This is a genomic window from Paenibacillus praedii (assembly GCF_049725345.1).
Classification (GTDB): Bacteria; Bacillota; Bacilli; order Paenibacillales; family Paenibacillaceae; genus Pristimantibacillus.
Genome location: NZ_JBMWAM010000020.1, coordinates 1 through 57,671, shown reverse-complemented (window position 1 = coordinate 57,671; position 57,671 = coordinate 1). Strand labels below are relative to the sequence as shown.

50 protein-coding genes (1 of these 50 running past the window's edge) are annotated in these 57,671 nt (G+C 52.5%); 21 read left to right on the top strand and 29 right to left on the bottom strand.

From position 1 onward, the window contains the following. The 4 genes from ACO9K6_RS16855 to ACO9K6_RS16840 all read right to left on the bottom strand — a co-directional run. Positions 1-366: the 5' end (the start) of an acyl-CoA dehydrogenase family protein gene (locus tag ACO9K6_RS16855; protein ID WP_424768711.1), read on the bottom strand. The gene continues 1,422 nt to the left of window position 1, outside the view; 366 of the gene's 1,788 nt are visible here — the first part of the coding sequence; its start codon is at positions 364-366; its stop codon lies beyond the left edge, outside the window. A gap of 44 nt (positions 367-410) precedes the next feature. After that, the gene (locus tag ACO9K6_RS16850) at positions 411-1,631 is read right to left on the bottom strand and encodes an acetyl-CoA C-acyltransferase (RefSeq protein ID WP_424768710.1); all 1,221 of its coding nucleotides are present in this window, start codon (positions 1,629-1,631) and stop codon (positions 411-413) included. A gap of 22 nt (positions 1,632-1,653) precedes the next feature. Next, entirely contained in the window at positions 1,654-4,095 is a 2,442-nt protein-coding gene (locus ACO9K6_RS16845; protein ID WP_424768709.1) for a 3-hydroxyacyl-CoA dehydrogenase/enoyl-CoA hydratase family protein, read from the bottom strand. A 165-nt stretch (positions 4,096-4,260) separates the two neighbouring features. After that, the gene (locus ACO9K6_RS16840; protein WP_424768708.1) at positions 4,261-6,504 is read right to left on the bottom strand and encodes a heterodisulfide reductase-related iron-sulfur binding cluster; all 2,244 of its coding nucleotides are present in this window, start codon (positions 6,502-6,504) and stop codon (positions 4,261-4,263) included. A gap of 244 nt (positions 6,505-6,748) precedes the next feature. On the opposite strand from ACO9K6_RS16840, the gene ACO9K6_RS16835 reads away from it, so the two are divergent. Continuing rightward, positions 6,749-7,591 (top strand): electron transfer flavoprotein subunit beta/FixA family protein, encoded by an 843-nt coding sequence (locus ACO9K6_RS16835; RefSeq protein WP_424768732.1) that lies wholly within the window; start codon positions 6,749-6,751, stop codon positions 7,589-7,591. A gap of 84 nt (positions 7,592-7,675) precedes the next feature. Next, on the top strand, positions 7,676-8,668 hold the full coding sequence (locus ACO9K6_RS16830; protein WP_424768707.1) for an electron transfer flavoprotein subunit alpha/FixB family protein: 993 nt from the start codon (positions 7,676-7,678) through the stop codon (positions 8,666-8,668). Between the two features lie 106 nt (positions 8,669-8,774). On the opposite strand, the gene ACO9K6_RS16825 is transcribed toward ACO9K6_RS16830, so the two are convergent. The 5 genes from ACO9K6_RS16825 to ACO9K6_RS16805 form a co-directional block, all read right to left on the bottom strand. Then, positions 8,775-10,517, bottom strand: a complete 1,743-nt coding sequence (locus tag ACO9K6_RS16825; RefSeq protein WP_424768706.1) for a PAS domain S-box protein — start codon at positions 10,515-10,517, stop codon at positions 8,775-8,777. A 231-nt stretch (positions 10,518-10,748) separates the two neighbouring features. Then, positions 10,749-11,420 (bottom strand): SOS response-associated peptidase, encoded by a 672-nt coding sequence (locus tag ACO9K6_RS16820; protein WP_424768705.1) that lies wholly within the window; start codon positions 11,418-11,420, stop codon positions 10,749-10,751. A 135-nt stretch (positions 11,421-11,555) separates the two neighbouring features. Next, positions 11,556-12,407 carry a helix-turn-helix domain-containing protein gene (locus ACO9K6_RS16815; protein WP_424768704.1) on the bottom strand — a complete coding sequence of 284 codons (852 nt, stop codon included), beginning with the start codon at positions 12,405-12,407 and terminating at the stop codon, positions 11,556-11,558. Between the two features lie 194 nt (positions 12,408-12,601). Continuing rightward, entirely contained in the window at positions 12,602-13,402 is an 801-nt protein-coding gene (locus tag ACO9K6_RS16810; RefSeq protein WP_424768703.1) for a hypothetical protein, read from the bottom strand. A 283-nt stretch (positions 13,403-13,685) separates the two neighbouring features. Further along, positions 13,686-14,258: a hypothetical protein gene (locus ACO9K6_RS16805; RefSeq protein ID WP_424768702.1), complete on the bottom strand. Its 573-nt coding sequence runs from the start codon at positions 14,256-14,258 to the stop codon at positions 13,686-13,688. 120 nt (positions 14,259-14,378) lie between these two features. On the opposite strand from ACO9K6_RS16805, the gene ilvA reads away from it, so the two are divergent. Continuing rightward, positions 14,379-15,653, top strand: a complete 1,275-nt coding sequence (gene ilvA, locus ACO9K6_RS16800; RefSeq protein ID WP_424768701.1) for a threonine ammonia-lyase IlvA — start codon at positions 14,379-14,381, stop codon at positions 15,651-15,653. A gap of 105 nt (positions 15,654-15,758) precedes the next feature. On the opposite strand, the gene ACO9K6_RS16795 is transcribed toward ilvA, so the two are convergent. Beyond that, entirely contained in the window at positions 15,759-16,736 is a 978-nt protein-coding gene (locus ACO9K6_RS16795) for an aldo/keto reductase (protein WP_424768700.1), read from the bottom strand. 134 nt (positions 16,737-16,870) lie between these two features. Between ACO9K6_RS16795 and ACO9K6_RS16790 the strand changes: the two genes are divergently transcribed. From ACO9K6_RS16790 to ACO9K6_RS16770, 5 genes are all read left to right on the top strand, one after another. Beyond that, positions 16,871-18,061: an MGDG synthase family glycosyltransferase gene (locus tag ACO9K6_RS16790; protein WP_424768699.1), complete on the top strand. Its 1,191-nt coding sequence runs from the start codon at positions 16,871-16,873 to the stop codon at positions 18,059-18,061. After that, the gene (locus tag ACO9K6_RS16785) at positions 18,054-19,247 is read left to right on the top strand and encodes an MFS transporter (RefSeq protein WP_424768698.1); all 1,194 of its coding nucleotides are present in this window, start codon (positions 18,054-18,056) and stop codon (positions 19,245-19,247) included. Before ACO9K6_RS16790 ends, ACO9K6_RS16785 begins: the two co-directional genes overlap by 8 nt. A gap of 15 nt (positions 19,248-19,262) precedes the next feature. After that, complete coding sequence (locus ACO9K6_RS16780) at positions 19,263-19,871, top strand: TVP38/TMEM64 family protein (protein WP_424768697.1); 609 nt, start codon at positions 19,263-19,265, stop codon at positions 19,869-19,871. 241 nt (positions 19,872-20,112) lie between these two features. After that, positions 20,113-20,256 (top strand): hypothetical protein, encoded by a 144-nt coding sequence (locus ACO9K6_RS16775; RefSeq protein WP_424768696.1) that lies wholly within the window; start codon positions 20,113-20,115, stop codon positions 20,254-20,256. 23 nt (positions 20,257-20,279) lie between these two features. Next, positions 20,280-20,576, top strand: a complete 297-nt coding sequence (locus tag ACO9K6_RS16770) for a transposase (protein ID WP_424768695.1) — start codon at positions 20,280-20,282, stop codon at positions 20,574-20,576. A 213-nt stretch (positions 20,577-20,789) separates the two neighbouring features. Here ACO9K6_RS16770 and ACO9K6_RS16765 read toward each other — a convergent pair whose 3' ends face one another. The 4 genes from ACO9K6_RS16765 to ACO9K6_RS16750 form a co-directional block, all read right to left on the bottom strand. Further along, a complete protein-coding gene (locus tag ACO9K6_RS16765) occupies positions 20,790-21,860 on the bottom strand; it encodes an FUSC family protein (RefSeq protein WP_424768694.1) in 1,071 nt (356 codons plus the stop codon). Next, on the bottom strand, positions 21,857-22,984 hold the full coding sequence (locus ACO9K6_RS16760) for a DNA alkylation repair protein (protein ID WP_424768693.1): 1,128 nt from the start codon (positions 22,982-22,984) through the stop codon (positions 21,857-21,859). Before ACO9K6_RS16760 ends, ACO9K6_RS16765 begins: the two co-directional genes overlap by 4 nt. Positions 22,985-23,163: 179 nt before the next feature. Continuing rightward, complete coding sequence (locus tag ACO9K6_RS16755; protein WP_424768692.1) at positions 23,164-23,931, bottom strand: sporulation protein; 768 nt, start codon at positions 23,929-23,931, stop codon at positions 23,164-23,166. Positions 23,932-24,004: 73 nt separating this feature from the next. Continuing rightward, a complete protein-coding gene (locus tag ACO9K6_RS16750) occupies positions 24,005-25,777 on the bottom strand; it encodes an ATP-binding protein (RefSeq protein ID WP_424768691.1) in 1,773 nt (590 codons plus the stop codon). 203 nt (positions 25,778-25,980) lie between these two features. Here ACO9K6_RS16750 and mscL point away from each other — a divergent pair, with 203 nt between their 5' ends. Both mscL and ACO9K6_RS16740 read left to right on the top strand, forming a co-directional pair. Then, positions 25,981-26,439 (top strand): large-conductance mechanosensitive channel protein MscL, encoded by a 459-nt coding sequence (gene mscL, locus ACO9K6_RS16745; RefSeq protein ID WP_424768690.1) that lies wholly within the window; start codon positions 25,981-25,983, stop codon positions 26,437-26,439. Further along, on the top strand, positions 26,432-27,067 hold the full coding sequence (locus ACO9K6_RS16740; protein ID WP_424768689.1) for an NUDIX hydrolase: 636 nt from the start codon (positions 26,432-26,434) through the stop codon (positions 27,065-27,067). The genes mscL and ACO9K6_RS16740 overlap by 8 nt, the downstream gene beginning before the upstream one ends. A 170-nt stretch (positions 27,068-27,237) precedes the next feature. On the opposite strand, the gene ACO9K6_RS16735 is transcribed toward ACO9K6_RS16740, so the two are convergent. Then, positions 27,238-27,714 (bottom strand): hypothetical protein, encoded by a 477-nt coding sequence (locus ACO9K6_RS16735; protein ID WP_424768688.1) that lies wholly within the window; start codon positions 27,712-27,714, stop codon positions 27,238-27,240. Positions 27,715-27,907: 193 nt separating this feature from the next. Between ACO9K6_RS16735 and ACO9K6_RS16730 the strand changes: the two genes are divergently transcribed. The 3 genes from ACO9K6_RS16730 (at position 27,908) to ACO9K6_RS16720 (ending at position 29,980) form a co-directional block, all read left to right on the top strand. Next, a complete protein-coding gene (locus tag ACO9K6_RS16730) occupies positions 27,908-28,804 on the top strand; it encodes a manganese catalase family protein (protein WP_424768687.1) in 897 nt (298 codons plus the stop codon). Positions 28,805-28,905: 101 nt separating this feature from the next. Then, entirely contained in the window at positions 28,906-29,601 is a 696-nt protein-coding gene (locus ACO9K6_RS16725; protein WP_424768686.1) for a TraX family protein, read from the top strand. 160 nt (positions 29,602-29,761) lie between these two features. Beyond that, positions 29,762-29,980, top strand: a complete 219-nt coding sequence (locus ACO9K6_RS16720) for a hypothetical protein (RefSeq protein ID WP_424768685.1) — start codon at positions 29,762-29,764, stop codon at positions 29,978-29,980. 145 nt (positions 29,981-30,125) lie between these two features. Here ACO9K6_RS16720 and ACO9K6_RS16715 read toward each other — a convergent pair whose 3' ends face one another. From ACO9K6_RS16715 to ACO9K6_RS16695, 5 genes are all read right to left on the bottom strand, one after another. Further along, positions 30,126-31,421, bottom strand: a complete 1,296-nt coding sequence (locus tag ACO9K6_RS16715) for a putative bifunctional diguanylate cyclase/phosphodiesterase (RefSeq protein WP_424768684.1) — start codon at positions 31,419-31,421, stop codon at positions 30,126-30,128. Positions 31,422-31,644: 223 nt separating this feature from the next. Then, positions 31,645-32,379, bottom strand: a complete 735-nt coding sequence (locus ACO9K6_RS16710; RefSeq protein ID WP_424768683.1) for a response regulator transcription factor — start codon at positions 32,377-32,379, stop codon at positions 31,645-31,647. A 102-nt stretch (positions 32,380-32,481) separates the two neighbouring features. After that, positions 32,482-36,342, bottom strand: a complete 3,861-nt coding sequence (locus tag ACO9K6_RS16705) for a response regulator (RefSeq protein ID WP_424768731.1) — start codon at positions 36,340-36,342, stop codon at positions 32,482-32,484. A 184-nt stretch (positions 36,343-36,526) separates the two neighbouring features. Next, positions 36,527-37,522 carry an L-glyceraldehyde 3-phosphate reductase gene (mgrA, locus tag ACO9K6_RS16700; RefSeq protein WP_424768682.1) on the bottom strand — a complete coding sequence of 332 codons (996 nt, stop codon included), beginning with the start codon at positions 37,520-37,522 and terminating at the stop codon, positions 36,527-36,529. Between the two features lie 80 nt (positions 37,523-37,602). Further along, positions 37,603-39,048, bottom strand: coding sequence for an HD-GYP domain-containing protein (locus tag ACO9K6_RS16695; RefSeq protein ID WP_424768681.1), 1,446 nt, complete (start codon positions 39,046-39,048; stop codon positions 37,603-37,605). A 350-nt stretch (positions 39,049-39,398) separates the two neighbouring features. On the opposite strand from ACO9K6_RS16695, the gene ACO9K6_RS16690 reads away from it, so the two are divergent. Next, complete coding sequence (locus ACO9K6_RS16690; protein WP_424768680.1) at positions 39,399-40,571, top strand: foldase protein PrsA; 1,173 nt, start codon at positions 39,399-39,401, stop codon at positions 40,569-40,571. A gap of 182 nt (positions 40,572-40,753) precedes the next feature. After that, on the top strand, positions 40,754-41,626 hold the full coding sequence (locus tag ACO9K6_RS16685) for an aldose epimerase family protein (RefSeq protein WP_424768679.1): 873 nt from the start codon (positions 40,754-40,756) through the stop codon (positions 41,624-41,626). Between the two features lie 130 nt (positions 41,627-41,756). On the opposite strand, the gene deoC is transcribed toward ACO9K6_RS16685, so the two are convergent. Next, positions 41,757-42,446, bottom strand: a complete 690-nt coding sequence (gene deoC / locus ACO9K6_RS16680) for a deoxyribose-phosphate aldolase (protein WP_424768678.1) — start codon at positions 42,444-42,446, stop codon at positions 41,757-41,759. Between the two features lie 273 nt (positions 42,447-42,719). Between deoC and ACO9K6_RS16675 the strand changes: the two genes are divergently transcribed. Together ACO9K6_RS16675 and ACO9K6_RS16670 are read left to right on the top strand one after the other, a co-directional pair. Then, positions 42,720-43,547 carry a purine-nucleoside phosphorylase gene (locus ACO9K6_RS16675; protein WP_424768677.1) on the top strand — a complete coding sequence of 276 codons (828 nt, stop codon included), beginning with the start codon at positions 42,720-42,722 and terminating at the stop codon, positions 43,545-43,547. Between the two features lie 128 nt (positions 43,548-43,675). Next, entirely contained in the window at positions 43,676-45,214 is a 1,539-nt protein-coding gene (locus ACO9K6_RS16670; protein WP_424768676.1) for an HD-GYP domain-containing protein, read from the top strand. Positions 45,215-45,319: 105 nt separating this feature from the next. Here the strand turns inward: ACO9K6_RS16670 and ACO9K6_RS16665 are convergent, their stop codons facing one another. After that, positions 45,320-45,772, bottom strand: a complete 453-nt coding sequence (locus ACO9K6_RS16665) for a cupin domain-containing protein (protein WP_424768730.1) — start codon at positions 45,770-45,772, stop codon at positions 45,320-45,322. Between the two features lie 219 nt (positions 45,773-45,991). On the opposite strand from ACO9K6_RS16665, the gene ACO9K6_RS16660 reads away from it, so the two are divergent. The 3 genes from ACO9K6_RS16660 to ACO9K6_RS16650 are packed head-to-tail and all read left to right on the top strand — an operon-like array spanning position 45,992 to position 48,139. Continuing rightward, positions 45,992-46,357, top strand: coding sequence for a hypothetical protein (locus ACO9K6_RS16660; protein ID WP_424768675.1), 366 nt, complete (start codon positions 45,992-45,994; stop codon positions 46,355-46,357). A gap of 49 nt (positions 46,358-46,406) precedes the next feature. Further along, entirely contained in the window at positions 46,407-46,898 is a 492-nt protein-coding gene (locus ACO9K6_RS16655) for a cation:proton antiporter regulatory subunit (protein WP_424768674.1), read from the top strand. 2 nt (positions 46,899-46,900) lie between these two features. Continuing rightward, positions 46,901-48,139 carry a cation:proton antiporter gene (locus ACO9K6_RS16650; protein WP_424768673.1) on the top strand — a complete coding sequence of 413 codons (1,239 nt, stop codon included), beginning with the start codon at positions 46,901-46,903 and terminating at the stop codon, positions 48,137-48,139. A 140-nt stretch (positions 48,140-48,279) separates the two neighbouring features. Here the strand turns inward: ACO9K6_RS16650 and ACO9K6_RS16645 are convergent, their stop codons facing one another. From ACO9K6_RS16645 to ACO9K6_RS16625, 5 genes are all read right to left on the bottom strand, one after another. After that, positions 48,280-49,998, bottom strand: a complete 1,719-nt coding sequence (locus ACO9K6_RS16645) for an ABC transporter ATP-binding protein (protein WP_424768672.1) — start codon at positions 49,996-49,998, stop codon at positions 48,280-48,282. Positions 49,999-50,072: 74 nt separating this feature from the next. Next, positions 50,073-50,876, bottom strand: coding sequence for a formate dehydrogenase accessory sulfurtransferase FdhD (gene fdhD / locus ACO9K6_RS16640; RefSeq protein WP_424768671.1), 804 nt, complete (start codon positions 50,874-50,876; stop codon positions 50,073-50,075). A 41-nt stretch (positions 50,877-50,917) separates the two neighbouring features. Continuing rightward, positions 50,918-53,272, bottom strand: a complete 2,355-nt coding sequence (locus tag ACO9K6_RS16635) for an FdhF/YdeP family oxidoreductase (protein ID WP_424768670.1) — start codon at positions 53,270-53,272, stop codon at positions 50,918-50,920. A gap of 154 nt (positions 53,273-53,426) precedes the next feature. Further along, a complete protein-coding gene (gene infC, locus ACO9K6_RS16630) occupies positions 53,427-53,915 on the bottom strand; it encodes a translation initiation factor IF-3 (protein WP_424768729.1) in 489 nt (162 codons plus the stop codon). A 132-nt stretch (positions 53,916-54,047) separates the two neighbouring features. After that, positions 54,048-55,469 (bottom strand): MATE family efflux transporter, encoded by a 1,422-nt coding sequence (locus ACO9K6_RS16625; protein ID WP_424768669.1) that lies wholly within the window; start codon positions 55,467-55,469, stop codon positions 54,048-54,050. A gap of 163 nt (positions 55,470-55,632) precedes the next feature. On the opposite strand from ACO9K6_RS16625, the gene ACO9K6_RS16620 reads away from it, so the two are divergent. Then, positions 55,633-56,517, top strand: coding sequence for a helix-turn-helix transcriptional regulator (locus ACO9K6_RS16620; protein ID WP_424768668.1), 885 nt, complete (start codon positions 55,633-55,635; stop codon positions 56,515-56,517). Here ACO9K6_RS16620 and ACO9K6_RS16615 read toward each other — a convergent pair. Both ACO9K6_RS16615 and ACO9K6_RS16610 read right to left on the bottom strand, forming a co-directional pair. Further along, the gene (locus ACO9K6_RS16615) at positions 56,514-57,059 is read right to left on the bottom strand and encodes a VanZ family protein (protein WP_424768667.1); all 546 of its coding nucleotides are present in this window, start codon (positions 57,057-57,059) and stop codon (positions 56,514-56,516) included. The two genes, ACO9K6_RS16620 and ACO9K6_RS16615, sit on opposite strands and share 4 nt — an antisense overlap. A 510-nt stretch (positions 57,060-57,569) precedes the next feature. Then, positions 57,570-57,656 carry an IS3 family transposase gene (locus ACO9K6_RS16610; protein WP_424767105.1) on the bottom strand — a complete coding sequence of 29 codons (87 nt, stop codon included), beginning with the start codon at positions 57,654-57,656 and terminating at the stop codon, positions 57,570-57,572. Positions 57,657-57,671: the final 15 nt, after the last annotated feature.

Genomic DNA, 57,671 nt, shown 5'->3' with positions numbered 1-57,671 from the left:
GTATACGATCGGCAGCGTGCCGATCCCCGTGTGCGCGCCTACCGAGAGGGCGAACGATGAGGTCCGGGCTAAGGTTTCTCCAAGCAGCGTCGTGCTCACCTTGTCGAGCCCGAGGCCGCCGTACGCCTCTGGCACATCCGCGCCAAGCAGGCCAAGCTCTCCCGCCTTGCGCATGAGCTCCACCGTCATGTCATAGTTCAAGGCTTCCAGCTCCGCATCCCGCGGCGTAATTTCGGCCTCGATATACTGCTGTGCGGCTTCGGCCATCATCCGCTGCTCCTCCGTGAAATCCTCAGGCGTTACGACCGATTCGGGCACACTGTCCTCTACGACAAACCGACCGCCAAAACGTACCGTCTCCGTCATGCATCAGCACTCCTTTCCGTCAAGGCAAAATAGACCGCTTCGACTCATTGCTCTAAGCCATAAACCTCAATGACACCCGCCGCTCCCATACCGCCTCCAATACACATGGTCACCACTCCGAAGCCGCCGCCCCGTCTGCCTAGCTCATGAACGAGCGATACGGTGAGTTTTGTACCTGTACAGCCGAGCGGATGGCCGAGCGCAATCGCTCCGCCATTCACATTGACGCGTTCGGGATCGATGCCGAGCTCTTGAATGATCGGAACACATTGTGCGGCAAAAGCTTCATTCAGCTCGAACAAATCAACGTCCTCTAGCGTAATGCCTGCTTTATGAAGAGCTTTTGGCACCGCCTCGATCGGTCCGATGCCCATCACCTCAGGCGCGACGCCGGCTACACTGTAACTGCGAAATACAGCGAGCGGCCTGAGACCCAGCTCTGCCGCGCGCTCGCGGCTCATGACGATAACAGCTGCTGCGCCGTCGCTCATTTGCGATGTGTTGCCTGCGGTAACCGTTCCTTCACGAGCAAAGGACGGCTTCAGCAGCGCCAGCGTCTGTACCGTTGTTTCCGGCCGCACGCCCTCATCCGTATCAAAGAGAAAGACTTCCTCCCACGGACGCCCCGCATCATTAATGCCCGAGCGGCTGACGGTCATTGGAACGATCTCGGCTCGAAACCGGCCTTCTTTAATGGCTGCGGCAGCCTTGCGATGACTGGATGCCGCAAAAGCATCCTGCGCCTGGCGCGTGACGGCATAGCGCCGGGCCACCTCCTCGGCTGTATGCCCCATGCCCATATAAATCTCCGGCATTTTGTCAACGAGGGCCGGATGCGGTGACAGCTTAAAGCCGGTCATCGGCACATGGCTCATGCTCTCAACGCCGCCCGCGGCGATAATATCTGCATCGCCGAGACGGATGCGCTCCGCCGCATAGGCAATCGCCTGCAGCCCCGAGGCACAGAAACGATTGACAGTAACTGCTGGTGTTGACACAGGCAGCCCTGCATAAAGCGAGATGACACGGGCAAAATTCAGCCCCTGCTCTCCTTCCGGCATCGCACAGCCGATGATGACATCCTCAATGTGCTCCGGCAACAGGCCGGGCAGCCGCTTGAGCGCCCCTTGGAGCACAGCGCGTCCAAGGTCCTCCGCTCTCGTCTCAGCAAGGCTTCCCTTCGACGCTTTACCTACAGCAGTCCGAACGGCAGCTACGATAACGGCATCGCGTGGATGATCCATAAATGGTGATGCAGCTGACATGGCGATTTCCTCCTTTCATTTCCTAGTTCCGCAGCGGCTTGCCGGTCGCCAGCATATGGCTCATGCGCTCCTGTGTTTTGCGTTCGCCGCATAAGCTGAGGAATGCCTCGCATTCCAAATCGAGCAAATATTGCTCGCTTACCTCCGCTCCCGGCTTAATATCGCCGCCGGCAAGCACATGCGCGAGCTTGCCCGCGATCAGCGCGTCATGCTCGCTAATATGTCCGCTCAGCCGCATCGCCTGCACCGCGACCTTAAGCACCGCCTTGCCCTCACGTCCGGCAACGCGAGTGCGCGCTTCGGCCGGCGCCGAATAGCCCGCCCGATCCAGCTCGAGCACCGCCCGCTTCGCCTCGGCGATTCTAGCCTCCTGCCGCATAATAACCTTATCCTGCGGCCTCATTAGCCCTAAGCGGATTACCTCGTAGCCGCTGGCGGATGTTTTGGCTAACGCGATGGTCTCGAACAACGCATTTAAGTATGGCTGCAAATCCGACGGCTGCTTTCCATTCCCTGAGACGAGTGCCCGTTCGGCTGCCATTGCAGCCGCTTCCTTGCAGCCCCCGCCCGCAGGAATAAGGCCCACCCCCGTCTCGACCAATCCGAAGTATGTCTCTGGCGAATAAATAATTTGGTCCGCCGGCAGACAGGCTTCCACCCCGCCCCCAAGCGTCATGCGATGCGGCGCAGCGACTACCGGCCGATCCAGCCGCTTGAGCTCCAGCATGCTGCTCTGGAAAAAGCGAATAATATCCTCAACTTCGTCCCATTCGCCGCTTTGCGCCTCCATCAGCAAAAGCATCAGATTAGCCCCGACGCAAAAGTTCCGTCCCTCGTTCGCGAGCACGAGTCCCCGCCAATTTTGAGAGACCTCCTTCGCGCTTTGCCGGATCGCCGTTAAAATATCGCCCCCAATCGCATTATTCTGCGAGTGAAACGCCAGGCACACCACGTCATCGCCAATATCGATTAGACTTGCGCCGGAGGTGGCGAGCACGGTTTTGCCCGAGGCCTTGAGAGCCGTTAGCGAAATAACACCCTCCTCTTGCTCTTCCAACCGATATTCGCCCGCCGACACATAAACCCGCTGCATCCCCTCCTGCCGGTAAAAGCTTTCATGCCCGCCTTCAATCCAAGCGGTCACCCAAGCCGGTATTGCCTCTCCCTCCTCCTGCATCTGCTTCACGGATGCGGCAAGCCCGATCGCGTCCCACAGCTCAAATGGTCCAAGCTCCCAATTAAAGCCCCACCGCATTGCACGGTCGATGTCGGAGATCGAATCAGCGATCACGCCAACCTGTGCCGCTGAATAAAGCAGCGTTTTTTTGATCGTTGACCATGCGAACTGCGCGTACCGGTCCTTCGGATCGGTTCGAAGCAGCGCCTTCACCTTCGCCGCCGCTCCCTTGGCCGTCTTCGAAGCCTCGATGACAGGCGAGCTTACGGTCCGTTTCGGGCCATACTCAAGCGTATCCAGCTTGAGCGACTCGATCTCGCTGCCGCTCTCCCCTCTCACCTTCCGATAAAAGCCTGCGCCGGACTTTTCGCCCAACCGTCCCGCTTCTGCTAATTGCTCCAACAGCCTCGGTCTGGTGAAAATAGCCTGCTCATAAGGATCGATGCTTCGCTCGCGGACATTGTCCACCACGTGCAGCAGCGTGTCTAAGCCGACAAGATCCACCATACGGAGCGTTGCCGTCTTCGGCCTTCCCATGGCCGGACCAGTCAGCGCATCCACTTCTTCCACGGTCAAGCCGAAACGAAGCATCTCCTCCAGCGTCACCAGCATCCCGAAGGTGCCGATACGATTGGCGATAAAATTAGGCGTATCCTTCGCGATAACAACCCCTTTGCCCAGCCGCTTCTCGCACACCTCCCGGAGCAGCTGCACGACCTCGGGCGCCGTGTCTTCCGTTGGAACAATTTCCACCAGCTTCATATAACGGGGAGGATTGAAGAAATGCGTCACCGCAAAATGCCGCCGCAGCCCCTCGCTCCTGCCCTCCGTCATCGCCGCTGCCGACAAGCCGGATGTATTCGTACTGACGATGGTCTCCGGCTGGCGGACCGAATCAATAAGCGCAAGCACCCCCCGCTTAATGTCGAGCCGCTCGACGACGGCCTCGATGATCCAATCGACGTCCCCGAGCAATGCCCCGTGATCGGTCAAATTGCCTGGCGTGATGCGCTCCGTCCAAGACGGATCATATAGCTGCGCAGGCTGCGACTTGCTCATCCGAGCAATGGCCTCGGTGGCCAGCCGGCTGCGCACCTTGGCATCCGCCAGCGTCAGTCCCAGCTTCTCTTCCGCCGCTGTCAAGGCGGTCGGAGCCACATCCAGCAGCAGGACGTGCATGCCCGCATTCGCCAGATGAGCGGCAATGCCGGCTCCCATCACGCCTGAGCCGATGACGGCCGCCCTGCGGATCGTGCCGGCGCTTTTTTGCGAAGCTTTTATGGTCATAGGCAACCTCCTTTTAAATGTTTGAGGCATGGTAACTATAGGTGGTAACTATCGAAGACAGCCTGCACCGCATTTCCTTCAAACCTCTCCGCCTCGCCCAATAGAGCGTACGACTACGACACCCTAGGACCGCGGTTAGACGCGGAGCATCATCCCCGCCCTTGCTTAGCTCCCAAAAACACTCTCCGCCAGCAGCTCCGCCACATCGCGCGCAATAACCCGTTCATCCGCTCTCAATGCTTTGAGGCCATCCTCCATCATCGTCAAGCAATATGGGCAGGCCGAGCTAATGACCGTTGGCATCACCTCGAGCGCTTGGGCGGTGCGGGCATGGTTAACGCGCGTTCCCGAGTGCTCCTCCATCCACATCAAGCCTCCGCCGGCCCCGCAGCACATCCCGTTCGCGCCAGAACGCTCCATTTCGGTGATCGTTACGCCGGGAATAGCCCGCAGCAGGCTGCGCGGCGCCTCGTACGTGTTGTTGTAGCGGCCAAGATAACAAGAATCGTGAACGGTCACACGTTCATCGATCACATACTCCGGCTGAATTGCTCCCTCTTCAAGCAGCCGCGCAAGGAGCTCAGTATGATGCTCGACCGTGACGTCATCGCTTAGGCCGAAGTCGGGATATTCATTTTTAAACGTATTAAACGTGTGCGGACAGGGGGTGACGATTCGGGTGACGCCGTATTTCCTGAAGGTTTCGATATTTTCGCGGCACAGCTCCTGGAACAGTAGCTCATTCCCGATCCGTCTCGCCGTATCGCCCGAGCTTCGCTCCTCGAGGCCTAACGCAGCGAAGCTAATGCCCGCATGATCAAGCAAACGCACCAAATCAAATAGAACCCGGCGGCTGCGCATATCATACGAGCCCATCGAGCCCGCCCAAAGCAAAATGTCCGCACTGCGTCCCTGCCGCTTCAGCTCCTGCATCGTATCCACACGGACGCCGGTTCGGCTCTCGCACTCCGTGATCCACGCTGCGCGTTCTGCCCGCGGAAGTCCCCATGGATTGCTTTGCCGCTCGATGTTTTGCAGCGCGCGCTGAGCGTCAGAGGGCAGCTTGCCCTCCATAAGCACAAGCTGTCTTCGCATATCGATGATTTTGTCGACATGCTCAATTCCGACAGGACATTGCTCCTCGCAATTGCGGCAGGTCGTGCACGCCCAAAGCTCCTCCTCCGTGATGACCTCGCCGATCAACGCCACCTCCTCAGGCTTTGCTCCCTCGCGTCTGCCCCATGCGCCGGCTTGCGCAGCCATCGTGGGCGCAATGGTCGTTTCTCCTTCGGCCGAAGCTTCCCAGGCGGGCAGCACCGCTCCCATCACATGGGCATAGGACTCGGCTGTTTTCGGCTGCCATAGGCTTGCGGGAAGCCACGGAGACTTTGAGGTGATGGCGGCCCCTTTCTCGGTTAAATGATCACGCAGCTTAACAATTAAGTGCATAGGGGACAGCAGCTTGCCGGTGCTCGAGGCAGGACATACATTGGTGCAGCGTCCGCACTCGACGCAAGCGTACAAATCGAGCAGCTGCTTTTGCGTAAAATCCTCCACCTTCCCCGCGCCGAACGACTCTGCCTCCTCATCCTCCAAATTGAGCGGCGTAAGCCGGCCAGGCGGCGTGCTGCGGCGGAACCAGAGATTGACCGGAGCGCTCAGCAGATGAAAATGCTTCGACTGCGGCACATACACGAGGAAGCTTAAGAGCACGAGCAGATGCAGCCACCAAAAGATCTCAAACCCCGCATGAGCGGCTATGCTTTGCGGCTGTACGCCTGCGCCTTCCAGCAGCTCTGCAAGCGGCGCGCTGAGTGGCGCATAGCTCGCGGCAACGGCATGCGTTGAGCTCGAGCCTTCGGAGAGCCGCTCGAACGCTAAGCTAAGCAGGACAGTGAGCATCAGCGATCCGATAAACCACATGACAAGCGAGGGCTTCCAGCCGCGTTTGAGTCTCGGGAGCCTTTCGCCGTAACGGCGGAAGGCCCCATAGAGAACGGCTGCCAGCACGAGCGCCACCGTTACCTCCTGTGACCATGCAAACCAATCATAATAAGGCAGCGGCAGCGGGACACCGCCGTTCAGTCCCTTCCATATCAAGTCCACCGCACCAAGCTGCAGCGCAATAAAGCCATAAAAATAAACCAAATGCATGATGCCGCTTCTCAAATCGTTCAGCAGCCTCCGGTGCCCAAACACTTGAGCGCTGAAGCTGCTCCCTCGTGTGTCGCTGGCTTTTCGCTCATATCGGGCAAATACAGCCGGCGCTCCGAGTCGAATGTACATCACACGCCGCAGCACTACCGCCATGAACATCCATACGGCTAATCCCACAACAGCGGCGAACAGCGCCCATTCTCCCCAATTCAACAGCTGCTCGAACGAAATAAACGCCAATACGTATGCCATATGCCCTGCCCTCCTTGAATGTCGGCTCCTATCGCCAACACGCTTGCTCGCATGAGTTGGACAAGTAGTGAAGCGCTTTCAAAAATACCCGCGGTACTCCATGTATATGAGCTGTCGAGCACGAACATGCCGCAGAGCCGCCTAATCCAAGCGGTCTATTCAAGGGGCAGCCGACATACCATAGCACTGATGGACAATGTCATATGGAATAAAAAATATTAGCGTAAGCGAGGGACCTTCTATGTTGAAAATCGTGGTGCTTCTCAAGCAAACGTTCGATACCGAGGAGAAAATCGTGGTGACGCCGGAGGGCGTCGATGAGCGGGAGGCCAAGTTCGTCATCAACCCTTACGACGAATATGCGCTGGAGGAGGCGATCCGCCTGCGGGATCTGCATGGCGGACAGGTCATTGCGATCACTTGCGGACCCGAGCGCTCGCAGGAGGCGCTGCGCACGGCGCTCGCGGTTGGGGCGGATGAAGCCATTCGGCTGGACAGCAGCGGGCTGCCGGATGACAGCTTCCCGACAGCTGCCGCTTTGGCTGCAGGAATTGCGCCGCTTGCTCCAGATCTGCTGCTAGCTGGGCTTTTTGCAGTTGACAGCGGAGCGGGAAGCGTAGCGCTGCAGATTGCAGAGCGCCTGAAGCTGCCGCATGCTTCAGCGGCTGTGAAGCTGACGATTCTATCGTCAGCCGAGCATGCCGCGCTGCCGAACGCGGACACGATGGCGGCAGCTGGAGCAAGCGCTGAACACTTTGCGCTGGTGGAGCGGGATGTTGAAGGCGACACCGAAACGGTATCGATCCCGCTGCCTGCGCTCATTACCGCGCAGCAGGGTCTCAACGAGCCGCGCTACCCATCGCTGCCAGGCATTATGAAGGCGAAGCGCAAGCCGCTGCGTACGTTGACGGTCGACGAGCTGCTCGGCAGCGGCGATTCTGCTCTGCAGGATGTTTTGGCCCGCACCTTGCGCACGCAGCTATTCCCGCCTCCGCCCCGCGCAGTCGGCAAACGCCTGCCGGGCGAAGCGGCAGAGCAAGCAGCCGCGCTCGTATCCCTGCTTCAGTCAGAGGCGAAGCTGCTGTAAAGCTGCCCTTAATGCAAATGAATAGCAGGCTGCTGATAAATGAGTAAGGAACCGCTTATAAGCTACAGAGAGGAGCTTTATTCGATGTCCAAAACGATACTCGTGTTTGCTGAGAGCCGGGACGGCGCCCTCCGCCGCGTCGCGCTGGAAGCGCTCGGCGCGGGGCGGCGGCTCGCAGGCAAGGACGGCGCTGTCCATGCCGTCCTTGCCTGCTCCGGCGGCGCGGCGGGGGAAGCCGCCGCGCTGACCGCGCGGGGGGCGAACGTCGTGCATATCGCCGACGACCCTTCCCTCCGCGCCTTCGCGCCCGAGGCGTACATCGCCGCTCTCGGCGCAGCTATGGCTGCGGTGCGGCCGGACGCGCTTCTGCTCGGCCACACCGCGATGGGGCGCGAGCTCGCGCCCCGCGTGGCCGCAGCCTATGGCGCCGGCCACGTCGCCGACGTCACCGCCATCGAGGTGTCTGACGATGGCGGCGACGTCGGCTTCATTCGCCCGCTCTACGCCGGCAAGGCGTTCGAGCGGCGCAGCTTCCTGCCGGGCCAACCGTGGGTCATCACGGTGCGCCCGAATAATTTGCCGGCGGCGGAGCCTGTCGACGCCGGTGAGCGTACAGGCACCGTCACGGCTTTGCCGTTCACGGTGCCGCCGCTCTACACCGCCGTGCGCAGCCTTGTGCGCCGCACTGGCGGGCAGCTTGATCTCGCCGAAGCCGACGTCGTCGTATCCGGCGGCCGAGGGGTGCGCAGCGCAGCGGGCTTCGAGCCGCTGCAAGCGCTGGCCTCCGTTCTCGGCGGCGCGGTCGGTGCCTCCCGCGGCGCCTGCGACGCCGGCTATTGCGATTATGCCCTCCAAATCGGGCAGACCGGCAAGGTCGTTACGCCGCAGCTCTACATTGCCTGCGGCATCAGCGGCGCCATTCAGCATTTGGCCGGGATGAGCCAGTCCCGCGTCATCGTCGCCATTAACAAAGACCCCGATGCCCCGATCTTCGGCGTTGCCGACTTCGGCATCGTCGGAGACCTGTTCGAGGTCGTACCCTTATTAACCGCCGAAGTGCAGCGCGTATGCTCATAGAAATCCATATCTCGCTAACAGGCAACAGGCTGCCGCCGCAGCCTGTTGCTTGTGCTAACGGAAGTAATCATCCCTAGGAATGACCTATCCTCCGTCAACTCGTTCGCTATTCACATCGTAGATCGACTGTAAGGAGCGTAAACCGAAAGGTTGAGCCTTCTCCTTCCACGCTATGACACGATATGGTTCCTCCCATGAGCTCCACCAGCTTCTTGCAAATGGCGAGTCCCAGTCCAGTTCCGCCGTACTTGCGGTTAACGGATGGATGCAGCTGCGAAAAAGAATGAAACAGATCGTCGAGCTTGTCCTCCGGAATGCCGATGCCGGTATCCGCTACCGCAAATTCGAGCATAAACGATTGCATATCCTTGCCCGGCAGTCTGCGCACGTCCACTGCGACGCTTCCCTCTTCGGTAAATTTCATTGCATTTCCGACCAGATTAATAAGCACCTGCCGGATTCGGGTTGCGTCTCCCATCACGGCCCAGGGTATGGAGGAATCAATATTGTAGGTCAGTTTGATGCTGTCCTTTTCCGATAATCTTTTGGCGAACATTTCATTCACAGACTCCATAATTTGGCGCAAGTCTACCGGATCGCGACTGAGGTCCATCTTTCCGGCCTCTATTTTACTGAAGTCCAGAATGTCATTCAGGATACTCAGCAGAGTATCGCCGCTGCCGCGGATAATCTCCGCATAATCGTGCTGTTCTTCCGTGAGCGGTGTTTCCAGCAGCAGATCCGTCATGCCGATAACGCCATTCATCGGGGTAAGCAGCTCATGGCTCATAATCGCTAAAAACTCAGACTTTGCGTGATCCGCGCGTTCCGCGGACTCTTTTGCCCGCAGAATTTCCTTCTCATTTGTTATATCGGTAAAGACGATGACGGCGCCCTTGGTTACCCCTTTGTCGATGATGGGCGTTATCCGATAGTTGACGAGAAAGCTCGACCCGTCCGTTCGCCAGAAGATTTCCTCATTCGCGGCGCGTGGAAGCCCGTCTTGAATGGTTTTATAAATAGGTGATTCTCCAAAAGAATAAGGGCTGCCGTCAGCTCTTGTATGCTGGATGGTCTCGCAATGCTTTTTACCAGTGAACTGCTTCGGATCGCAGCCCAGCATACAGGCTCCAGCGGGATTGACGAATATTCCCTTTCCCTCATTGTCCAGACCGAAAATCCCTTCGGATACTGAATTGAGAATAAGTGTATAACCGCTTAACTCCTGCAAACTAATATTTACTAACGTATAATTCCCCCGCAGCTCCTGCATATCATCCGGATGATACAGCTCCAAATTATTTCTCCCGATAACCTCTTGCGGCTCGTATCCGAGCAGGTGGCGGACGGACGTGGACGCATATAGGGTGATACCATCGGGTGTGCTTAAGGTAATTGCATCCTGAGCATGTTCGAGAATGAGGTTGTGCAGCTCCTCATCCTCGAGGAGTTTTTGCTCCGCTGCTTTTTTTCCCGTTATGTCGATTGCCTGTTTGATAAGATGCAAGGGCTCTCCTGTCTGCTCATTGCGTACCAGCGACACATGCAGGCTGGCCCAGACGATGCCCCCATTCTTGTGAACATAGCGCTTTTCAAACTCGAGTACAGACTGGCTCCCGCTCAACAACTCGCAGAAAATCTCATGACGAATTGCCAAATCGGATGCATTGGTAACATCCATGCAGGTCCGGGTGAGCAACTCCTCCTCCGTATAACCAAGCATTTTGCAGAAGGCAGGGTTGGTCTTGATCCAAATGCCGGTCTCGGGAGAAACGATGGCGATGGCTATCGGCGAGGAACGAAATATATGTTCAAAAATGGACGGGTTTTCCGCTGACGGATGGATCATTAGATTTCCCCCCTTCCAAAACTCTTAACCATAATCGCCGTAACCTGAAACGATAGCCTCGACTCCTAACGCTAACGACAGCAACAGACTTATCAATGATTTATATATACAAGCATGCACATGTTCCTGCTGAAGCTATAACTTCCCATCGCACACTAAAAAAGGCCAACCCGTTCTTTCTGGCTGACCCAATCATACGAAAGGACCGGCCCAATGCCGATCCTTCTCCATTTAAGCAAAATCCGGCCGAATCTCCCGGATGCAATCCGGCGACTCGTACAGATCATTATGTACCTCGTTCGTAACGGGATAGGCGCGCATCAGGTAGGAGTCCATCGCCTCCAGATGCTTGCGCAGGCTGCTGAACGCTGTGATGCGAGGATTAAGCCAATCCTCGATGCCATCCGCGTCCAAAATAACCGGAACTCTGGGCTGCCACACCGACATCGCGCCGCTTGCTCCCGCTGTAAGCATCGTGAAGGCACGCACCTCCTTGCCATTCACATTTCTCCAGCAATCATAAATTCCAGCGATTCCAAACAGCTTCTTGCTCGGAACGACGATGTGCATCGCGCGTGGATCGCGCTCTTTGCCGAACTGCTTCTGCCCGTAAAATCCGCTGCACGGCAGCACGCACCGCTGTCTGCGAAGCATCCTGTCCAAAAATGGCTTCGATGACACCGTCATATGATCGGCGTTAACGGAGTCTTTTGCCCAGAAAGGGAACAGCCCCCATCTCGACTCCTGCAGCGACCGCTGCTCGAACCGGTCATTCATAACGATCGATACCGTCTGTGTCGGCACCACGTTAAAGCGGTTCGTATACCCCCGAACGAGCTTTTTTACCTGAAACATGTCTACGATATCTCCAATATCTGCTGTTAACGAAAACCGTTCAATCATCGCGACCACCCTTTACACGTTGTTTGAACCAGTTTTTGTTAAAAGCTGTAGAATTATGCATAGCGATTCAACTGCTAGTACACTAACAAGCAAAAAATTGCGGTATGTATAAATGCAGCGTCTTCCCGTGCCTCCCTACATCGTAAATCGCTTCCGGAATTTCAGCGGCGGCATCCCCGTATGCGCTGCGAACAGACGCGAGAAATGCGGCGTTTGCCGAAAGCCTGTCTCTTCCGCGACGCGCGCGATCGTCCAGTCGGTCTTGATAAGCAGCAGCTTCGCTTGATCCAGCCGGTAATACAGCAAATATTGCTGCGGCGTACAATCGAATACCTCGGTCATGCATCGCGTGATATAGTTCGTATGGAGCTGAAGCACATCACTCAGCATCGTGTTGCTGATGGGGTTGCGGTAATTAAGCTTTAAATACGCCGCCGCCCGCTCCGCTACCGAGACGGCCGCCTTCGCAGCGTCCGAACGCCAGCCCTCATCCAGCATTTGCAGCAAATGCAAAAACCGCTGCTGCCGATCCCAGAATGCTCCGTGGGACGAGCTTTTGGCCGCTTCATGCAGCTGCGAGAAAATAAGCTTGGCCTCATCCGGATAGGTTAGGGTCATTTTTTTCGGCAAACGGATGGCATAGGTATAATAATCGCCGCGAAGCGATCCGGATTGGTTGCCGGCCGTCTCTTCCCAGGCGCTCACCGTCTGGAAATGAACCCAATCGAACACCGTCTCAAAATCGCAAGGACGAGTCGAATAATGCCAGCTGTCCGGCCGCAATATGAGCACATCGCCAGGCCCAAGCGTCCATCTGTGGTTTTCCTCCGCAATATGCAGCGAGCCTTTATTTACAAAAAGCATATCAAAGACGCCCAGGTTCGTCCGGTTCGGATGCTCCTCCCCAGGGCGGTAGGTTATACGATTCGATTCAATAAAAAACGGAAGCGGCGGTGAACGGAACGTTAGTAATAACTCCTCTTGCAATCTGACCTCTCCTCCAAGTCTCAGCCCATGTGCAAATATGCAAAAAACAACTACTGCCCATGTTACTTGAAAAACATTTCATTTGTCTACAACAAAACAAAACCCCAGCCGCACCCGTTAACGGATGCCGACCGAGGTCTATTTTCATTTATTTTTGATCGTGTGAACTATTTTTTCTGCCGCTCTGCTTCCAGTTAAACGCTTATCGTCTGGATCCCTTGAAATAAGGTGGCCATATGCAGGCTGCCGCCCTGCATGTCGACATCCGTCACAGGACAGCCAAGCTTCACAGACAGCAGCGTGATCCGATCGTCGAAATAGGCGAGCTGGAACAGCCCGCGATCCGTACATGCATAGATATCCTTGCCTTTCGCCAGCACGGAGAATAGAAACGGCTTACCGAATCGAATGCGGTTAAACCTCCCCTTTTTATCGCCAATCAACAGCTCGCCTTTGTCGCTCGTTCCAACCAAATGCCCGCGAAATACCGCAAGACTCGTGACAGCTGTCTCCAGCTCGAAGTGCGCCCAATCATCCATAAAACGGTCATATAATGACACGCCGCTCTCATGTGCGACGATCAAATATTGAGGCAGATTAATGAAATCGTATACCCGTTTATCCGGGCAGGCGACCTTCTCCCAATTAAAGCCTGCTTTTGACCAAAGACCATGCTCGGTAGCCGCGTAGCTTGTGCCCCCAATTTTGCGGAATTGATAACATGGCATGATCAGCTCGTCGCTCTCCCATGCAGTTCCGTTCCATTCGTACAGTCCGCTGCTCGTGCACGCATGGAGCAATTCATGCTGCAGCTGCAGCCGGTTCACATGTGTCAGCTCCGGCATGCCGGCATCCAGCTTCTCCCAACCATCCTTCGCATCAATTCTATATACGCCATGACCGACCGAAGCCGCATACAAGCAGTCCGGACCAGCCTTCACCGAGGAGAAGGGAAAGAGCAGCCAATTCCAGGGCTTGCTTGTTTCAGTCTGCATGTCAATCTCTCCTTCTATGTAAAATAATGCCTTCGTCAGCTTTACTTATGTAATGTCTGCGCTTGCTGCTGTGTCAATAAATGCTTCGCTTGGCTTACTCGCGCAATAGCCTCCTGCCCTAAAGAGCCGGGCAGTGAATGCCTCGCCCTTTATTTTATAATGATAATGATTATCACTTTCATATATATGATAACTATTCTCATGACTCATGTCAATGGTTTGCAAAAAAAGCTGCTTCAAGATGCGTTGCACCTCATAAGCAGCCCTCTCTTATTATTTGTATTTAAAATGGCAGCTCTAAGCTAACCTTAAACCGCACGACGATTTGATCCTTTTGAAATTCGACATCGCTTACTGTGACCATATCTCGCGCTGGCAGATCGAGCGGAATGATAATAGGCTCAAGCAAGCTCAGCGGCAGACCGATATCCTTCACTGATAACGACTGTGGCCTTAAGGCGATGCTCGTATCCTGCCATTCCAATGCGTATACCGCGTTCAGCTGAGCTGGAATTTGGTTCATGTAGGTTGCGTTCATACGCGCAATCAGCCGGTTCTCCTCCAGTTCGAAGCTGGCTCCGTCCAGATTAACATCCTGTGCGAGCTGAATGTCGGACTGTCCCTCTGCTGCTAAATGCATTTTGATCAGATTATTAATGTCGGCTTCGGTCAGGACAAGCTCCGGCCTCATGCTTTGAATCATATCCATTGCCTTCTCACGCACATTAATTGAGGCATAGGTCATATCAAGCTCCTCGTCAGGCGCAATGTAAGAAAGCAGCCACCAGACAGCGCCGCCCAGCAGCAGGATTAGTATGAATATAGTAATGCAAAATCTTCTGATTGCTTTTCGCAAGTCTCATCCCTCCTTCTCCATAAGTAAACCATAAACCGCTGCGTCAATCTGCTTGGATAATGATATAATAGATCAAATTATGAATCCACTGAACAATGGAAGCAGAGAGGATGTCTCCCTATGAATCTGAACAATGAGCAGCTGCAGCTGAGTCGCATCGGACTCGAAGAAATTGTACAAGCGCAAATGCATTTAAAAGATGTCATTACGCGCACGCCGCTCCAGCATAACCGCGTGCTGTCCGAACGATACAATTGCAATGTTCTGTTAAAGCGGGAGGACTTGCAAATCGTCCGCTCGTTCAAAATACGCGGAGCCTACCACCTGATGCGCTCCCTAGCACCGGAAACACTGGCGAAGGGCGTTGTTTGCGCAAGCGCTGGCAATCATGCCCAAGGCGTAGCCTACTCCTGCCAGACACTCGGTATTCCTGGAAAAATATATATGCCAAGCACGACCCCCCGTCAGAAGGTATCGCAGGTATCCTTCTTCGGCGGAGCAAACGTTGAGGTCATCCTGACCGGCGACACGTTCGATGACGCTTATGCCGAGGCCGTTTCTGAAAGCAAGCGCAGCGGAATGGCCTTCGTTCATCCCTTCGATGACCCGAAAATCATTGCCGGCAACGGGACGGTCGGACAGGAATTAATGGAGGCCGCCGATTCTGTTCCTGATTTCGTATTTGTGACGGTTGGCGGAGGCGGCCTTGCTGCCGGTGTTGCGTCCTACGTGAAAATCGTCTCCCCCCAAACGAAGGTCATCGGTGTTGAGCCGGAGGGTGCGCCCTCGCTCCGCGCATCGCTGGATGCAGGAGAAGTGACCCCTCTCGATATGATTGATAAGTTCGTGGACGGCGCAGCCGTCAAACGGGTTGGAGATTTAACATTCGTCCTTTGCCAGGAGCTGCTTGACGATGTCATCACAGTCCCCGAAGGCAAGGTATGTACGACGATGCTGGATCTTTATAATGAGAATGCAATCGTAGCCGAGCCCGCGGGCGCGCTCGCTATCGCTGCTTTAGACGCTTACCGGGATCAGATCGAAGGAAAGACGGTCGTCTGTGTCGTAAGCGGCGGCAATAACGATGTCGACAGAATGCAGGAAATCAAAGAGCGCTCGCTCATTTATGAGGGCTATAAGCATTATTTCATGGTGAGCTTCCCTCAGCGCGCAGGCGCCCTTCGCGAGTTCCTCGATCAGGTGCTAGGTCCCAATGACGACATCACAAGGTTCGAGTACACCAAAAAGTCCAACAAGGATAATGGACCTGCCCTTGTCGGCATCGAGCTGAAGCACCGCTCCGACTACGAGCCGCTCGTCGAGCGCATGACGAAGAAGGGCTTTCAGTTCCTTGAGCTCAATAAGGACCCTGTCCTCTTTAATCTGCTCATCTGATCCGCTTGCCTAATAAGCATAGCTGTCCGCCGCGCATGATCGATTGATCGCACAGCCGCAACACGAATCGCCCAGCCTCCCGCAAAGGAGGCTGGGCGATTTGCATTACCAGGCGTATGCGCTAGGCGCGTCGCCGCCAGGACCAGGAAATATTTCGTCGATGCGCTTCAGCGCTGACTCATCCAATGTTATTTCCACAGCGCGCAGCGAGCGCTGGAATTGATCAAGCGTACGTACACCAATGATTGGCGAGGTTACAGCCGGATTAGCGAGCAGCCAAGCGAGCGATACGAGATCCTCCGGCTCGCCAAGCTCATCGCAAAATGCCGCGTAAGCATCAAGCTGCTCACGGTGCTGCTCCAGCCGCTTCGAATCACCGCTGCGGCGACCGCCATCCTTGCGGCGGTGGTTGCCAGCCAGCAACCCTCCGTCAAGCGGGCTCCACGGAATGACGCCCAAGCCTAGCGCCTGCGAGGCCGGCAATACTTCCAGTTCAGGCAAACGGCAGAGCAGGTTATATTTGTGCTGCTCGGATACCAGCCCAAGCGAGCCTCTCGCCTTCGCTTCCCCTTGCGCGACCGCGATATCCCAGCCAGCAAAGTTGCTCGAGCCTATGTAGCCAATCTTGCCTTGCGCTGCTGCGATCTCGAATGCGCCCCACAGCTCGCTCCAATTCACGCTGCGATCCACATGGTGCATTTGGTACAGCTCGATATGATCGGTTTGAAGGCGCTTTAATGAACCCTCCAGATGGCGGCGAATTTTGTATGCGGACAGGCCCGCCTCCCGGTTCGGACCATCATGCGCATCATGCATGTCGCCATACACTTTGGTAGCAAGCACCGTACGCTCGCGGCGGCCGCCGCCCTGCTGGAACCACTTGCCGATAATTTCCTCGGTACGCCCTGCGTTTTCGCCCCAGCCATAAATATTTGCGGTATCAATAAAATTAATGCCTGCATCCAATGCTGCATCCAGTATACGAAATGATTCCTTCTCATCCGAATCTACGCCAAAATTCATCGTCCCCAGGCATAGACGGCTTACATAAAGCCCCGATTTTCCTAATTTCGTGAATTGCATACTTTGCCTCTCTCCTTCAATTATAAAATTTGGATGAATTACTCATATATTATACAAAATTTACACAAAGTAACCAAGCTGCGTTCACGCTCGCTTTACATAGCTCCGCTACACTATCGACAGGAGGTGTGTTCATGATCAGCTTCGAAAACAATCATCAGCCTAAAGTGTTAATTGTGTACGCATCCTACGGCGAGGGTCACCTGCAGGTCGCCCGTGCCATTCGAAATGCGCTGGAGGCGCACGGAAATCAGCGAACCGTTATGGTCGATCTGATGGCGGAATCGCACCCTTGGCTGAACAAAGCAACGAAACTTTTTTACTTAAGCAGCTATACGCACATGCCCGCACTCTACGGCTGGATGTATGATTTCACCCGGCCAATGAGGCATGATTCGCTCTTTGGCAGCTTGCTGCATTCCTTTGGACGAAGCAAAATAAAACGTATTGTCGCTGCTGAGCAGCCCGATGCTGTCGTTCATACCTTTCCAAGCTTTGCACTTCCTGAGCTTACAATGCACAAAAGCTGTCATCCGCCCTCCTATGCCGTCATCACTGACTTCGACCTGCATCGCCGCTGGGTTCATCCCGGCATTGAACGCTATTATGTCGCCACTGAGGATTTGGGGCGCGAGCTCTCGCAGCTTGGCATTCCTGGCAGCGCCATTCAAGTAAGCGGCATACCGTTAAAAAAAGGCTTCCACACCACAGCAGCATCCGCCGAGCTATATAAATATTATCAGCTTCAGCCGGATATTCCTGTCGTCCTGCTTATGGCCGGAGCGCAGGGGGTCATGCCTGACGTTGCGCAAATATGTTGCCAATTGCTAAACCATTCGCAGCTTCAGCTCGCGCTGGTATGCGGGCATAACCTGCAATTGAAGGAAGCGATCGAAGCTCAATTTTGCACACATACAAGCTTTCATCGACTCCATGTCTACGGCTTTGTCGAGCAGATTCATGAACTTATGTCACTCTCTGACTGCCTGATTACGAAGCCGGGCGGCGTCACGCTATCCGAAGCTATTGCTGCTGGGCTCCCTATATTTACCTATCGTCCGGTGCCTGGTCAAGAAAAGCGAAATGCCCTTTATCTCGCCTCAAAAGGAGCCGCCTTCATCGCTCACGATCCTTATGAGCTGACAGAGCAAATTTTGAAACTGATTGACGACCCCTTCCTTCTAATAACTAGCAGATTGTCAGTCAGCAAGCTTCAAACGGAGCAAACGGCGGCGGACAGCATTGTTTTGGATATTTTATCCAAATTATGCATAATGGAGAGCACAACGAATCTATCACCTGAGAAGGAGCCTGCCCGTGCGTAAAGATCAGAAGCTCTGGTTAGGAGCGGAGATGCGACTCATTTGTGTTATTTTGTTCATCGTAGAATTTGTTCGAGGAGCCGTTCTTGTTAGCTTGCTTCCGATTTATGGCAGCAAAACATTAGGCTTGTCCCATGATGTCATCGGCGCTGCCATATCTGCACACTACATCACGGATACGCTGCTAAAAATAGCCATCGGCTATTTGCTGGACCGCTTTTCCTTCAAAATCGTTGTTCAAACCGGCTTGATCCTGTCTCTTGCAGGGGTTTATCTCCTGCAGTTCGCAGAGCTTCCGTGGATGTTTATCGGAGCGGCCGCTTTATATGGTATTGGCATGTCTCCGATATGGATCGTCTGCCTGACGAAGGTATCCGAGGAGCAGCGCGCGACGCAGATGGGCTTCCTCCATACGATTTGGATGGTCGGACTGGGCAGCGGACCAATTGTTTGTAATATTTTGCTCGATTTCAGCGTATCGTTTACCTACCTACTGCTTGTCAGTCTCTCGATGCTTGCCTGCCTGCTGACGTTTTTCATGAGCAAGAACAAAGCGGTCCCGACAGAGCGAACGCCAATGCGCAAGCAGCTTTCCATTCTTCGGGAGCGTCTAGGCCAAATGAAGCTGCTGCTGCCAGGCATGATTTTGCAGACGATGGGCGCAAGCATGCTTCTTCCGATTCTGCCAAGCTTTGCAAATCGGGAGCTCGGTCTCTCAGGCACGCAGTACTCGATCCTGCTAACTGTTGGCGGAGCTTGCGCCGCTGCCGGACTTATTCCAATGGGCAGACTTTCTGACAAGCTGGGCGGAAAAAAATGGTTCCTCGTCGTTGGTTTTACTGTTTTTGCGCTAGCGCTGTACCTGCTGGCATGGAGCCTCACATTCTGGTATTGTTTACTTATTGCGATAGCGCTTGGACTATCCTATGCGACGATCTTGCCCGCTTGGAATGCGCTGCTCGCTGCCTATGTGCCGCCGAAGCAAGAAGGACTGGGCTGGGGTATTTTGTCCACCTTTGAAGGGATCGGCGTCATGATTGGTCCTGTTGCTGGAGGCTTTATCGCCGCATGGAACGGAGAGACCTCGGTCTTCTGGATAAGCGCCTTATTATTCGGGCTCATCGGCGTCTTTTATTTATGGCTTCCTTCACAAACCCTTGAGGTGAAAGAAGTAACTGCAAACAAATAGAACGGAGTTAGACATATGGACGATTGGCGCAATTGGCTGGAGTATATTAAGCATATGGATCTCGAATCGATCCAATGGACGTTGCAGAGCTACTCGCAGTGGGGACCGCTTCCCGGCATCCTGCTGCCTTTTATCGAATCCTTCCTTCCCTTCCTGCCATTAATTCTCATCATTGCGGCAAATGCTAACATATATGGACTTGGATTCGGGTTTCTCTTCTCCTGGTTCGGCGTTACCGCGGGTGCGATTACCGTCTTCTGGATCAGCCGCAAGCTCGGCCGCAACGTAAAAGTCCGGCTGCAGAGACGATTTCCGAAGTCAGGGCGGTTCTTCAATTGGGTGGAACGCAGAGGCTTCACGCCGCTATTCCTGCTCGCTTGTTTCCCGTTCACGCCATCGGTGCTCATTACTATCGTATCTGGCCTTAGCAAGGTGCCGTTCCATACATTTCTGGTAGCCATGCTTATGGGCAAGGCTGTGATGATCTTCAGCATTTCACTCATTAGCTTCGATATCGGCAATCTCGTCCATGAGCCATGGCGTATATTCGTTACGGTGACCGCCGTGCTCGTCATGTGGTTCGGCGGCAAGCAGCTGGAGTCGCGTTATCAGGTAAACGGCTGAGGGCAGCGCATGCGCGAGACGCAAACTATTCAATATGCAGGGCGGCGCAGGGTGCGCTGCCCTTTTTGGCGTTCGGTGTCGCAGGAATACGCTTGGCTTCTTCCTAATGCTCATTCCCGACACACTTGGTTTTTTCCTAATGATCATACCCGACTCATACATTTCTTCCTTTTGAGGCAAACTGTTGAGGAGCTTCTGACGAAGACAAAGCTAATGATGAACACCTCAGGAGGGTAAAGACATGTCCGATAAACAGCCGTCCGATCAGCAGAAAGCGGCAAGCAAAGCGCAATCTCGCGCTGATCGCCACCAAGCTGGCAAACAAGAGGCCAGCGAGATGCAGTCCGAAGCCGACCGTGCCGCTGTGCCGAAGCATGGACTATAAGCATAGGGAGGTTGGATGAGACGATGAGCAATCCGAATAACCACCATGAAATGAATCCGATCTCGGGTGAGTCCGTTGAGGTCGAGGGTGTCTACCGAAACCAGTGGGGCCGCGACGAACAGCTTGCGCGCGGCGATATTTTCCCAGCTGATCCGATGCTTGGCACTACAGAATGGAAGCTGGTCGAGCTCGACTTCGAGAATCATCATCAGGGACGCACCGATCCCCGGCTTGTCCCGCACGATGATGACGATGATCCGGAAGCGCATATGCAGCACCCTCGGCGTCATAAGGACAGCAACAAAAAGAAAGGTGACTAGACCTTTCTTATTCGCAATCGCGCAAAGACTGTAACCCGCTATCTACTTGCTTCAAAAGACATATCCGCAGACAGCATCTTGCACTACTGTCAGCAACGAGCCAACAGCAGGCCAGAGCGCTTCAATTCGCGTCTCCAGCCTGCTGTTTATTTAACCTGACCTATCCAATTACGTCTGCAGCGCTTTCCGATGACGTCTGTCCTCTCTTTCCCATTACGTCTGCGACTCTTTCTTCATCTCTTCGTCCTCAGGCTCCCGCTTCCCGTGATCCTCCCGCTGCTGCACTTGATCGAGCAACTTCTCCAATCGGCGCAAATGATACGCATACTCGAAAATGCCCGAGGCGACAAAGACAAGCCGTTTATGCTCGCCCGGATCCTCTATGATCGCAGCGGTCAGCTCCTTCACCAGCAGATCTTCGCGCTCTTCCTCCGGTTCAAGAACGGCATTAGGCTTCATTTTGTCCTCAGCCTTCAGCAATATATGCTCATGGTACTTCGTCAAGTCTTCGATTCGCCGGTCGAAGCGCACTGCCCATTCACCAGCGCTCGGGGCTGCAAAATAATGCTCCTCCACCACATCAAGCAGATCAGCCCCTTTTTGCAGCGCCTTGATCATTTGCTTGGATAAGAGAACCTGCCTGGCATGGCTGATCTTCGTCTTCGCCAGCACCTTGCGCTCCTCTTCAAATACAGAATGGCTCTCCTCCAGCTTGCGGAGCGTCCCGTGCAGCTTCTCCTTCTCTTCATTGAAGACCTGCTCCTTCATCTCATTGGACACCGCTGTCCGAAGCAGCAGCGAGAGCTCGCTGTAGGCTTGCCGAACCTGCGCTTGAAATTGACGGCGCGGCCGCGGAGGAAAGACAAGCACATTGACGAAGAAGGATGCGCCAATTCCGGTCAGGACCATCAGCAGCCGCTCCAGCGCTACATCCCACCCTTGTCCTTGCGCTTCCATGATCGCTACGACGGTCACGAGCGTCAAGCTAATCGTGCTCTCCATCTTCAATCGAATACTGATCAGTATGACCACGATACAGACAAGCCCGACCGCAATCGGCGTGTGTCCGAACAGCTGAACCGCTGCAATCGCGAGGAGCGCGCCCAGCAAATTGGTCTGTACCTGATCCGTCACCCGCTGCCACGATCGATAAATTGACGGCTGAATCGTGAAAATAGCCGCGACCGCCGCAATCAGCGGCGATGCAAAGCCGAACACACTGCTCATGTAAATTGCCAGCGCGACGGCCATCCCTGTCTTTAGAACCCGTGCGCCAATGGTCATATGCGCGTCGCCTCCGTCACCAACAGCTCCGCAGAAACGAGCTCTCTGCCATTAACCCAGAGTGATATGCGATGAACGCCGCTATAATGCTTGCGTGTCGTTAAATCTGCGAAGCGATGTATGCGTTCTCCTTCAAAGACAGCGCCGCCGGCATATTCACGATCAGAAAGCAAAAATCGCTTCAACGACGTCTTGCCGCCGGATTTCACGAAATCAATGCCATACTCGATGCGAAGCTTCACCTTCTCCCCCTCGCGCACCCTTACATAATAATGCAGAGCGGTCTCTCCTCCGACCGATACAACGGCAGGCGATATTTCGAGGGCAGCTTCCACTGCAAGCGGCATAGCTTCACTGTCCTGCTCCTCATGGGCTGTATAGCCGAACAAAGCCATCACGCGAGGATCAGCCCGCTTAATGAGCGTACGGCAGCCATGACGCACGATCCAATCCGTTCGTTCGTCCTTGCCGAGCCAGGCTGCAGCAAGCTCAGTCACAAGACCGGGATGATCTTTCGCGATATCATTCAAATTATTAGCCACACTCTTGCGTACATAGAGTGAAGGGTCCTGCTTGAGCTTATCCAATATCGGAATGATTGGCGCCGGGTCACGCTTAAAGACCGGCAGCGCCTGCGCCCATGGGAGCCGCGGCCTAATGCCCTCGCTCGCCAGCCGGCGCACATGCTCATTCGGATGGTCGGCCCAGGCGAGCATCTGAGCGACTAAACGTTCGGGGTCAGCCAATATAAACGGCCTGATCGCAAACTCCGACGTCGAACGCGCCGTAAATCGCTCCAATGCTGCTAATGAGCGATCCCAATTGTCCCGCTCCAGCCCGTATACCTCTACAAAATCCGGGAAAAACAAATACGGCAGTCCTGTACATTTCTCATCTATCCGATATAAAATCGTCAGCGCCTCTTCGTACGAAGCCGGCAAAGCTGCGCCAAGCGCTTCCGTTATTCTTCTCGTACGGGCCTTCAGCTCCAGCTGCGCCCATTCGCCTTCCCTCACATGTCTTGCAAATGCCGTCTCGTCAAAAGGGCTCCACGCCGTCTTCACCAAAGCCGCAAATTGTTCAATAAAGTCCCCATCAAATATTGCCTTAAGCGGTTCCGCCAATGTCATCCCCTCCTTCTGCTTATTATACCGAAAATCTTGCTTCTTGCACGGCAGACCCTAACAAAGGCGATAGTCCCCGTCATGCTCCGCCCTTCACACAAAAAAATAGCGGTGCAGGTTTCATCCCTGCACCGCCCTTTTAATGCCGCATCGCCGATATGTCCGCCAAAGCTTTTCTCTTATGCATACCTCGCAATAATATCAGCCAGCTCATGCGCAAGCGGGGTTGGTCCTTTAGCCAGCTGCTCGTTCGAGAAGCGAACGCGGACAAAGGATTCATCCATGTCCATTGCCTCCGCGAAAAAGCTGGATAGCCCGCGAGCGCGGCGATCGATCTGAAGCACAAGCTCAAGCTCGCGATCCGACGGGTAGAACATCAGCTCAAGCTCATCAAGCTGTCCGCGGAACTGTGTCGTCGGCACGAACTCCAGCTCTTGAATGAATGGCATCCCTCGCCCAAGGCGCGAAGAGTATTCGCATTCCGCCTTGCGCAGGCGGAAACCCAGCAATTGGATGGCCTCAAGTACCGTGTTCATCGCCGCCGACGGCACAACCTCGATACGGTCATTATCGCTGGGATCCACGCCGCCGCGAACATCCAGCTCCGTCTTCACCCACACAGGCGCGCGTCCGATCGTTAGCGGCGTCTGATGGGGCAGCTGGAACGAGAACGGCACCTCGCGATATTCACCCGACTGCAGCACGAAAGGCGCACTCACATGGAATCGGCCGACCTGCCCGTGCTGCGTCATTTTAGTATCATTGCTTTCGCGCATATATTCTGTCATCACCGACAGCTGGATCGTTTCAATACGCTGCTCCACACTGCCGCCTTGTATTTTCACCACTCCCTGCACCAATTCACCGGGAGCATACCGAGGCTTCTCGAGCAGCGTATCAATTTTAGCAGAGCCAATTCCAATACTGGCCAAAAAACGATTAAACATCAAAACGACCTCCACTCGATTGCAAAAATGTCCTTACTGCAATAGCATATTACGATGTCTTCAAATTTAGGTTTCAGTCATTCTCCTTTGCCGAATCGACTAACGAGGGACGCTCCTTGTAAGGCAAGCGAATAATGAACGTCGTACCCTCTCCCATCTTGCTTTCAGCTGTTATTTGTCCTTGATGATTATCAACGATCTTGTAGGTCACCATCAGTCCGAGGCCTGTCCCCTTATCCTTCGTCGTATAGAACGGCTGACCTAGACTGGATAGCTGCTCCTTCGATATGCCAGGGCCCTCATCTTGAATGCGTATCACAATCCACCCCTCTTCCCCGAGGAACATATCAATGGTGACAACGCCGCCGCTTGCCATCGCTTCGATCGCATTTTTGAGCACATTAATAAATACCTGCTTCAATTGGTTCTCAACACCTATCACCCAGAGCGGCCGTTGCTTCGCACGAAATTCAATCGTAACGTCATGCAGAATCGCTTGCGTTTCCAGCAGAGTGACTGTTTCCGCCATAATCTGACGAGCGTCCTGGTACGCAAAATCATAAATTTGAGGCTTCGAGAGCATTAGCAGCTCACTGACAATCGATTCAATACGGATAAGCTCCGATTTCATAATGTCATAGAAATGGCTGCTGTTGCCCCTGCCTGTTGCAATGAGCTGCAGGAACCCTTTGAGTGAGGTGAGCGGATTGCGTATTTCATGCGCAATTCCGGCTGCTAATTGACCTGCCACATACAGCTTCTCTGAATTAATAAGCAGTTCTTCATTTTTTTTGCGCTCGGAAATATTACGGATAATGACCTGTTCAACTTGCTTGCCAGAGAAAGTTGAGCTCGCTCTTACCATCTCCGTATGCAGCAGCGTGCCCTTCATCGACCTCCATTGCAGCTCGATCGGCTTGATCAAAGGCTGCTCCTCGGCTTGTCCCGCCGCCAGCCACTCCATCATCTCGTTATGATATTTCTCATCCAGCAGCGCATAGAGGCTTGAGCCAATCATTTCCTTCTCATTCTCCGCTTCGAACAGATGCAATCCTGCCCGATTCATAAATTCCCACTTCCCCGAACTGATTAGCGCAATGGTATCCATTGAATTTTCGACGAGCAGCTTGTATCGTTCATCGATTTGGCTGTATTTATTGGTTGCAAACCATGTCGTAAGAATAAAGCTGAGAATGATTAACGTAGCCACCCCAAGCAGAAAGGCTAATAGCAGTAAGTAGCCGTTGAATTTTTCCGTAGATAGAAAATCACTGTACTCGAACTTCAAGGCATGTATACTAATTTGGTACATCAGCATGTTCGACAAGCCAAGCGCCAGACTGCTTCTTACTTTGTACTTGCTTGGCCGCTCCTCTAACCAATAAAAAGCCAGAAATGCGCCAATGAAGCTGACAAAAATAGAAAGCGCAAACAACCACCAGTTCATCTCCAGCTTCGTCACCGTATCGGACATCATCGACAAATATTGGAGGAAGGCAGCGCCTATCGCCATTAAGATGGCGCTAAGTATGTATCGGCTTCTGGACAGCCCCTCCTTCTTAAGCACAAGCAGAGCAGTGTAGGTTATGGCGCAGCACAAAATTAATACAAAAAACATATTCCAATTCATATTCATTCTGCGATCTGATGCAAGCAGCGATACGACATGCATCATCCACAGGCTTAATCCAAATACGGAAGCGCCGCTTAACAGCCAGTTTACCCTAATCGCTCGTTCCTTTGGCTTCTGCTCGATCATTTTCAGCATCGAATAAGAGGCATAGCATATCACGATCAGCGACATCAATAAATAGTAGGGGTTACCTTCAATTATAGAGTGATTCATGACACTCCTTATATATCCATAAATTTACTTGCAAATACTGAAATTCGACAATTTGACGGAAAATCCTTTCTTGTTTCATAAAAATTTGTGGATTTTTGTCAGAAATTACGAGGGCGTTTCTCTTCTAATCCTATTGAGTTATTATAATAGGATAGGTTCGATGCAATAGGACAATACCAGAGCATTTCGAAGGAGACAAATTGATGAAAATTATAAAGGAATTTAAAGAGTTTGCCATGAAGGGCAATGTGATCGACCTCGCGGTCGGCGTTATTATTGGCGGTGCTTTTGGCAAAATTGTCACTTCTCTCGTTAATGATGTGATTATGCCTCCGATCGGGAGAATTTTGGGAGGCGTAAACTTCAAGCATTTGAAGCTTTATCTGGTTGATACGACAGGTATGAATGATGCGCAAAAAGCAGAAGCCGCCGCCATCGCCTACGGACAATTCATTAATGTTTTGCTGGACTTTCTAATTGTTGCTTTCTGTATATTCCTGCTCGTCAAAGGAATTAATGCGCTTCGCCGCAAGGATAAGAAAGAGGAAGAGCCGGCGGCGCCAACCGAGAAGGAGTGCCCATACTGCTTGTCCAACGTGCCGATCAAAGCAACTCGCTGCAAGCACTGCACTTCCCAGCTGGAGGCCGCATCGCATGGCTGATGAACTGTTCGATATTTACGACGAGCAGCTTCGTCCGCTCGGAACGGCCACACGCGCGCAGACGCATGCGAACGGGTATTGGCATCGCACCTTTCATTGCTGGCTGACAAGGCGCGAAGCCAATCGCCGCTTTGTCCGTTTCCAGCTTCGCCAGGCAGGCAAGGATACGAATCCGGGCTGCTATGACATTACAGCTGCCGGTCATTTGACCGCAGGCGAGACGATACGTGAAGCAATACGCGAGCTCGAGGAGGAGCTTGGCGTATCAGCCGAGTTCGAGCAGCTCATTCCACTCGGACAAATTCGCGAGGAAGCAAGCGGCGTTGTGCGCGGAGCTGCATTTATTGACCGGGAGGTTAGCGACGTATTTGGCCTCGTCTGTGAGGTGCCGCTAGCGGAGCTGCGGCTGCAGCCCGATGAAGTAGCCGGTTTGTACGAAGCGGATCTGGAGGAGATGATTGCCATGTTCGAAGGCTCCCGTCAGGAGGCAGCGGTTCAGGGTGTGGAGCTTGACGCTGCGAGCGGCTTGCTGATTCCTGTAAAGCGCAATGTAAATGCCAATCAGTTCGTGCCTCGTGAGCCTTCTTATTATGCAAGCGTGCTTCGGGCTTTACACGGATGCACGTGACACCCGTCTTGCACCTAGGCTTAAAGACTGAACCGCGAAGCCCCCAGCCTCTCTCCCAAGTGCTGCACTTCACATTGAAGCCTTAAACGACAAATAGAATCGTCCTTAAGCTACAGGACGATTCTATTTGAATTCATTTAGTTTCAGCTGCAGTCGTGTTTGCTAGAATATTAGAAACGTCTTATGCAAATATCGAAGGTAACAGTAACATCATTGAAGCGGCCAAATGCACAGAATACCCGGACACAATCCTTATCCTGCAAACGGAAGAAGCTTACAACACGGCAGTCGCACTCCAGCAGATGATTAATGGTTTTTGCATCTCGGTTACGGATTGCTCTGACAAGCTTTTCCGCAACTTCTTCATTTTTTAGCTTCCTAAAAAATTCACTCAGTTCTTTCCCCGCATCCTGCACGCCTGCTACGGCTCGATCCTGTTTGCATCCGTTGCTTTTTTGATCGTTAAGATTGCCGCTAGTGCGGTTACCATTTGTGCGATTACCGCTTGTGCGGTTGCCGCTAGTTTGATTCATGCGACTCCCGCTTTTGTTGTTGTCGTTGCAATTGCAGCTCGATATACGAGTGCGGCTTGTCGCTTTGACATTCGATTTCACATTGCGAATTTCCACTTTAAGTTTGGAAGACATTTTTCTCCCCCCTCTCATCGAACATACTCTATTCTATGAGAATTTGAGAGATTGGTATGGACGCTTGCTGCCTGTCTATCGCTGAAATTGAAGCTCTTTTTCCGTGGCCCTGTTAAACATTGGCGGTCTAGGACAGCGTTCGCCATCATACTTATAAACGATATCCAATTGTCGTTAGGAGGTGTGCAGACTCATGTTTGAACGATTAAACCGGTTACAGATTGAGCTTCCTCCATCCCCTTATGCGGATGCGAACGCTGCCGCGGCTGTTCAAGAGCTGCTTGGCGGAAAATATGGCGAGATGTCGACGTTAAACAATTATATGTTCCAGTCTTTTAACTTTCGCGAGCGGAAAAAGCTCAAGCCGTTCTATGATCTGGTGTCGAGCATTACGGCGGAGGAATTTGGCCATGTCGAGCTCGTATCCACGGCGATTAATATGGTGCTTACAGGCACCACTAGTCCTGGTGATCCCAACTCGGCGCCGCTGAAGGAGAGCAAGGATAAGCGCAACAGTTATTTTTTTATTGCGACCGCGCAAACCTCGCTGCCCGGCGATTCCATGGGCCGGGCGTGGACGGGCGACAACGTGTTCAGCAGCGGCAATCTCGTGCTCGATCTGCTGCATAACTTTTTCCTGGAATGCGGGGCCCGGACGCATAAGATGCGCGTCTACGAAATGACTGACCATCCGACAGCGCGCGCAATGATCGGTTATTTGCTGGTAAGAGGCGGCGTGCATATACTCGCCTATGCGAAGGCGCTGGAAATTGCGACAGGCGTAGATGTTACGAAGATGCTGCCTATACCAAATCTCAGCAATAACAGCTTTGAAGCTGCACGCAAATATGAAGCGATGGGGCTTGGCAACAAGCTGTATACTTTCAGCCCGAACGACTACAAGGATATTGTCCTTATCTGGAACGGTCAGAATCCGCTTACTGGCGCAGAGCTTGAGGTCATTCAAGGGGCTCCACAGGGCGCGCCGATGCCTGATTTGAGCGGGGTGCCCGAGGAATTCGCCCCGGGGATCTCGCAGGAGGATTTCATGGAAATTGCGCGGCGGCTGCAGAAGAATGCAGGCCTTTAGAAGCTGCTGCGAACAAATTTATAAGATGAGGACCTCCTAATTCGCGCGAAGCGGCACGGAGGTCCTCTTCATACTTTCGGCCACCCCATGTGGTATACTGGATGCAACCGCTGAGAATGAAGGTGATTGCCATACAATTTCTAGCTATGCTTACGATGCTGATTGATCATATTGGGCTTATATGGTTCCCTGATGAGCTTGCATGGAGAATCATTGGACGGCTGGCATTGCCTTTCTACGCTTACGCGATCGTGCTTGGATACTTTCGTACCCGCGATATTCATCGTTATTTGAAGCGAATTGCGTGGATTGCTGTCCTATCGCAGCTTCCCTATCAATTCGCCTTCTACCAGCTTGAGGTGAATACGGTCGGCTCCTTATTTATGTGTCTGCTGATGCTCCTTCTGTTAGATCGTTGGCAGGATAAGCCCGTCGCGACCTACTTAACTGCCGGGGCCTTTATCGTGCTGCTGGAGGCACTGCCGTTCAGCTATGGCGCCTACGTCGTGATTCTCGTCCTCATTTATCGCTATGCTGCGATGCAATGGATGACCCTGTTTCACTTTTCGCTAAATATGGTTAGTCTATTAGTAAAGGGCTGGTGGATTCAATTCTTCAGCTTGTTCGCTACCCTTCTCATTATTTACATGCCGGACTTTATGCGCAGCGCTGACCGAGTCCGAGTGCCCCGCATCGTTTGGCGAAGCTTTTATCCGCTTCATCTTGCTATTCTTGCTTTCATTTATGCCCTAACCAGCAACCAGAGCTTTAGAGAGCTTCTACTCCTCCAACCATGACAATCATAAGAGAATGACAATGACATCAGACTCGCCTGCCCTTAAACTGCTTTTTGTTAGGAAAGTGCAAGCAAAGTAAACAAAATCCTTACGGCAGTTTCATAAGAGGCTAAAAGGTTTGCGTTAGAATGGGGTAAATCGATCGGAGGTGTCAGATGAAATGATGAAAATCGTTACCTTCAAGAGTCGTTCTGTCCCTGTCTACTACCCAAACGAACAATCAGCATCTTTAGAACTGCTTAATCATAAATTGCACGAGTTGGAGCTGGACTTTGATTTCCGCAAAAAATGGAGAAAAATTAAATCCGTTGAAATGGTCCGTGACGTAGCTATTTTTCAATATAACGACGGCACCAAGCTTTATCTGGAAGTAAGCTAATGCGCCGGACCAAAGAGACCTGATGGCAAACGCTGTGAAGCGAGCCATCGGGTTTTTTGCTTTTTTTGCGGCTATATTCCCTAACATGCGCACACACAAAAAACAGCCCCGGAGGCCGCTGTGACGGCCCTCGGAACTGCTCATATTACCCCTTGCTATAATCGGAACGCTGTATAGTAGATAGATCAAGGTCATCCGGCGCCATCGGTTTGCCAAGAAGAAAACCTTGTACGTAGTTGCAGCCCCATTCACGCAGCAGCTCATATTGCTTCTCGTATTCCACGCCTTCCGCAATAACCTCAAGCCCAAGCTTGTGAACAAGCTTGATAATGCCTTCCACGATAACCCGTTCCGCACTCTGCAGATCAATCTGGTTAATAAAGGATTTATCGATTTTCAAGCATTGAATCGGCAATTGCATCAAATTCGTCAAGGAGGAGTAGCCCGTGCCAAAGTCATCCAGAACAACACGCACGCCTTCGGCACGAAGCCGGCTAAGCGTAGCTATCGTCGCATCCGAGGAATGAATCATAATATTTTCCGTTATTTCCACCTCAAGAAACGACGAATCCAGTCCATACTCGTGAAGTATGTTTTGCACGGTTCGTGGAAAAGCGGGATCCTGCAGCTGCAGCGGTGATACATTTATCGACATAAGCAAACCGTCCAAGCCGTATTTTCTCATATCTGCGAGTGTTTTGCACGCTTCCCGAAGCACCCATTCACCGATCGGAACAATAAGCCCATTATACTCGGCAATCGGGATAAACTCATTAGGCGTAACCTTGCCCAGCTCCGGATGGTTCCAGCGAATTAACGCTTCAAAGCCTCTAAGCCTGCCGTCTTCCATTCGGTAAATAGGCTGATAGCTAAGATGGAACTGTCTTAAATATAAGGCGGGTCTAAGCGCAGCCTCTACATCGATGCGGCGATTAAGCTGCAGCGTATCCTCCGTATTATAGAACTGAGCACGATTGCCGCCCTTCTCCTTCGACTGATGCAAAGCGGATTCCGCACGGCATATGAGCAGTTCACTTGTCCGTCCATCCTGCGGATATAAGGCTGCGCCAATACTGGAAGTAAGGTACAGCTCTGTGCCGTGCACATCAATGGGACGTTCAACGGCATTTTTAATGAACTCCACCGCATGGATAGCCCGATCATCCTCTTCCTGCTCCACCGGCACAGCCACCAGAAATGTGTTTCCGCCCACTCGGCTGACGGTTGACGATCCTATCCTAGCCTCTGACAGACGATGACTCATCATACGAAGAACATGATTTCCGAACTCCATCCCTCTCGTTTCATTTACTCGGTAAAAACGATCCAAATCCACCAACGCTACGACCATCCGCTTCCCTGCCGCACGCACAGCATGAACAGCCGCCTCCAGCTGTGCAAAAGCCTCCTTGCGGCTGGGAAGACCGGTTAAAACATCCATTTCACTTATTCACCGTCCCAATCGGATATTTACATACTATTATTTTGCCATACAAGTATTAGGTAAATTAGCAAGATTCATTTAGGTTAATGTTAGATATTTTAACAGGAGCGGAAGTTATACGGATGATATAGAGCATGTAAGCGAAAACAGGGAAGAGCACACAAAAAAAGAGCCGCTCCGCATTAGCGGAATAGCTCCCTAAGATAGTACCCTATTAGCCTTAACCCTTGCTTACAGCCGGATGCTTGGCCGTATACTTGTAGCCGAAGCCCCACACCGTCCGAATGAGTCTAGGCTCCTTCGGATTCTGTTCAATTTTCTTCCGTAGATTAACAATATGTACGTCGATGGCGCGGTCTGTCACGAACGAATCGAAGCCGCGAATCGCATTAATAAGTTCTTCTCTGCTAAATACCTTACCCGGATGAGCCAAAAACAGCTTCATCAGCTCATACTCCGAGAAGGTTGTCTCTACCAGCTCACCGCGAACGAGCAGCAGCCGTCTCTCGAAATCAAGCTGAATCGGTTCATTCACCTCTGGCACATCTACGGCGGCAGCCACCTGCTGTACTGCCTCTGTTTGTAATGAATTTGAATTCGAACGACGAATTAATGCCTCGACGCGGGCTGACATTTCATGCATGCTGAAGGGCTTGCACATGTAATCATCTGCTCCGGCCTTCAAAGCCTGTACTCGCTCGGATACCTCACTCTTCGTCGACAAAATCATAATTGGAACGTTAGATCGCTTGCGAATGAGCTCGCATACCTCCATGCCGTCCAAATCAGGCAAAATCAAATCAAGCAGTACTAGGTCCGGAGCAAAATCGGCAGCAAGCCGCAAGCCTTCATCAGCGCGGTAAGCTTGCATGACCGAATAGCCCTCTTCAGATAAATACATGGACAGCATATCACTCATCATGACATCATCTTCGATAACTAGTACTTTATACATTGTCGTCACCCTTTTTCAGGATTGAAGATTTCTGTCGAATATTGTTTGTAACTCTACTATACAATACCGACATAAAAGGGACAACAATTTGTTAGAATTTTGTTAGCTGTTTTTGTCGAATAACTGAAGAGCCTCGTCCAGCCCTTCCATAAGAATCTTTTGAGACGCCTCAATACGATTAATAGCGCCCTGCAGCTCATCGCTATCGTATGCCCCTTGCTTTATCAATCGCTCAGCCTCATATACAGCGTCTAACAATTCATGTGCAGATAAATACCCTGCAGCACCCTTCAAGGTATGTACCATCCGTTTGGCAGCTTCGATCTCCCCGCTCCGAAGCGTCTCGCGCAGCTGATCCGCAAACTTATCATAATCGAGCCGGAACTGATTCAACATATGTATGAGAATCGGAGTCTTTCCATTTACCTTAACAAGGGTTTCGTTCACATCCATTCCCTTCACTTGCGGCAGCACGCCTATACTCGCTTGAGCATGCTGTGAAGCCGCCTGCACAGCATGCTCCGCCGGCTTAACCGTTGGCTCCGCTATTCGCTTGCGGCTCTCCTTAAGCCAGTACAAGATAACCTTATGCAAACCGTCGGAGGAAATAGGCTTCGTCACGACGTCGTTCATACCCAGCTTCAAATATCGCTCATGGTCGTTTCGCAGCACATTCGCCGTTACCGCAATAATCGGAATATTATCATACTTCGACTGGCTGCGAATGATGCGGACCGCCTCCGAGCCGTCCATGACCGGCATATGAATATCCATAAGAATGAGGTCCCAGCTCTCCTCCTCAAGCCTATGAAGCACCTCCTCGCCGTTCTCCGCCAAGCCGACCTCGTAGCCCTGCTCCTTCAAAATCTCAATGGCAACCAGTTGATTGATTTTATTATCCTCCGCCAGCAGAATACGCGTATGCACAGCCGCCTCCAGCCTGGCAGCAACAGGCGAGGCGCTTCTATGAACAACGCCGTCCTTCGTCTTATGATCGAAAGCTCCTTCCAGCGCGCGAAGCATGCCCGTTCGAAGGATCGGCTTAATCAACAGCGTGAGCGGTCGCTGCTCAGCAGGCAGCTGCATCATTTCATCGCGACCGTAGGAAGTCGTCATCGCAATGCTTTTCACCCCGGCCGCTTCCGCTTCCCGGTGGAATTCCAACCAAGTCTCAGCCCCGTACATATCGGGCATCTCCATATCCAGAATAATTAGCTTCGGGAGGGCGCCCGCTCCGATTCGCTGAAGACGCTCCTTAGCCGTCTTCCAGGATTGAAACACAATGGGGGTGAGGCCAAAATTTTCTACGATCGCGCTCCAATGCGCCAGCATCCCTTCATCGTCTTCGACGATCCAGACAGGCTGCTCTCGCAAATCCTCACGAACCCGCCATGGCAGCTCGTTGCGTTTATGCACAACAGCAAACGGCAGCGTAAAATAAAATTGACTTCCCACACGCTCCGCGCTTGATACTTCGAGCTGGCCGCCCATTAATTCAACTAATGATTTCGATATCACGAGTCCAAGACCCGTCCCGCCGAACTTGCGCGTTGTCGAGCCATCTGCCTGCGTAAAAGGCTTGAACAGCTTTGCGACCTGCTCTGCGCTCATGCCGATGCCCGTGTCCGCAATGAGAAAGCGGATGCTCACCTCATCGTCAGACTCCGACACGATATCCAGCTGGAGCTTCACCCGGCCTCTATTCGTAAACTTAATCGCATTCATGCACAGATTGAGCAGCACCTGCTCAAGCCGCAGCGCATCGCCGATAATGCTTTGCGGCAAATGCTCAGGCGTATCGATGATAAACTCGAACTGCTCCTTTCCTCCCATAAATACGCTCAACTGATCGGTTAACCGATGCATAAGCTCATCCGGCTGGAAGGGCAGCAGCTCGATGTCTACCTTGCCCGCTTCAATTTTGGAGAAGTCCAAAATATCATTAATAATGCGCAGAAGCGTGTCCGAGGACGTGTGCATCTTGTCCATGTAATCCTTTTGTGAAGCAGAAAGTCCGGTTTTGCGCATCAGCTGCGCCAAGCCGATAATGCCGTTGAGCGGCGTTCTAATCTCATGGCTCATGAGCGCCAGGAACCGGCTCTTGGCCTGGTTTGCCTCCTCTGCATCAAGCGTGGCGCGGACAAGCTTCTCTTGAATCATCTTCTGCTCCGAAATGTCGCGGGCGATACAGGAGAAAAACTCCTCGCCTGTCTCCTCATCCTTATGGTAAACGACAACCATGGAGACATGCACCGGCTGTCCATCAATCTTCAGAAGCTTGGCTCCACTTTCCCAGAAGCCGAATTCTCTCGCCTTCTCGGCTCCCTTCACCAGCTCCGCATACATCTGAGGCTGTACGTACTGCTCCAGCTCTTGATCCTCTACCGTGATGTTTATAAGACCGAGCATTTCTCTGCCCGCGCGATTCATATAGACGACTCTGCCGTTCGTATCAACCGAGGCGATTAAGTCTTTGGCCGATTCGACGATTTCGAGCAATCGGTTGCGGGCTTTCTCAACATGCTTCCTATCGGAAATATCCAGCACCATGCCGACAACGCCAGAGAAGCGTCCATTGCGATCGCGAAGCCCATTCGAGCTGTCCAGCGTAGGAATACGCGTACCATCCTTGTGGATAAAGGTCCATTCCCGTTCATAGGAGAAACTCTCGCTGCGAAGCTCCTTGAACACCTCAAGTCCCGGCGGAACCGTCCGTCCCAGTCTAATCGAGAGCTTCTCAGCCTCCTCGCGAATTTCCTCCAAATCCATGAACAAGAGCGGTGTGGCAACGCCCGCCAGCTCCTCTGTTTTATAACCCAGCATCTCTTCTGCAGTTTTGTTTAAATAACTGACTTTATATTTGTCGTCAAGTACGATAAAGGCATATTGATTCTGATTAATAATGGCTTCGAGACGATCGAACATTTTCTGCAGCTGCTCCATCATTCCGTTAACGGAATGCGCCAGCAGCCCAATCTCGTCATGCGGCTCTACCGCCAAATGCTCCGCTTCGAAGCGGCCATCCGCCGCTTGCTCCGTAACGCCCAGAATAGGCTCCAACCGCTTAATAATCCGTTCAAAATAAAGATAGAAGAAGATCACGATAATGGCCTCGGATACGGCGATCGTCGTAAATATGCGCCAGAAAATAGGCGATACCTGCTCCTCCAGCACGGATATGGGCTCTTGCAGCACGAATCGCCATGGCGTGCCCTTGACCTTCGTATGGAAAACAACGTGCTTCCCGCCATCAAGCATGACTTCAACCATGCCATCCTCCATCGCGAGCAAGCTGTCCACAATAGGAAATAATTCAGCATCTCTGTCGAATTGCTTTGCCGCTGTCTGCTCCTGCTTCTCGTCCGGGCTGAAGATGACCATGCCTTGATCATTCCATACATGCATGACTGCATTTGGTTCCTCGAATACAAAGTGCGCTTTGATCGCGGACAGCTGGATGGAAATATAGACGAGCCCTTTCACTTCCTGTATCGTTCCATAAACAGGCACGACAATAAGCGTCTGCGGCACATCGGAAAAATCCGGCTTGAAAGGATCAGTTATCACGACCCTGCCCTTAATCGCCTCTTGAAAAAAAGGCTCGTCCGATACGTCTATCGGCGCGCCGTCGGTCCGCTTGGCCATTCCTTCCTTATCAATAAAGCCGATTGAATAGTAGGTAAAGCCGCTCCGCACAAGCTCCCTGTCAAAATATTGGCTGCGCTCCTGGTCCGTTCCGAAGCGTACCACTTCCGTCCGGCTCATGACCAGCGCCTCTGCCCTGTAAATGGCCATCGAAGCAGCCAGACTATTCGCCCGGCTGCTTTGCTTGCTGCTTAATTTCTCCATCTCGGATTGCAGCATTGCCTGCTTAACGGCAGAATAGTTGCCAACGCCAGCTACAAGCAGCGGAATTAAAGAAATGAGAACAATCAGTATCAAACCTTTGGTTCGCAATGACATCCTGTTCAAGCTGCTTTCCCCTTCCAATCCGCTTTTAATCGTATCTACCGAACTTTGACACTATTATACCTTCTATCCTCTATTTGGAGAAGAAAAAACGCTAGAGCAGGCCGCGCAGCCGCGGGCCCTACTCTAGCGTTCTACATGCTTGCTTCATCAAGCATAGCTGTCTATTGTCTCGTCCTTACTCAGCGGATAAAATCGCTTCAATCCGTGCCAGCTCTTCCTCGCTGAAATCGAGACGGCTCAGTGTCGCAACATTATCGTCAATTTGCTCAACCCGGCTTGCGCCAATTAAGGCCGAGGTCACCTTGCCGCCTCTCAGCACCCAAGCAAGCGCCATTTGGGCAAGAGTTTGGCCGCGCTCCTGCGCAAGCTCATGCAGCTGCTTCACCTTGCTCAGCTTGCTGCTCGTAATTTGATCTGTGTTCAGGAATACGCTCGGGCCCGCAGCGCGCGAATCCGATGGAACGCCGTTCAAATATCGATTCGTCAACAGTCCGCCGGCAAGCGGAGAAAATACGATCGAGCCGATTCCTTCCTGCTCCAGCACATCCTGCAGACCATCCTCAATCCAGCGGTTAAACATCGAATAGGACGGCTGATGAATCAGGCAAGGGGTACCGAGCTCCTTGAGAATTTTGGAAGCGGCTGCCGTCTGCTCAGCGCTGTAATTCGAGAGCCCGACATAAAGCGCCTTGCCTTGTCGAACGATATGATCGAGTGCAGCCATCGTTTCTTCAAGCGGCGTATCCGGGTCCGGACGGTGATGATAGAAAATGTCCACATATTCCAGGTTCATTCGCTTCAGGCTTTGATCCAGGCTGGACACAAGATATTTGCGGGATCCCCATTCGCCATAGGGTCCCTCCCACATATAATAGCCTGCTTTCGTCGAGATGATCAGTTCGTCTCGATAAGCAGCCAGATCCTGCTTCAGGATTTGACCGAACATCTCCTCCGCCGAGCCTGGAGGCGGACCGTAATTGTTGGCAAGGTCGAAATGGGTGATGCCTAAATCGAACGCCCGGCGAACCATAGCCCGTCCATTCTCAATGCGGTCAACACCGCCAAAATTATGCCATAAGCCAAGGGAAATAGCCGGGAGCTTCAATCCGCTGCGCCCTACCCGGTTATACTTCATGCTCTCGTATCGCTCACTAGCCGCTAAATAAGTCATTTATAATATCCTCCAGCATCTTATTGGAATTGCTTATTCTCTGTTATCTTACCTTTGCAGCCATGAAAAAGGAAATGCTGCTATTTTGCCGGCGTCAGCTCAAGCTTCAAATGCGGGCTGTTCCTTGCCGTCTCCTCGAAAAATGCCGGTTTCTCACGGACAAACTGCACCCAGGCCTGTACGCAGCGCGGATCGAAATGCTTTCCGCTCTCATCCACGATGATGCGCATTGCCGCTTCATGCGTCATCGCTTTTCGATAAGAACGCGAAGATGTCAGCGCATCGTAGACATCCGCAACGGCGGTCACGCGCGCAAGCAGCGGAATTTGCTCGCCCGTCAACTGATCCGGGTAACCACTGCCGTCCCATTTCTCATGATGCGAGCGTATGATGGACAGCTCTGCCGGCATGAAGCCCAGCCGTTTGCATAGATCATAGCCAGTCACAGGATGCTCCTCGATCACTTGCCTTTCCTCCGGCATCAGCTTGCCGGGCTTGTTCAGGATATGGTCGGGCGTATTCAGCTTGCCTACATCATGGACAAGTCCGCCCTGTGCAATGGCGCGAAGCTCCTCCGAGGACAGTCCAAGCTCTTCCCCCAGCATGAACGCATACAAGGCAACCCGATAATTATGACCCGCCGTATACGAATCGCGAGCCTCAGTGGCCATGATCAGCTTCTTCACGCTAGGAGAAATATGGTTATTGATCCAATCCCGCGGATTTGCTCGAAACATAAGCTTTACGGATGCCGTAATGGAACCAGAGCTCTTATATTGCTTGATAATGCCCGCCACCATAATGATTACGGAGCCAAGCAGCAGGAAATGGTACAGCCACCAGCTCGTACTCCAAAGCTGCCCTGTAACCAAAATAATTTGAGCGATGATCATCCAGCCCGCGCTGTAGACAACGGCAAGCTGCAGAGGAAAGCGGGTAGAAAGATAGTTCTTCAAATAACGGAGCATAGTAGAGCCGATTATTCCAATAATAACGAGAGTGACCGCCCACCTCATCAGCGCTGACTGCAGATAAAACAAGTCGGTTATATCCGGAAATACCCAAAGCACCGCGCAAAATATAAGCAGCAGCGTTGACCATACCGGCATCAGATGGCGTTGACACCCTGCAAGCCACTTGACTAGCGGCTGATCAACAGAAAAGGAGGATAGCCATAGCCAAACGGCTGCGAACAGCACGCTTAGCTGAGCTGCGCTGCCTGGAATACCAAAATGATGTAAATGGAACCCCGGAGTGGACAAGCCGTGCAGCAGGAACAGTGTCGCCAGCGACACATAGGATAAAGACAAAAAGCTGATTTTAATATTACGCAGCCGTATCGCAACAAAACCAACCGCAATCGCAAGCACGAGCGCCAGCGCTGAAACGATGCTGACCATATAAAAATGCTCATAAGGCGCATTAATATTCAAGTCGATCGATGAGGTTCGAAGCAGCAAATAGCCCAGTAAAGGAACAAGCATAGAAAAAGCCAGACGTGTGAATATCCTCATGTTTTTGAGCAAGGCTATATCCTCCTGTAATTCAATCATAGTGTGTGGTAGTAGGCAGACCGCCTATCGGCGGCATGAAGTGTTCTCCCTATGGTGAGGATAATGGCCATGCTTAGGTCGCCGGCAATTAAAACCGCAGCCTGTTGCTTTGGCGGATAATTATGGCATTTCTTTTGCTTCTATCATATCATTGCTCGCGCTTCCAAATAAACAGTAAATTTTAGAGCCTGAACCGTTTCAAATCGTCATATCTACCCTGCAGAAATACGCACAAAACCATTTTTTTATTTTAGATTAAGGTTTTTTGAATGCTGTTTTGATATAGTAGTTCAAAGAAAGGCAAATTGAAGGGAGTTTATGAAATGAATAACAATGACTCGCAGTCCAAAAAAGACGCAGAAAAAGAATTGACTGCGAAAGAGGAACGCTTCACGTACGAGAAAGAGGAACAGGACAGGCTGTCCGAGCAAGACGCAGCGATAGAAGAAGAGCTGCTCAAGGAATCACAGGAAGATCTGCCGGAATCCCGGAACGATGAGATCAGCGCCGCAGCTGCCTCCGCCACAGAATCACAGCAGCAGTCTCCAAAGGGCGGAAGCGGCAAAGTATGGATGGCGATTGCCGCTGTACTTGCCATCTTGCTGGTCGTAGTCCTGATTAAGCCGCCATTCGGAGCCGGCAGCAATGATGCTGTTGCAACGGTTAATGGCGCCAACATAAGCAAAGACAAGCTTTACGATGCCTTGGTAACAGCGGGCGGCCCCAGCACGCTGGAAAATCTGATTACCCAAGAGCTCATTATGCAAGAAGCGAAGGCAGCTAGCATTACCGTTACCGATGCCGATATTGACGCTGAGCTTGCCATTTTCAGGGAAAGATTCGGAACAGAGGAAGCCTTCAATGACGCTCTGGCTCAAAGCAACTACACCATTGAAAGATTAAGAGATGAAGTTAGAGTCGATCTGACGGTTCGCAAAATTTTAGAACCGCAAACCGATGTAACCGACGAAGAAATCCAACAATATTACGACGCAAACAAGGAAACACTTGGCACTCCTGAGGAGGTACAAGCTTCGCATATCCTGGTCGCAACTAAGGAAGAGGCTGACGCTATATTGGCAGAGCTTAATCAGGGCGGAGATTTCGCGGCGATCGCGAAGGAAAAATCGACTGATCCGGGCTCCAAGGATAATGGCGGCGATCTCGGCTTCTTCGGCAGAGGTGTTATGGATCCTGCTTTTGAAGAAGCGGCATTCGCGCTGGATGTGAATGAAATCAGCGATGTGGTACAGTCCCAGCATGGCTTCCATATCATTAAGAAAACGGCGGAGAAAGCCGCAGTTGTTCCAACCTTTGAAGAGAAGAAGGATGAAATCAGATCACAGCTTGTTGCGGCAGAAGCTGGCGAGCTGTCCGGCGCATGGCTGACTAAAATTCGCGAGAAAGCGAAAATCACGAACACGCTGGCACCGGCTGAAGAGCCAGCGGCAGCTGCTCCTGCAGGAGAAACATCAGGCAATACGCCAGCAGAGTAATCCCGTCAATAAGGAGCGGTAAGCGATAGATCATCATGGTCTATCGCTTACCGCTCCTCTTTTTTATTGCTTTGCTTATTCGCCTCGGAGGGAGGAGCTGCGGCCGTACTCGGCAAATTGCATATCGGATATGGTATGATAAAGGAAAATGGCTTTGCAATTATTGCCTGGAGGGAAATACATTGAGCAATTACGAAGTTCGCACCTATAAAGAAACCTATACGATGATTGAGTTAACGGAGCATAGCACTAGCTCCCGCGTTCTCGTGTGTCCGGAGCGGGGCGGCATTGTCATCGGCTGTCAGCTGCACGGCCTGGAGCTCTTTTATTTGGACAAGAGCACGTTTGAGCATCCTACCGCTAATATTCGCGGCGGCAATCCGATTTTGTTCCCGATCTGCGGTCAACTGGAGGATCAAGCCTACGAGTGGAATGGAAAAACGTACCCCATGGCGAACCATGGCGTCGCGCGAACCGCTGTATGGGAGGTAGTTGGTACAAAGTCGGATGGCGAGGCATCCGTCACGATTCGTCTGCAAAGCAATGAACAGACGCTGCAATCGTACCCTTTTGCATTCGAGCTGCTGTTCACCTATGCACTGAAGGATGGTCAGCTTCATACGCGCCAGCAATACCGGAATTTGAGCGAATCTGAGACGATGCCTTTCTATGCGGGATTCCACCCTTACTTTGCGATTGACTCAGGCAAGCAGATCCCTTATGAGACAGATGCGACCCGTTATCTCGACTATAATGACAACGCAGAAAAGCCATTCCACGGTGAAGTTGATCTGGAAGGACTTGTGGAATCTGTCACTTTGCTGGATACGAAGAAAAGCGAGATTTCATTCCCTGTTCTGCAGGGGGCTCGCGTACGTATGACTTACGATGCTATTTTCAAATACATGGTATTGTGGTCGGTGCAAGATCGTCCATTTGTATGCGTGGAGCCATGGATGGCCATGACGGGCGAGCTCAATCGTCAGGAGGAGCTCGTTATGCTGGGCGCCGGCGAGGTGCTGCACGCTAATCTGACGATTAGCTGCGAGCGATAATTACGGAATACCGATCCGTTGACCGGTGCCGATCCTATCAGATACAAAAAAACGAGGGAAGCGTTGCTCCCCATGAGATCAGTCTCAGGGCGAGTGACGCTTCCCTCGCGTATATCCGGAGTGCTGCGGCTTAGTAGCCTTCGCCCTGGCCCCCGGTTACGATAGCGATGCCGGAGCTTGCGCCGATACGGGTTGCACCGGCCGCGATCATTTGCAGAGCCGTCTCGCGGTCGCGAACGCCGCCGGAGGCTTTGACGCCGAGGCTTGGCCCAACCGCGCGGCGCATGAGCGCGATGTCCTCTACGGTCGCGCCGCCTTTGCCGAAGCCCGTCGATGTCTTCACGAAGTCCGCGCCTGCCTTGACGCAAATTTTACTTGCGCTAATCTTCTCTTCGTCAGTTAGAAGTCCGGTCTCTAGAATGACCTTCAGCACTGCCTTCCCCTTAACCGCTGCCGCAACGCCCTCTATATCACGCTGCACGCCCTCAAGATCGCCAGATTTCAGCAAGCCGATATTCAATACCATATCCACTTCCGTTGCGCCATCCTCAATGGCAAATTTCGCTTCAGCAGCCTTGGAGGCTGTTGTTGTGGCCCCTAGCGGAAAGCCTACCACCGTTGTAATACCAACACCCGAGCCCTCCAGCTCCTTAGCTGCAGCTGCCACCCAGCCTGGGTTCACGCACACCGTCGCGAACTGGTATTGCTTTGCCTCGCGGCAAATTTGCAGCACCTCTTCCTTCGTTGCATCCGCCTTCAAAATCGTATGATCGATCATCGCCGCAACCTCTGCAGGCGTGAATTTCGTTTCGTTACTCATCATTTATTCCTCCGCTTCTTCGCTTTATCGCCTCTTATGGCGTCTTCTCGCGCTTCCCCGCCGGTAACCGCGCACTCCAGCCTTCTCGTCCCTAGCCTATCCAATATGAAGGACGTGATACCTGTAATTTCTTCATTATACGAAGCTTTAATCGAAACAACAATGACCTGACCGGCGAAAGGAGCATTTGTTTACTTTTGTACATTTGATACGCTATGATTGTTATGCAATATTTACACTAGCTTCTAATCAACCTTAGGAGGTTCAACCCGCATGGATCAAATGCTAATCAAAATAAATGAAGCTGCAGCTTACATACGCAGCCAGTTGAAGACACAGCCGCAAGTCGGCCTCATTCTCGGCTCGGGTCTTGGCGTAATGGCTGATGAGGTTACCGAATCGATCGTTATTCCTTACGGACAAATCCCTCATTTCCCGGTATCTACGGTGGAAGGCCACTCGGGCGAGCTCGTCATTGGCCAGCTGGAAGGCAAATGCGTGCTCGTCATGAAGGGCCGCTTCCATTACTATGAAGGCTATTCCATGAAGGAGGTCGTCTTCCCCGTCTACGTCATGAAGCAGCTCGGCATCGAAACACTGCTTGTCACGAATGCGGCAGGGGGCATGAACCGTTCGTTCGCTGCCGGCGACCTGATGCTGATTACGGACCATATTAACAATACGGGAAGCAACCCCCTCATGGGCGCTAACATCCCTGAGCTCGGACCGCGCTTTCCGGATATGTCACAAGCGTACAATCGCGAGCTTCGCAGCATCGTAGCCAGCAAAGCAGACGAGCTGGGCATTAAGCTACAGCAAGGCGTCTATGTCAGCATTTCAGGCCCGACCTACTGTACGCCTGCCGAGCTGTCCATGATGGCCGGATGGGGCGCAGATGCGGTCGGTATGTCCACCGCGCCTGAGGTTATCGCAGCCAACTATGCAGGCATCCGCGTTGTCGGCATCACCTGCATTACCGACATGGCGATAGGCGATGAGCTGGAGCCGTTGACGCATGAGCAGGTCGTGCGAGTGGCAGAGCAAGCAAGGCCAAAATTCATTGCCTTAGTCAAAGCATCCGTAGGCGCATTTCAACTGTAAGAGCTTTATCCGCACAGACCGCCCCTGTACAAGCGAAGGGGCGGTCTTTTTGTCGCCATTTGTAGACAAACCGAATAGGCTAATCTATTCTGTATTAGAGAAACATTTTAGAAACGGGGCCCTATCCGATGAACGTAATTGCGAAGCCTGATAAAGCAACTAACCGCATATACCCATCTTTTCTCACGCAGCTTATTCGAAATTATATCTTTGGTTCAGCCGTTGCCGTGTTTGGGGTTGGCGGCGTTATCATGTTCTCCACCCTCTCCATTCCTTCCAGCGAACGGCTTCTGCTTAGCGGTATTTTAGTCGTGTCTCTGCTTATTATGCTTTGCTGCGAGCTATACGTTTTCTTTCAGCATGTGAAGCCGATTCAGATTGTGTTCCAAGCGGAGCGTCCCACCTCTACCCAGCTTAAAGAAGCCTATATACGGACACATAAATTTCCAACGCTATCCGTGTGGCGAACATTCGGACCCCATTTTCTAGGCATGTCGATTCCAGCTGTTCTCATGGCTGTCTTTGTGATCTCTATCGGATGGGTAACCCTTCCTTATTATTACATCGGGCTTGCGGTTGGCGGAGCGTTCATGGTCGCCAGCATGCACGCGATGATTGAATTTTTCTTAACCTCTATAGCAATACGTCCTGTCGTGAATGATATTCGTGACAAGCACAAAAAATTATATAAGCAGGATCTTACGCTAAGCGGCCAAGTTCTCGTGTCTATTCGCACGAAGTTTCAGCTAAGCGCGTTCCTCATCGGCGCGCTTCCCTTGCTCCTGTTCAGCTTAGCCGCGCAAATTCGACTCGACAACATTCCCGGAATCGGCACGGCCTCTTATTGGCAGTGGGCGGGCATCATCCTCGTGATCGGTATCACGTTCTCATTGCTCGGCGCTTCTCTCTTATCCCGAAATATTGAAGATCCGATTCATTCCATTCAAAAAGCCATGGCCAGCGTACAGGCCGGAGACTTCGAGACGAGTGCCGCTGACACCTATTCCGATGAATTCAGCAAACTCGTTGCCGGCTTTAACCATATGGTGAACGGGTTGAAGGAACGCGAGCAGCGCAATAATCAGCTTCTCCAAAGCTACTTTATGACCTTAGCGGCTGCCCTTGATGCCCGCGATACATACACGGCCGGTCATTCGACCCGGGTTGCCGCCTATTCCCTCCAGATCGGCCGCTTGGCTGAATGGTCCGACAGCCAGCTGGACTTATTGCACAAAACTGCCCTGCTGCATGACATTGGCAAAATCGGTGTCCGCGATTCCGTTCTGTTGAAGGATGGTCGACTAACCGATGAGGAATTCGAGCAAATCAAGCTGCATCCTGTGCTGGGCGAAAATATTTTGAAGCAAATTGAGCCTGCTGACGCGATGGCCGATTTACTGCCGGGCGTACGTTCGCACCACGAGCGTTACGACGGCAAGGGCTACCCGGACGGGCTTGCGGGCGAGAACATTCCGCTTATTGGACGCGCGATTGCGATTGCAGATGCATACGATGCGATGACCTCTGACCGTCCGTACCGGAAAGGCATGACGCAGGAGCGTGCGCTGTCTATTTTGGACGAGGGCAAAGGGACACAATGGGATCCTAAGCTTGCTGCTTTGTTTATTGCTTCGTTCAAGAACAAATATGAGCAAGAGGTTTCTTAGCAGCAGCGGGAGAGGCGCGGCGTCAAAGCAAAAATAAAAAAAGCTGCCCATCCGGTTATTTCAACCTTCTGGCGCAGCTCTTCATGACATTAAATAATGGCTTTCTTAACGTTTAATCAGCTTGAAATCATCATAATGGAAGCCCGGCGCGACGACGCAGGATACAAGCACCGGCTCATCGCCCAGCGGACGCGCCATCTGCCATTCATTCGCCGGCACCAATGCCTGCGGCTGATGCCCGGCTTGCACGTCCGGCCCTACAATGATTTCTTTTCTTGCCGCAGGCGCAGCATCTGTTCCGCCCAGCGTCAGAAGCAAAGGACTGCCGGAATGCCACATCCACAGCTCGTCCGAATAGACCGTATGCCAATCGGAGAACTCCTCCGGATGCAGCAAGAAGTAAATCGACGAAGCCGCAAATCGTGGCCCGGAGTAAGGAGCACCCAGCACCTCTTGCGGTATTTCAAAGCCTGCTTTCCAAATTTCCTTGTACCATCCGCCTTCGACATGAGGCTTTAAATCCAACGATTGCACAAGTGGTGACAGCTCCTTCACCAGTACGCCCATCTCATCCTACCTTCTTTCTCTATTTATCGCATCTGTAGTAAAAATCATTTATTCATTCTATAATGCATTAGAACTCCCGTCAATTCAGTAAACAAGTGGGGATTGTGGTTAATAAATCGTCCATTTTGACCAGTATTCGGGGCTGAAAGCTTTCATATTCATCAATTATAAGCTATACTTATATTAATTAGCTTTTTTGGGGGTGAGCAGATGAACAATAATCGTTACGATTGCGGACGTTTTTGCCGCAGCCGGTTCCTTCATATGCTCGTTATTGTTCCGCTGCTGCTTGCAGCGCTGTTTGCCTATCAAGCAGGAAATTCTTTCGAGCTAACTGCTGGTACAAACCGCATAAATGCCGCAGCCAATGTATCCTCTGCCATGATTGACAGGCAAAATATAAATAATAATTTCCTATTACCGGAAACTGCCCCAGTTCATCCCTTTGTACGTGAAATTCTTATGATATACTTATTAACTAGAAGCTTAGCTGCCGCGATGCGCACAACGGTTCCACAACGAATGCGCGACCTGCACATGGCCCCTATTAAATTCACATCACAATTTGTTGGCTAAAATTACAATTTCGATCACACACTAAGCTACAAACAAGGAGGCAACTACATTGAATATCAGAGAATCAGACTTGCCGGGTATCGGCCGTAAGTATCAAGTAATGACGCGAAGCGGTGATAAATTTGTCATTATCATTCATGATGACGGACGCCGCGAAATGTACCATTTTGACTATGACGATCTGGATGACAGCATCTCCATGGTTACGCTTGAGGATGAAGAAGCGCGCCAAGTGGCCGCTATTGTCGGAGGTATGACCTACAAGCCGAAGGCGCTTGAGACAATAGAGGTAGCGCTGGACGATCTTACGATTGAGTGGTACAAAATTGAACCAAACGCTGCATGTATCGGCAGAACGATCGGTCAAGCGGATATTCGCCAGACAACCGGAGCAACGATCATTGCGGCTGTAGAGAAGGAAGCAAAGCATATCAATCCAGGCCCCGACTATGTGTTCAAAGCAGATACAACCTTAATCGTTGCAGGAGAACGCCAGCATTTGAAGCTTCTTAAACTGATGCTGCAAAATGGGAGCCGTTAATTATGGATCACATGGTGCTGGAAATCGGTCTTGCCGTTATACTCATCGCCTTAGTCGGGCTATTAGCAGCAAAAATTCGTTTTTCCGTCATCCCATTTTATATTCTTATCGGCATGGCCGTAGGGCCCCATGCGCCTCACGTAGGCATATTGGACTTTAGGTTCATTGAAAGCGCAGAGCTAATCGAATTCATGGGACGGCTAGGTGTACTGTTCCTGCTATTCTATTTAGGTCTAGAGTTTTCTGTCGGAAGACTCATAAAATCGGGCCGCAATATTGCGGTAGGCGGAACTATTTATATTCTGATTAATTTTACGCTCGGATTAGTATTTGGCTGGCTCAACGGCTTTCCTATCGCGGAAACGATGGTTATGGCCGGTATTACAACAATTTCCTCAAGCGCGATCGTCGCCAAGGTGCTCGTCGATTTGAAACGAACGGCGAATCCGGAGACAGAGATGATACTCGGTATCATTATGTACGAGGACATTTTCCTTGCGGTATACCTGTCCGTTCTTTCCGGACTTGTGCTTAGCGACTCGTCATCGGTTGGCGGCGTGCTGTTGTCGGCCTCATACGCCTTAGGGTACATGCTTCTGTTCCTTGTCTTGGGCCGGAAAGCCGCTCCATTGCTTAATAAGATCTTCAATATTCGTTCCAATGAGCTGTTCCTTCTGCTCGTATTCGGCGGCTTGTTCTTCGTGTCCGGCTTCTCGGAGACGATTCATGTCGCGGAGGCAATCGGCGCCCTGCTCTTCGGTCTCGTCCTTGCAGAGACAACTCATATGAAACGCATCGAGCATATGATATTGCCATTCCGCGATTTCTTCGGAGCGCTGTTCTTCTTCAGCTTCGGTCTGACGATCGATCCGTTCGCGCTTGGCGGAGCCGTGTGGCTGGCAATTGGAGCCGTGGCGCTCACCTTGTTCGGTAATTTCCTGGCCGGGATGCTCGCAGGCAAAAGCGCGGGCTTATCGCCTAAGGCTTCCTCCAATATCGGACTAACTATCGTATCGAGAGGCGAGTTTTCCATTATCGTAGCCAATGTCGGAGCTGCCGCCGCATTAGCGGAAATTTTACAGCCGTTCGCAGCCCTGTACGTGCTTATATTAGCCATATTAGGCCCGCTTCTGACAAAGGAATCAAAGCTCGTATTCAAAGGCTTGAACGCAATATTCCGATGGGATAAACCGAAAAAAGCGTTGGAAACAGAGCCGGTGAAGGACCAAGCTGGCAGCTAACAACGATAAAAATGGTGGAGCAGTGTTCATTCCTGCCCCGCCATTTTTTTTTATTCTGCTGACGGTAGCTATCGATTACAAAAACAGGCTTTCCGTCTGGTCCGCATGAGACCGTACAGAAAGCCTGTTTGTTTGCCTTTTTATCTGCTGCCGAACTGCGCTTTATGCAAGCGGCTGTAGATGCCGCCTGTCGCTACGAGCTCGTCATGGCGACCCTGCTCGGTGATGCCTTCCTCCGTTACGACGACAATGCGGTCAGCGTTCTTGATCGTTGCCAGCCGATGCGCGATAACGAGCGTTGTCCGGCCCACGGACAGCTCAGCAAGCGATTGCTGAATCGCCGCCTCCGTCTCCGTATCGAGCGCCGAGGTCGCTTCATCAAGAATCAGAATCGGCGGATTTTTCAGGAACATCCTCGCTATCGCCAGGCGCTGCTTCTGTCCGCCGGACAGCTTCACGCCGCGTTCGCCGATGACCGTATCCAGCCCCTCCGGTTGTGCGAGAATGAACTGCTCCAGCCTTGCGCGGCGGGCGGCCTCCCAAATCAGGTCTTCCGAAGCGCCGAGCTTGCCGTAAACAATATTCTCACGAATCGTGCCTGCGAACAGGAACACGTCCTGCTGCACGATGCCGATTTGCTTCCGCAGCGACTCCAGCTTCAGGTCGCGAGTATCCCAGCCGTCGACCGTGATGCTCCCTCCGTCCACATCGTAAAATCTTGGCAGCAGGCTGCACAGCGTCGTTTTGCCGGCACCGGATGGTCCGACGAATGCGATGGTCTCGCCGGCGCGAATCGTCAGATCAATGTTCTGCAGCACCTTCGCTTCGCCCTCATAGCCAAATGTAACGCCGCGGTACTGAATATCTCCGTTCAAGCGGTCCACATGAACCGCATCCGGCTTATCCGCCACATCAGGCGCGGTATCCAGCAGCTTCACATAACGCTTGAAGCCGGCAATGCCTTTCGGATAGCTTTCAATCACGGCATTAATTTTCTCAATCGGCTTGAAGAAAATGTTCGTCAGGAGCACAAATGCTACGAAATCGCCGTAGTTCATCCGATCCTGAAGCACGTACCATGCGCCTGCGATCAGCACGAATACCGAAACTAAGCGCATCAGCATATAGGTAATCGAGGAATTTAAGCCAATGAGCTTATACGAAAACAGCTTCGCATCGCGGAAACGCAAGTTATTCGCTTTGAACAGCTTACGCTCGTGCTTCTCGTTCGAGAACGCTTGAACGACGCGAATTCCTCCTACCGTATCCTCGACACGCGCATTGAAATCAGCCATATCCGAGAGAAGCCGATCGACCGCTTTCGTCATTCGACCGTTGAAATGGAGAACCAGCCAAATAATGATAGGAATGATAACGAACGTTAAAATAGCGAGCTCAAAATTAATAAACGACATAATCCCGAACGCCCCGAGCAGCGTCATGACCGCGATGAACATATCCTCCGGCCCATGATGCGCCACCTCGCCGATCTCGAACAAGTCATTCGTGAGGCGCGAGATCAGATGCCCGGTCTTCGTATTGTCGAAGAAACGAAAGCTCAGCTTCTGGACATGATCGAACAGCTTCTTGCGCATATCCGTCTCAATGTTGATCCCAAGCATGTGGCCCCAGTAGGTCACGACATAACTCAATATTGTATTAATGACATAAACGACAAGCAGAACGGCGCAGGCTGTCAAAATCAGGCCCCAATCCTGCTCAGGCAGCAGCGTATTAATGACATAGCTGACCGCCAGCGGGAAGCTCAGCTCAAGCACCGCGAGCAGGACGGCACAGCTGAAATCCAGCAGAAACAGCTTTCGGTAGGGCTTATAATAGGAAAAAAAACGACGAAGCATCTCAAACTCCTTTTCTATCTGTAGTTGATAATCATTTTCGTTAACATCATAAACGGTTGTTTCCAGCCTGTCAATCAATTGGAAGAGGCATCAAAATCAATTCGTTCAGGGTGCGTGTAGACATTCATCTCCCCGCCGCGAATGAAGCCCACGCAGGTGATGCCGAGATCTTCCGCGAGGCGCAGCGCCAGATCGGTAGGCGCCGACTTGCTGAGCAGGATGCCGCAGCCGATTTTTGCCGCCTTCAGGACAACCTCCGAGGATAGGCGCCCGCTGAATGCGATCACCTTGTCCGAGGTGCGCAGACGGTGCAGCAGGCAGTAGCCGAACAGCTTGTCGAGCGCATTGTGGCGGCCAATGTCCGTCCTGACCGCCAGCAACTCCGCAGTCGTGCCGATTGCCGCGTTATGAACGCCGCCCGTGCTGCGGAAGTCCGCCGAGCTAAGCTGCAGCTCTCGCATAAATTGCATACACTGCATGGCAGAGATGTGCGTGCGGTTCATGATGGTTTTGGCGGTCAGCATATCGTTGTGAAAATAAAATTGACGGCTCTTCCCGCAGCAGGAGCCGATGAACCGCTTCGCGTAATAGTCGCGGCCCCTGGATGGCTTGTGCTCCAGCTCGACATAGGCAAAGCCGGTATCCTCTTCGATCGTTAGCGCCCGGATTTGCCCAGCCGAACGAATGACGCCCTCGGAGGCGAGAAAGCCGATCACAAGCTCCTGCAAATCGGAAGGCGAGCATACGAGCGTCGCGAACTCCTCGCCGCCAAGCTTAATCGTAAGCGGAAATTCCGTGGCGATATCATCCTCCTTCTCCAGCTGCTCGCTGCCGTCGTATTTGAGAATGCGCCATTTTGTCGTATTCGCAAGCTCCATCGCGCCGCTCCCCCTTCTTCCTATGCGTCCTGCCCCATGAACTAAGCCGGCGGCTCCATTTCCAAATCCTCAATCCGCTTCTCCCTATATTTCGTATCCTTTAAGGCATGGTACGTATCTGCCCCCTCCACAACGACAGATGCGTTATATTCCGGAATACCGGCATGCGGCTCGTAAACCCCTTTGGCAAACAGACTGTTGCCCTCCGGCCAATAAAGTTCAATATTGCCGCGCGCGATGTCCTCGCACTTCACTCTGCCATGGAAGACTCCGCTGCGGTTATAGACAACTACGGCATCGCCTTCGGACAACCGAAGCTCCGCCGCGTCTGCACCGTTCAGCAGCACAGCATAACGATCGGCCGCATTGAAGGAATCCTTCTCCCCATATATCATCGAATTAAATTGCTTGCCGCGCCTCGTTGTCGCATAGAAATGTCCCTCCGGCTTGCGCAACTCAGGCAGCTCAATCGCAATCAGCTTTCCCTTGCCGTCAGCGGTCGGGCAAATCCCATCCTCGCAAAGCCACGCTCCGCCCCACTGGAACACATCGCCCTGGCTCTTCAAATGCTGTATCCCATCATAGTTAAGAGCAGCTATGGCGATCTCCCTCCGAACAGCATCCGCATCCGCGAAGGTGATGGCCTGCTTCAGCTCAGGCTTAATGCGCGCGGCCAGATCAGCGTAAATTTGCCACTCCGCCCGCGCCTCTTCCATTCTCGGCCCTTCAATCGCTGGCGAGAAATAGACCATCCGCTCCGTAGACGTCGAGGTTCCGCCGCCCGGCTGCTCATACCGTGTCATGGCCGGCAGCACAATGACATCCTCCTCCGCATCAAGCAGCGTCGAGCTGTTCAGCACGATATCCTGATGCACCCGAAGCTCTACCCCTTCCAGACAGCGCTTCACAAAAGCAGGGTCAGGCATTGTCTCGATAAAATTGCCGCCCGACGTATAGAACAGCTTCAGCTTCCGCTCATGCTGCTCAGGGAGCAGCGCATTCTCGAGCGACACACCGATGATATCGCCCTGCCAATCCGGCAGCTTGAAGCCCCAGACCTGCTCGATGCGCTCCACATCCCCGCCCTTGAACTCACCGCCCGGAAGGCTGAAGGGATCCGCGCCCATCTCTCCCGAGCCCTGCACGCCGCTATGTCCGCGAATCGGCATAAGTCCGCAATGCTCGCGTCCCAGAAAACCTCTCAGCAGGGCGAGATTGGCAACCTGCGAAATATTGTCCGTCCCGAAGCGATGCTGGGTCAATCCCATACTCCAGACGAATACGCCAGATTTCGAGGCTGCAAGCAGCTCGGCAAATTGCCGCATGCGCTCCTTCGCCAGTCCGGAGGACTGCTCAAGCAGCTCCCAGCTTTGCTCGAGCACATGCGATCTCAGCTCCTCATAGCCATTCACATGCTCGCTTACAAAAGCATGATCAATCGCTGACCCCGGCCGCTCCAGCTCCATCGCGAACCAATGCTTCATTACGCCTTGCATGAAGGCAATATCTCCGCCGATATTCACCTGATAGAAGTCATCGGCAAGCTTCGTGCCGAACAGCGCTGACTCCGGGATCGACGGAATCCAATAGCCCTCCATCGCAGGCTCGCGATAAGGATTAATGACGATAATTTTCGTCCCTCTCCGCTTTGCCGCGTACATATACTTCGTGGATACGGGCTGATTGTTCGCCGCTACGCTGCCCCAGAACACAAGCACATCCGTACCGATCCAATCCTTATAATTGCAGGTCGATGCGCCGACTCCGATCGAACGCTTCATCGCCGTCTTCGAGGGCGAATGACAAATACGCGAGGCGTTATCGATATTGTTCGTCCCGATGAGACGCGCCGCCTTCGCCGCGACGTAATAAGACTCATTCGTTATGCCGCGCGCCGTCAGGTAGAACGCCATTTGCTTCGGATCGATGGCCCGCGCTTTAGCCGCAATGCGATCGAGCGCTTCATCCCAGGAGAGCCTGCGGAAGCTGCGCTCGCCTTTGCTGCGAATGAGCGGGTACGGCAGCCGTCCCAGCTTGCGCAGCTGCGTGCTGTCGAGCTTGCGCAGCTCGTCGATGTCCGAATGAAGAACAGCCGGCTTAATAGCCGGCATCGTATTCAGGCGCAGCACATTAAGGCGCGTTGTGCATAGATGCGGACCGTCAAGCGTCTGATCATACAGCCCGGATACGCCAAGCGCGCAGCCATCACAGACACCCTGGGTCAGGATCCGGTACGCGTACGGCAAGCTATCGCGATTATCCCACGCCACCTTCAACGTATCGCGTATATGATGAGGCTTAATTCTCCCCAGTCCGAAGGGCGCCTTGCTCACCCACAGCTTCGGGTCCGGAAGCTTCGGCAGCTTAACCGGTCCGGTATGAATGGTCTTCGCCATAAACGATTCACCTCGCTAATATTTTTCGTCCCAAAAGACAGCGCATACATAATCCAGTATGAGAAGCAGCTTACCACGCCCGGCATTACTTACTGCCCACACGCGCCGCAAAGTCCGCCGCCTCTCTAATAAGCTCTCAACTACAGCGCCCGGATTACAACGGCAGCACCTGCACCGCCGCTTGCTTCCCGCTAACCTGAATGCCCGACTGCTTCTTGCCGCTTTCGGCGAGGTCCTTCACCATGCGCTCCAGCAGTTCCTTTGCCTTCGGGCCTTCCTTGCCTTGAATGCGGACAACAAGCTGAACACCGTTGCCGGAGGCTAGCAGCTTAGCGGCCTGCCGCAGCTTCGTATCATAGTCATGCTCTTCGATATGCGGCGTCAAGCGAAGCTCCTTTACCTTGCCCGGCTGCTCCTTCATATGCAAGGAACGCTTTTCCTGACTGGCCTGCTGCTTTGCCTGACCTTTGCCTACAAGCTTGCATGGCGGCGGACTGCTCATCAGCGAGGTGCATACCAAATCAACTTTCAGCTCGCGCGCCATCGCCAGCGCCTCATCCCGGGAGACGATGCCAAGCTCCTCGCCCTGCAAGCCCGTCAGCCGCACCTCGGAGGCGCGTATTTTCTCATTCATCATGACCATCGATGCCATTTCTACCGAACTCTCCTTTGCAGCACAATATGGAAAACAGCAGCCTTGAGGCAGTATGCCAAAGCCGCTGTCGTTACTTTTCTCTATTATACTATTTTATGGCTTGTGAAGTCTTTCCCTGTTTTACTGCACGTCCAAAGCCGCCGCCGTTTTCTTCCCCACCGGGCCGCCCTTGCCGCCGTCCGCTGCAGCCTTAGCCATCGCTTCGTTAAGCTCTGCCAGGCGAAGCATCTTCCTGCCCCGCCAACGCAGAAGCGACAGCACGCCGCGAATATATTCATCCAAAATCATGCACAAATAGATTCCAATCAATCCCCAGCCGAGCTCGATGCCTACCCAGTACGCCAGGCCAGTTGCAATCAGCCACATGGAGAACACCGACGTCCACATCGTAAAGCGGGTATCGCCGACCGCATTAAGCGAATTGCCCAGCGCCATATTGACCATTTTGCCAGGCTGCAGCAGTAGATTAAGGCCTAATAGAGAGACCCCCATCGCCACGATTTCCTGATTTTCCGTGAACATGCCGAGCAGCTGCCGGCCGAATATAAAGATCAACAGCGCATTAACCGTCACCACCGCCAGCCCGACCCACATTGCACGGAAGGCCGTGCTGTACGCCTCCTTCACGCGACCTGCGCCGAATAGGTGAGCGATTTGGATTTGAACGGCCAGCGCAATCGAATAGCCCAGCATGAAGCAGAAAGCTTCCAATGTATTCATATACGTTCGCGCAGCAAGCTCATTTGAGCCAAGCATCGCCAGAAAGGTGAAAATAAACAGCTGCGTGAACACCCAACATGACATATTCACGCCGAGCGGCCAGCCAATGCGCAGCACATCCCCGAACAGCCTGCGATGGAACACCTGCAGCAAGTCCCGTACGCTGATCGTACGCTCAAAAGCATGCATAAACATAACGAACAGCACGATCGTCGCAAGCAAGCGGCAGACGACTGTCGACACCGCGACGCCCATGAGGCCCCATTTTGGAAACCCGAACGCTCCGAATATGAAAGCATAGTTAAAAAATATATGCACAACATTCATCCCGATCGCCGTATACATCGGGCCCTTCGTGTTGCCGGTGTTGCGGATCGAGGTGCTCAGCGCCGACATCAAGGCGACCAGCACCATGCCCCCGCCGACAATCGAGATATAGGTTTCCGCAAGCGGCAGCAAATGCTCCGGCAGCTGCAGCATCGCCGCAATCTCTCCCGGCATCACATATAAAATAATACTAAGCGCGATGCCGATAATGGCGCTTACCTTCACCGCCATAATCGCAATCGTACGCGCATCCTCGCTGTTCCGCGAGCCAAGCTTCTGCGCAATCAATATGCCGGCTCCGCTCGCTACCGTAATAAATAAGGTCGTCAACGCTTGAAACAGCTGATTGGAAAAACCAACAACCGCCACAGCGTCATCGGATATTCGACTCACCATCAGCGTATCTGCAGCCCCTAGCAAAAACTGCAAAAAAAGCTCAATAAAAATAGGCCACGATAGCACCCAAAGCGAAAATTTTTTGTCTGAAGCCGCCATTCCCTTATCCCCCTGCATTGGCCTTAGCTGAAAAGGCCCCCTCCGATGTCCGAACTTCAATCGTCTTTTCAAATTATAGATGCTATACTGAGCTGAAAGTATCACATTATCAACTTTTACTATAACGATTCAAACTTCAGTATCCGAAGGAGAAGGAACCGGCATGTCGATCATCCATCTGACCATACCGCCGCTGCCGCATTACATTATTGGCGGCTCTACCGTTGCCCCGCCCGGCCGCAAGCATCCCAGCCGGCGAAATATCGAAGTTTTCGATCTGCTGGTCGTTACGAGCGGATGCTTGTATATGGGGGAGGAAAAACGGCAATATGAAGTAAGCAGCGGTCATGCCCTCATTTTGCGGCCGGACGCTTATCATTATGCTACACTGGCCTGTCAGGAGGCGACCGCCTATTACTGGATTCACTTTCAGACGACCGGCACATGGAGCGTAACCGATCAGAAGGCTGCACAGCCTTTCTCGGAAAGCTCGAGCGAGAGAATACAGAACGCCAACTTTTCAACGATGCCAACCTTCATCAAGCAGCTCCCCCAGTTTGCGAAGCTCCTCCAGCCTTCCAAGATGGACAGCCTGCTTCGCCAGTTGGTGCAGCTTAACCGGAATGATCATATTCCGAGCGTAAAATGGAAGCAGCAGCTTGCCTTTCAAGAGGTGCTTGAGCATTTGTCCGCATCGATGGACGCTGAGAGCCCGTCCCCGTCCGCCCTGTGCGCGGAGCAAGCGGCCTCCTATCTGCGTGAGCATTATCAAGAGAGCATTACCGCCAAAGAGCTGGGGGAGAGCGTCAACTTCCATCCTGTCTACATCGCGAGATGCATGCAGAAGGAATTTGGCTGCTCGCCGTTCGACTACCTGATGCATTTCCGACTGGAGCAGGCCAAGCTTCTACTTCTGCAAACGGATCTGGCCATCGCCCGCATCGCCGAGGAGGTTGGCTTCAACCACGCCGCTTATTTCACCTCCTGCTTCACCAAATACGAGGGCATCTCGCCGCGTCACTACCGCATGCGCTTCTCGCATGGCTAATGCGGCGCCGGCAATTTTCGCTTCCTATGAAGCTTAATCAAACCTAATAGAGCCAAGCAGAAGAGCACCCCGATGGAGCCCCCGGTAAAATCAAGCCATATATCTGTAATACTTCCCGTTCGATGCGCCGATCCTAGCTGATTCCATTCATCCAGCGCAGAGACCGCAAGCACCACAACTAGCGTTGCTCCAATGGCCCTGAACAAGCGGCGAGGGTTAAGCGAACGGATGAACATAAAAAAAATAGCCGCAAACACGGCGTAAATAAACAAATGAGCGCCTTTTCGAAATAGAAACTCAATGAAGCTGTAAGGCCTGTTATGAGAATTGACAACACTATCTCCATAACGAATCGTCACATTAGGAAGCCACTGTACAAGCTGTTGATAATTGAACCTATTTTCAAGCAGCGGTCTTATGCTTTGCTGCTCATAGGTTTGGGAAGAAAATATAAATACGAGCGTGATCCACGCAGCCAGTAAACTTCCCCAGCCAAGAGAAGGCAGCCATTTTTTTGCATTCTTAGTTTTTATTCGCTTCATATAAATTGCACCTCCAACACAACTAGCCTTTCCATTATCATACTTGATAGACGGAGCCATGGAAACAATCCCTTAATACAGTAAAATAGTCCTATTTATCAGTAGTCAATATGCCGAAAGTTTGGTATCATTGTTAAAGAGTTGGAAAATAGAGGTGATAGAATTGTCTGGATATTTAATGTTTACAGAGATCACAACGCCGCTCCGGCTTCTGGGCATTCGTATATTCAAGGATGAGCATGGTCACTATTGGTATAAATACAGAAAGAACAAACGAAAGCGGTTTTTTAGATAGCTGTTATTGAAAGTCACGCTAAAGCTCGATGAGCCAATCGAAGCTGACATCATCGAAAAACCCGACCAGCTTGAGCCCCAAGATGGTTCCCTCCAAGTCAGACACCGCAAAATTATTGTAAAACAAGCATAAATGATAAACGTAAAAAAATAGCCCCCGCCTCGTAAATGAACTGTGACCCAGATTGTAGACGATTAAAACAAAGAGCCCTAAGCTCAACCAGCAAGCAGGTGACCTCTGAATTCATCGGGGGTCATCTTTTTTAATGTCCACTGGTATCTTTCTGAGTTGTAGTAGCTGATATACTCCCTAACTCG

Excerpts from the sequence above, each read along its gene's own strand:
- ACO9K6_RS16850 (WP_424768710.1), bottom strand. The coding sequence starts at position 1,631 with ATGTCAGCTGCATCACCATTTATGGATCATCCACGCGATGCCGTTATC.
- ACO9K6_RS16845 (WP_424768709.1), bottom strand. The coding sequence starts at position 4,095 with ATGACCATAAAAGCTTCGCAAAAAAGCGCCGGCACGATCCGCAGGGCG.
- ACO9K6_RS16840 (WP_424768708.1), bottom strand. The coding sequence starts at position 6,504 with ATGGCATACGTATTGGCGTTTATTTCGTTCGAGCAGCTGTTGAATTGG.
- ACO9K6_RS16830 (WP_424768707.1), top strand. The coding sequence starts at position 7,676 with ATGTCCAAAACGATACTCGTGTTTGCTGAGAGCCGGGACGGCGCCCTC.
- ACO9K6_RS16825 (WP_424768706.1), bottom strand. The coding sequence starts at position 10,517 with ATGATCCATCCGTCAGCGGAAAACCCGTCCATTTTTGAACATATATTT.
- ACO9K6_RS16820 (WP_424768705.1), bottom strand. The coding sequence starts at position 11,420 with ATGATTGAACGGTTTTCGTTAACAGCAGATATTGGAGATATCGTAGAC.
- ACO9K6_RS16810 (WP_424768703.1), bottom strand. The coding sequence starts at position 13,402 with ATGCAGACTGAAACAAGCAAGCCCTGGAATTGGCTGCTCTTTCCCTTC.
- ilvA (WP_424768701.1), top strand. The coding sequence starts at position 14,379 with ATGAATCTGAACAATGAGCAGCTGCAGCTGAGTCGCATCGGACTCGAA.
- ACO9K6_RS16795 (WP_424768700.1), bottom strand. The coding sequence starts at position 16,736 with ATGCAATTCACGAAATTAGGAAAATCGGGGCTTTATGTAAGCCGTCTA.
- ACO9K6_RS16790 (WP_424768699.1), top strand. The coding sequence starts at position 16,871 with ATGATCAGCTTCGAAAACAATCATCAGCCTAAAGTGTTAATTGTGTAC.
- ACO9K6_RS16780 (WP_424768697.1), top strand. The coding sequence starts at position 19,263 with ATGGACGATTGGCGCAATTGGCTGGAGTATATTAAGCATATGGATCTC.
- ACO9K6_RS16775 (WP_424768696.1), top strand. The coding sequence starts at position 20,113 with ATGTCCGATAAACAGCCGTCCGATCAGCAGAAAGCGGCAAGCAAAGCG.
- ACO9K6_RS16770 (WP_424768695.1), top strand. The coding sequence starts at position 20,280 with ATGAGCAATCCGAATAACCACCATGAAATGAATCCGATCTCGGGTGAG.
- ACO9K6_RS16765 (WP_424768694.1), bottom strand. The coding sequence starts at position 21,860 with ATGACCATTGGCGCACGGGTTCTAAAGACAGGGATGGCCGTCGCGCTG.
- ACO9K6_RS16755 (WP_424768692.1), bottom strand. The coding sequence starts at position 23,931 with ATGTTTAATCGTTTTTTGGCCAGTATTGGAATTGGCTCTGCTAAAATT.
- ACO9K6_RS16750 (WP_424768691.1), bottom strand. The coding sequence starts at position 25,777 with ATGAATCACTCTATAATTGAAGGTAACCCCTACTATTTATTGATGTCG.
- mscL (WP_424768690.1), top strand. The coding sequence starts at position 25,981 with ATGAAAATTATAAAGGAATTTAAAGAGTTTGCCATGAAGGGCAATGTG.
- ACO9K6_RS16740 (WP_424768689.1), top strand. The coding sequence starts at position 26,432 with ATGGCTGATGAACTGTTCGATATTTACGACGAGCAGCTTCGTCCGCTC.
- ACO9K6_RS16735 (WP_424768688.1), bottom strand. The coding sequence starts at position 27,714 with ATGTCTTCCAAACTTAAAGTGGAAATTCGCAATGTGAAATCGAATGTC.
- ACO9K6_RS16730 (WP_424768687.1), top strand. The coding sequence starts at position 27,908 with ATGTTTGAACGATTAAACCGGTTACAGATTGAGCTTCCTCCATCCCCT.
- ACO9K6_RS16725 (WP_424768686.1), top strand. The coding sequence starts at position 28,906 with ATGCAACCGCTGAGAATGAAGGTGATTGCCATACAATTTCTAGCTATG.
- ACO9K6_RS16720 (WP_424768685.1), top strand. The coding sequence starts at position 29,762 with ATGATGAAAATCGTTACCTTCAAGAGTCGTTCTGTCCCTGTCTACTAC.
- ACO9K6_RS16715 (WP_424768684.1), bottom strand. The coding sequence starts at position 31,421 with ATGGATGTTTTAACCGGTCTTCCCAGCCGCAAGGAGGCTTTTGCACAG.
- ACO9K6_RS16710 (WP_424768683.1), bottom strand. The coding sequence starts at position 32,379 with ATGTATAAAGTACTAGTTATCGAAGATGATGTCATGATGAGTGATATG.
- ACO9K6_RS16705 (WP_424768731.1), bottom strand. The coding sequence starts at position 36,342 with ATGTCATTGCGAACCAAAGGTTTGATACTGATTGTTCTCATTTCTTTA.
- mgrA (WP_424768682.1), bottom strand. The coding sequence starts at position 37,522 with ATGACTTATTTAGCGGCTAGTGAGCGATACGAGAGCATGAAGTATAAC.
- ACO9K6_RS16690 (WP_424768680.1), top strand. The coding sequence starts at position 39,399 with ATGAATAACAATGACTCGCAGTCCAAAAAAGACGCAGAAAAAGAATTG.
- deoC (WP_424768678.1), bottom strand. The coding sequence starts at position 42,446 with ATGAGTAACGAAACGAAATTCACGCCTGCAGAGGTTGCGGCGATGATC.
- ACO9K6_RS16675 (WP_424768677.1), top strand. The coding sequence starts at position 42,720 with ATGGATCAAATGCTAATCAAAATAAATGAAGCTGCAGCTTACATACGC.
- ACO9K6_RS16670 (WP_424768676.1), top strand. The coding sequence starts at position 43,676 with ATGAACGTAATTGCGAAGCCTGATAAAGCAACTAACCGCATATACCCA.
- ACO9K6_RS16660 (WP_424768675.1), top strand. The coding sequence starts at position 45,992 with ATGAACAATAATCGTTACGATTGCGGACGTTTTTGCCGCAGCCGGTTC.
- ACO9K6_RS16650 (WP_424768673.1), top strand. The coding sequence starts at position 46,901 with ATGGATCACATGGTGCTGGAAATCGGTCTTGCCGTTATACTCATCGCC.
- ACO9K6_RS16645 (WP_424768672.1), bottom strand. The coding sequence starts at position 49,998 with ATGCTTCGTCGTTTTTTTTCCTATTATAAGCCCTACCGAAAGCTGTTT.
- fdhD (WP_424768671.1), bottom strand. The coding sequence starts at position 50,876 with ATGGAGCTTGCGAATACGACAAAATGGCGCATTCTCAAATACGACGGC.
- ACO9K6_RS16635 (WP_424768670.1), bottom strand. The coding sequence starts at position 53,272 with ATGGCGAAGACCATTCATACCGGACCGGTTAAGCTGCCGAAGCTTCCG.
- infC (WP_424768729.1), bottom strand. The coding sequence starts at position 53,915 with ATGGTCATGATGAATGAGAAAATACGCGCCTCCGAGGTGCGGCTGACG.
- ACO9K6_RS16625 (WP_424768669.1), bottom strand. The coding sequence starts at position 55,469 with ATGGCGGCTTCAGACAAAAAATTTTCGCTTTGGGTGCTATCGTGGCCT.
- ACO9K6_RS16620 (WP_424768668.1), top strand. The coding sequence starts at position 55,633 with ATGTCGATCATCCATCTGACCATACCGCCGCTGCCGCATTACATTATT.
- ACO9K6_RS16615 (WP_424768667.1), bottom strand. The coding sequence starts at position 57,059 with ATGAAGCGAATAAAAACTAAGAATGCAAAAAAATGGCTGCCTTCTCTT.